Source organism: Paraburkholderia sp. BL18I3N2, assembly GCF_003001875.1.
In the GTDB taxonomy this organism is placed as follows: Bacteria; Pseudomonadota; Gammaproteobacteria; order Burkholderiales; family Burkholderiaceae; genus Paraburkholderia; species Paraburkholderia phytofirmans.
Map to the genome: position 1 here is coordinate 172068 of NZ_PVNC01000010.1, position 56877 is coordinate 228944.

Here is a 56877-nt window from a genome sequence, read left to right on the forward strand (position 1 = left end):
CGGCCGATGTAATGCGCGACTTCGCCGCCGCCCGTCGAATGGCCGACGAGCGTGGCGTCCTGCAGATCGAGGTGTTCGATCAGCGCCGCGAGGTCGTCGGCGTAGGTGTCCATGTCGTTGCCGTCCCACGTCTGCTCCGAGCGGCCATGTCCGCGCCGGTCATGCGCGATCACGCGAAACCCCTTGCTGCCGAGAAACAGCATCTGCGCGTCCCAGGCATCGGCGCTCAATGGCCAGCCGTGCGAAAAAACGACCGGGCGACCCTTGCCCCAGTCCTTGTAGAAAATGCTCGTACCGTCTTTCGTCTTGATCGTGCTCATCTGCTGACTCCTTGTAGTTGAAGTCTGCCGTTGCCGGCAGGTGGATGAAGCGTGGCTTCTCGAACCATTCGCGCGGCACGCGACATGAAGCTCATTCAGGCACCGCATGCGCTGCACCACACGTTAATGACGGATTCGCGACGCGCCGGGCCGTCCGGCCGTTACGTCGGCTATGACTATTCGAAGCGAATAACGGGAAAAAATGCTGGACTGGCCACGCGGCGTGCACGCGTAAGGAGCATGCTCTCTTTTGAAAAACGCTGCCGTCTGGCTGACTGCATGGTATGAGCAAACGGGCTTATTGGCTAGCCGCCGCGCGCATGGAAAGTCGGTTCGGACGGAGGGATTGTCGGTTGATGGCGAGCCAATCCAATTGCGAACATCGCCTTGCCGATCGAACCGCCATGTAAGCGCGGTGGCTGCCGCGGGAAAACCGCAAGCTCGGGTCAGACGCGTACTCGAACCCGTCCCCGCGACAATGCTGCAGCGCGGTCGATTGCCGCAGTTGCACAGTCAAAGCGCAGAGGCGCCCGCATCGTGCTCAGCAAGAGCGATCAGAAAAACTTGATATCCATCAACGGTTTGCCATCCCAAAAAAGAAAATCGCCACAAAACAAGGTGGTTCTTTGACGCACGTCGCGTCGCAGCAAAAAAATCGACCATCCCCTACGCTTGCGCCATCTGCCCAGCGCAGTGCGCACCGACAACGGTCGACGCGCGTAGTCCGCCCTCGCGGACCCCACGCACTTCAAGCACGTCACGCTCATGAACTCCGCTCTATCGGCATTCGATCTCGCCCGCATCCAGTTTGCGTTCACCGTCTCGTTCCACATCGTGTTTCCGGCGCTCAGCATCGGCCTCGCCAGCTTCATCGCGGTGCTCGAATGGCGCTGGCTGAAAACCCGCAAGCCGTACTACAAAGACCTTTGTCTGTTCTGGTCGAAGATCTTCGCCGTGGCCTTCGGCATGGGCGTGGTTTCCGGCGTGGTGATGAGCTATCAGTTCGGCACCAACTGGTCAGGCTTCTCCAGTTTCGCCGGCCCTGTCACCGGTCCGCTGTTGATGTACGAAGTGATGACCGCGTTCTTCCTCGAAGCGGGCTTCCTCGGCATCATGCTGTTCGGCTGGCAGCGCGTCAGTCCGCGCGCCCACTTCGGCGCCACGCTGATGGTGGCGATCGGCACGCTGATTTCGACCTTCTGGATTCTCGCTTCCAATAGCTGGATGCAAACGCCGCAAGGCTTCGAAGTCGTCAACGGCCGCGTCGTGCCGCTCGACTGGTTCAAGATCGTTTTCAACCCGTCGTTTCCGTACCGGCTCGCGCATATGGCGCTCGCGGCGTTCATCGTCGCGGCGCTGGTCGTGTCGGCGGTGGGCGCCTGGCATCTGCTGCGCGGAAGGCGCGATCCGGCCGTCAAGAAAATGTTCTCGATGGCGCTCTGGCTTCTGCTGATCCTCACGCCGATCCAGGCGTTCGTCGGCGATCAGCATGGTTTGAACACGCGCGAATATCAGCCCGCCAAGATCGCGGCGATCGAAGGTCTGTGGGACACCGAGAAAGGCGGCACCGCGCTGAACCTGTTCGGCATTCCCGACATGCAGGCGGAAACCACGCGCTACGCCGTGTCGATTCCGCATCTCGGCAGCCTGATCCTCACGCATAGCTGGGACGGCGAAATTCGCGGCCTTAAAGAATTCCCGCCGCAGGACCGGCCGAACTCGACGGTGGTGTTCTGGAGTTTCCGCATCATGGCCGGCCTCGGCGTGCTGATGATCCTGATGTCGGTGGCCGCGTGGGTGCTGCGCCGCCGTGGCCGCCTGTTCGAATCGAAGTGGTTCCAGCGCGTCGCCGTGGCAATGGGACCGACGGGTTTCATCACGCTGCTGGCCGGCTGGGTCACCACCGAAGCGGGCCGTCAACCGTGGGTCGTGTACGGCGTGATGCGCACCTCGCAAGCCGTGTCGCCGCTCACCACGCAGCAGGTCGGCATTTCGCTGATGACCTTCGTGGTGGTGTACTTCCTCGTGTTCGGCACCGGCGTCTACTACATGCTCAAGCTGATGCGCGCGGGTCCCGCGCTGCCCGGACACACGCCGCACGAAGCGCCGGCGCGCCTGCCGAACCAAACCGCGCGCCGCCCGCTTTCCGCCGCCGATCACATGATCGACGCCGCCTGAACCACCCTGCTTCATCAGCTACTTGCGATAGAGAAAGAACATGGACGTAACCGTAGTGTGGGCCGCGATCATCGCGCTGGGCCTTTTCATGTATGTGGTGCTGGACGGCTTCGATCTGGGCATCGGCATCGTTTTCCCGTTCTTCCCCGATGAGAAGGAACGCGACCTGATGATGAACACCGTCGCGCCGGTGTGGGACGGCAACGAGACCTGGCTGGTGCTCGGCGGCGCCGGTCTGTTCGCGGTGTTTCCCGCGGTCTACTCGACCGTGCTGTCCGCGCTGTATCTGCCGCTGATCTTCATGCTCGTCTGCCTGATCTTTCGCGGCGTGTCGTTCGAGATTCGCGCCAAGGCTAATCGTACGAAGCATCTGTGGGACCTCGCGTTCATCGGCGGCTCGGCGGGCGCGACCTTCTTTCAGGGCATTGCGCTGGGCGCGTTCCTGCAAGGCATTCCCGTAGTGGACGGCGCGTATGCCGGCGACGCCTTCGGCTGGCTCACGCCGTTCAGCCTGCTCACGGGCCTCGGACTCGTGGTCACGTATGCGCTGCTCGGCTGCTGCTGGCTGGTGGCGAAGACCGAAGGCGACCTGCAGCGCCGCCTGCATCGCGTGGTCTGGCCGCTGACGGTCGTGCTGCTCGGCTTCGTCGCGATGGTCAGCCTGTGGACGCCGCTGCAGGATCCCAACATCGCACAACGCTGGTTCCACGACGGCCTGTTCTATCGTTTGCTGCCGGTGCCGTTCCTCGTGGCGGTCGCGGCATTCCTCATGCATCGCGCGGTGCGTGAGCGGCATCACAACACGCCGTTCGCGCTCGCGCTGCTGCTGGTGCTGCTCGGCTACGCGGGGCTGCTGGTGAGCTTGTGGCCGTATGCGATTCCGTCGAGCATGACCCTGTGGGAAGCGGCCGCGCCACGTTCGAGCCAGATGTTCACGCTGGTTGGCGCAGCGGTGATTCTGCCCATCATCATCGCCTACACGACAATGGGCTATTGGGTATTTCGCGGCAAGGTGCGGCATGGCGACCAACATCACTATCACTAAGCAGACGAGCTCCGGCGCCACTCACGGCGCCACCCACGGCGCATCGCCGGCGACCGCGGCGCCGGCGCGCAAACTGCCGGGCTGGCTCTGGTTCATCGCGCTCTGGTGCTTCGGCGTGGGCTCGGCGATGTCACTCGGATTCGCATTCAAGATTCTGATGAATGCGACGTTATTTGCAGTCAAATAGACGCTGTTTCAGCGCGCTTCGATCCGGCGCGCATAACCTTCGGAATCCTGCATGGACGCCTTCAAAAAAGGGCGAATCGGCTCGTCTACCAAGCAAGCCGAAAACCTGTGTGCGAGAGACCTGCTTTGGACATCATGCGGTGCATCGGAACGGACGGCGATTTAACAAATAAACTGGCATTTGGCGGCGTCCCGGCGGAAGTCCTTTCGAGGAACTCGCCGGAAGATGCGCCGCGGCACCGATCAGGCATATGATCGCGGGGTGGGCGGCAATGATGCGATTCACGAGGCTAGAAGTAAAACGAGACCCTATAACGGCGGTAGCCCACATCGGGCAGGCCCGACTCGCGGAGACATCATGAAGTTTCTTGTAGCCGACGACCATGAACTGATCCGGCAAGGCGTCAAAGGCATGCTGCGCGGCCTCGATCCCGACGCCCAGTTCGACGAAGCCGACAACTGGGAGACGCTTGCCCTGCTCGCGCGTCCCGACGCCGATCACGATCTCGCCATTGTCGATCTGCATATGCCCGGCATGAGCGGCGCTTCATCGCTCGAAGTGCTGTTGAAGGCGAATCCCGCGCTGCCGCTCGTCGTTCTCTCCGCCGAAGAATCGCCCGACGAAATGCGCGCGGTGCTGGCCGCCGGTGCGCTCGGTTTCGTGCCGAAGCGCCAGCCCGCCAGCGTCATGCTCAAGGCTATCGAACTGGTGCTCTCAGGCGGCGCCTATGTGCCGATGGAAGCGCTCAGCCTGCTGGGCTCGCGCGACGCGCAAGCCGCGCCCGCGCGTGCCGAAGCGCTCGCCGAACCGGCGTCGCAGCATGCGTCTCCGGCCGGTGCGCACGCGCCCAGCCAGGGCGGCGGCGCCACGCTCACCGAACCCCTCACGCAGATCCAGGCACTTCAGCCGCACCAGCAGCATCTGCTGGAGAATTTGTCGCCGCGTCAGCAAGACATCATGCGGCTCGTGCATCGCGGCTGGACCAACAAGATGATCGCGCGCGATCTGGGCGTCGCGGAAGGTACGGTGAAGGTGCATTTGTCGGTGATCTTCCGGGCGCTCGGTGTGCATAACCGGTCGACTGCGATCGCCGTGATCAACGGCTGGCTGGAAGCCGGGAAAACCTTGTAGCGCAAGATCGGCGACGGCGGCGTCCGCGCCGCTATGTCGACCAGGCGCGCCATCACTTTGCGGTTCGCCTGTCGTTGTGCTGTGCGCCTGTCCTTCTGCTGTGCGCCTGTCCTTCTGCTATGCGCCTCTCCTTCTGCTGTGCGCCTGCTGCTGTGCGCCCCTCCTTCTCCCGTTCGCCTCTCCCTTCCCGAAGCGCCTCTACTTCTGCGCTTCGCTTTGCGACTGGGTGCTTTGGGTCAGCGTGCTTTGCGGCTCGCTCTTCGATCCCATTCTCGCGTCCCCTTGCGCCGCGCTCCCAGGAGCGGCCATCGCACCACTCACCACCCGGCCGCCCGCTTCATTTCCCACTACGTTTCCCGTTTGACCCACGCGTAATGCCAGCGCCGCGGCCGCCCGCCCTTTGTCCAGTTCGGCCTGCTGCCACAGCATCTCCAGCGTGCGCCGCAAGCGCGCCGGCGTGACCGGTTTGTGAAGCACTGGAATCCCCTGCAAGGCGAGCGCCGCCAGTTCGGCCGACGCCATGTCGCCCGTGATCAGCAGCGTCACCACGTTGTCGTGCCCCGCGCGCGCGAGCACGTTGCGCACGGCCGTAAGCGCCTGCGCGCCGGTTCGGTGATTCGCCAACTGGTAGTCGCACAGCACGGCATCCGGCACGAAGCCGCCTTCGAGCGCCGCCAGCGCATTGGCCTCGTCGCGCGCGCCGAGCACGCTGCAACCCCAACGGCCCAGCAGACTCACCAGGCCTTCGAGAATCGACGGATCGTCGTCGATACACAGCACGTGCCGCCCTTGCGCCGACGGACCGCCGGCCACCGCTTCGTTCAGGCTCGCCACGACGCCGCCGGGGTCGCCCGCCTGCACCGGAAAACGGAACACCGAACCGCGACCCGGCGCCGAACGCAGTTGCAACTCGCCGCCGAGCATCTCGACCAGCCGCTTGACCGTCGGCAAGCCGAGGCCGTGCCCCTGGCGCGCGTCGCGTTGCGGATTGGCGACCTGATAGAACTCCTCGAAGATGCGCGCGTGCTCCTCCGCGGGAATCCCGATGCCCGAGTCGCGCACTTCGATAAAGCCGCCCGTCTGCCGCCCGGCGCGGCGCAAGCCCAACCAGATCGCCCCGTCCTCGGTATAACGCACGGCGTTCGACAGCAGATTGCTCAGCACACGTTCGAGCAGCACAGGGTCGTCGTGCACCACCATCGCGGTCGGCGCGATGCGCAGCGCGAGCCCTTTGGCGGCCGCCTGCGGACGGTACTGGCTGCCGACCCGCTCGAACAGTTCGGACAACCGGAAATGCAGCCGGATCACCTGGGTCACGCCGCTTTCGAGTCTCGCCAGATCGAGCACCTGGTTGAACAACTGGTTCAGCGCCTCGACGTTGTAGACGATGTGCTCGGCGGTTTTCGCGTGCTGCACGGGTGTCGCCGCCGTGTCGTTCAGCGAGGCGGCGAGCAGGCCGATCGCATGCAGCGGTTGGCGCAAGTCGTGGCTGGCAGCCGCGAAAAAGCGCGTCTTGGCGAGACTCGCCTCTTCAGCCACCCGTTTTTGCGCGGCCAGCGACTCCGCCAGATATTGCTGATCGACGCGCGCCTGTACGACCTGCTGGAACAGCTTGCGGTAACTCAGCGCATAGACGTTGATCGCGCAAAAGAAAAACGCGAGGACGATGGCCAGCAGCGTGCGGTCGAACGTATGCGTGCCGAAATGCATGACGATCGAAGGAAACAGCAGAAACGGGATCGAGGTCGAGAAATTCAGCAGGTCGAAGCCATTCGACATGAACACACCGGCGGCCAGCGTGACGAGCATGACTGTGTGCAGCAGCGGCAGGTCCGACTGCGGGCTCTGGAACGCGAACCACACGGCGAAGCCCGGCCCGCTGTAGAGCAGCATGCCGCGCACCGCGTGAAGAATGATCCAGCCGCGCGGCGAGACGAGTTGCGGATAACGGCGGTTGACGAGCCACAGCGCGAGACTGGCGCAATTGGCCGCGGCATAGAAACCGAAGCACGCGATAAAGAGCGGCGGCGACGGTATGTTCGGCCAGTAAATCGACACCAGCACCGCGATCGAAAACCAGTGCGAAAAGAAAGCGATCGGATCTTGCGCGTACAGCACGCGCACCAGGTCTTCGTCGATGGCACGCTGGATCGGGTCGGCCCGCATCACGCGGTCTCCTCGGACTCGGCAAATTCGGTTATGTGGATCGGAAGCGCGGCGACGCAAGCGGCGCGAACCGCATCGGACACTTCGGATACGGCGCGGCTCTGCGTCTGCGATGCAACTGCGCAGGCGCAGTGCGATGCAATTTTTCCGGTGCCAGCCCGTCTTACTTCAGACGAATAAGATGCACTTTGCCGGATGGTTTACCCGGCAGTTTACCCATCAGCTACCACTTAATCCATATAGGCGAAGCCGCCGCTGGAAACCATACTGGCTTCACATTCCAGCGCGGCCTCAAAGCTTCAACATTCACACCCCGCCTGCAGTTCAGGCTCACCGCGCTCCTTGCCTTTCCCCTTATGGAGGTTTTCATGGGCGCAGTTCCGAGCCACGCATTCGTCCGTAATCTCGACGATGCAATCCTGCCGGATTTGTGGCGCCGGCGTACCCGGTTGTCCGGCGACGAAATGGTGTCGATGGTCGAACTGGTCAAGCGGGCTTTGCGGACCTATCACCCGCTCGAACTGCAGGCGCTCGGCGAGGATAAGGAAGAACTGGTCGCCCAGTTCATTTACGCCAAGGTGCTGCGTCTCGCGCCGGGCCACACCGAAACCCACGCCTGCGCCGACAGCGCGCCGTCCAATGGCTACGCATTGTGCGCGTATTTCCGCCGCTACCTGATCGACTGCCTGCGCAGCGCCGGCCATCAACGCAACGTATCGATGGAAAACGACGGCATGGCGCAGGAAATCGATCTGCACGCGCAGGCGCTGGAAGACCCGGTGGAAAGCGTGCTGCTGCAATACGGCCTCGACGAACAGCGGGTGCGGGTCTCGGCGCGCGCCTTTATCGAAAGTCTCGACGAACCGGAGCGGATCGTGCTGGCCGGCAGCCTCGGCTGGTGCTCGGAAGGCAAAGGCGGTTTGTCGGCGGTCGCAGCGCAGCATCGTGTGCCCTCGTATCACTATCGCGCCGTCAAGCTCGGCGTCACCATGAAGAAGACGGCTGGCGCCGAGGATTTTTCGAATACCAAGATTGGCCGCTGGCTCACGGACATACTCGGCATCGAGATCGAGGTCGACAATCGCCCGGCGATTCTGCTCGCGCTGAACCTGCTCGCCGCCGAATCGAGCGACAGCGAATTGAATGAAGCGGCCGCGTAATAGCACGCGGCCGTGCGCCCGCGGCGCCCCGGCACCCTCTCACGACGTCCCGTACGCGGCACAGCCGGCCCGCGCGCCACATACGATGCGCCTTTTTTTGTGAGCGCGCACCGCCTAGGATAAAAAAGCTGTCGCCGCACGCCGTCTTGCTTCCGAAGTCCTGGTTGTCTTTCCCCGCATTCCATTCCAGACGAGGTGGTCGTGATGAACCGCTTATCGAGCGTCGTGACTGCAATCCAAGCGCATTACGACGTGGTTGTGGTGGGTTCCGGTTATGGCGGCGGGATCGCCGCAAGCCGGATGGCGCGCGCCGGGCGCCGCGTGTGCGTGCTCGAACGCGGGCGCGAGTTCATGGCCGGTGAATTTCCCCGCGCGCCGTTTCAGGGCGCCGAAGAAGTGCAGTACAACACGGCGCTGGCGCATATCGGCTCACCGCTGGCGTTGCTCGAAGTGCATGTGAACGACGATGTGAACGCGGTAGTCGGCTGCGGTCTCGGCGGCACCTCGCTGATCAACGCGAACGTCGCGCTCGAAGCCGACCCGCGCCTATGGGACGACCCGCGCTGGCCGGCCGCCTTGCGCGCCGACAAGGCTGGACGCGACAAAGGGTACGCGTCCGCGCGAGCGATGCTGGAACCGTCGCGGGTGCCGCAGAGCTATCCGGCCTTGCCGAAATTGGAGGCACTTGAAAGGTCGGCGCAGGCGCTCGGCATGGAAGACCAGTTCTCGCGTCCGGAGATCACCGTCACCTTCGATGACCGCACGAATGCCGCGGGCGTCGAGCAGAAGGCTTGCGTCGGCTGCGGCGACTGCAATTCCGGCTGCAATTACGACGCCAAGAATTCGACGCACATGAACTATCTGCCCGACGCCGTCGCGCACGGCGCGCAAATTTTCACGGGGACCGCCGTCCATTCGGTGCTGCGCGACGCGGCCACCGGGAAATGGGTCGTGGGTTACCAGCTGGTGAGCCTCGGCCGCGAAAGCTTCGGCGCGCCGGATCTGTTCGTGAGCGCCGATATCGTTATCGTATCGGCCGGCACGATCGGCTCGACCGCGTTGCTGCTGCGCTCACGCAAGCAGGGCTTGAGCGTCTCCAACATGCTCGGCAAACACTTCACCGGCAATGGCGACGTGCTCGCCTTCGCCTACAACACCGAGCCGGTGATCAACGGCGTCGGCTGGGGCGCGCATGAAAAAGGCGAGATTCCGCCGGTCGGGCCGACTATCACCGGCCTCATCGATCATCGCAAGACTCCGAACGTCAGAGACGGCTACGTGATCGAAGAAGGCTCGCTCGCCGGTCCGGTGGGCGCGGCGCTGGTCGGCCTGCTCGGCGCCGCCGCGCCGCTCGTAGGGGTGGACGTCGCGCCGCGCTCCGTCGCGGAACAGCTCGCCTATGACGCCCGCGTGGCGACCAGCTTTCTACGCGGCCCTTATCACGGCGCGCTCCATCACACGCAAAGCTACCTCGTCATGGCGCATGACGACGAGAACGGCGAGATCGACGTGGACGACAAAGGCCAGCCGCGCATCGTGTGGGAGAACGCCGGCAAGCAGCCGATCTTCCAGGCGGTCGAAGAGGTGCTCAAGCGGGCGACCGTGCCGCTTGGCGGCAAATACATGCGCAATCCGATTTCCACCGATATTCTCGGCAACCGCACCGTCACCGTGCATCCGCTCGGCGGCTGCGGCATGGGCGAAGATGCGGAACACGGCGTGGTCGATCATATGGGCCGCGTGTTCAGCGGCGCCACGGGCAACGCGGTGCACGACGGCCTGTATGTGATGGACGGCGCGGTTATGCCGATGTCGCTCGGCGTCAATCCGCTGCTGACAATTTCCGCGCTGGCCGAACGCAATTGCGAGCTGCTGCTGGCCACCCATCCACTGAACGCCGCGCCGGCGGAAGGCGCGGCCGTTACGCCGACCTTGCCGCCTCCGCCGACGCCGCAGGCCGCGTCCTCGTCATTGACGCCCTCCTCGCCGCAGAAGATCGGCCTGCACTTCACCGAAACGATGGTCGGCACCTACACGCCAAACGTTGCAGGCGAAGCGGCCGCGAGCCCGATGGAGTTTACGCTGACCGTCGAATCGGAAGATCTCGCCGACATGCTCAGCAATCCGCAGCATCTGGCGCAAACGGCCGGCACGCTGACGTGCCCCGCGCTCTCCGCGCAGCCGATGACGATCTCCAACGGCACCTTTAATCTGTTCGTGGTCAACGAGTCGGACGTGGACGAGCGCAACATGAATTACCGCATGACGCTCAACGCCACCGAAGGCAAGACGTACTTTCTGAGCGGCAAGAAGATCATCACGCGCACTTCGCCGATCAATCTATGGGAGCAGACCAACACGCTCTATGCGGAGGTCCGCGAGTCGGCGCAAGCCGATGCGCCACTGCTCGGCAAGGCGACACTGATCATCACGCCGGAAAATTTCCTCAAGCAGCAGCGCACGCTCGAAGTCACCCACGCGCCCGATCTGAAGACGCGTCTCGAATGGACCCTGAAGTTCGGCAAGTTTTTCGCGGGCGTGCTGTTCACCGAATACGGCGGCGTGGCCGCACCCTTGCAGTATTTCGACCCGAAAGCGGAGCCGCGTCTGAAGCGCGCGTTGCGAGCCCCGGCACCGCAAATCGTCTTCTTCGATACGCCCGACGGCACCAAGCTCAGGCTCACGCGCTATCACGACCCCGCGCGCAAAGCGGCGCCTCCGGTGCTGCTGATTCACGGCTCCGGCGTATCGAGCCGCATCTACTCCACCGACCTGATCGCGACCAATATGGTCGAGTATCTGTTCGCCGCCGGCTACGACGTGTGGCTCGTGGATCTACGCGTCAGCATCGAAATGCCGAGCGTGTTCGTGCCGACCAATGTCGACAAGGTGGCGCGCGAGGACATTCCGTCGGCGGTCGCCAAGATCCGCGAATTGACCGGCGTGCCGGAAATTCAGGCGCTTGGGCACTGCATGGGCGGCGTGGCGCTGACCATGTCGCTGCTGTCCGGACTCGAGGGCGTGCGCTCGGTGCTCATTTCGCAAGTGTCGGCGCATCCGGTGCCGGGCACGCTGGAGAAGATCAAGGCCGGCCTGCATATTCCCGACTTCATGGAACATCTCGGCCTGCTCGACGTGACCGCCTATACGGAACACAAGTCGTGGCCGCAGAACCTGCTCGACGAAGCGCTCAAGTTCTACCCGCTCAATCACAAGGAAGGTTGCGGCAATCCGATCTGCCATCGCGCGACCTTCCTGTATGGCCTGCTCTACGAGCATGAGCAGTTGAACCAGACGCTCCACTCGAACCTGCAGGAAATTCTCGGTGTGCACGACGTCGGCGTATTCAAGCATCTGGCCGCGATGGTGAGAGCACACAAGGTGGTCGATGCCGAAGGCAAGGATGTCTATCTCACCGGCACCGACGGCATGAAAGGACTGGAGGGTATGCGCCGGCCGATCGGGTTCATCCACGGCGATAAAAACGAAACCTATCTGCCGATCAGCACGCAACTCACCTACGAAATGCTGGTCAAGCATTTCCCGGAGCAGCCCTACGAGCGGACCATCATTCCCGGCTATGGACACATCGACTGCATCTTCGGGAAGAACGCAGCGGTGGATGTCTATCCGGTGATCGTGAAGTATCTGGACGCGCATTGACGTAGCGCGTTGGGGGCGTAGCGCGCTCAGAACAGCTTGCCCGGATTCAGAATGCCGTGCGGGTCCAGCGCATGTTTGATCGCGGCCATCGCCGCCAACTCCGCCGGTGAGCGCGAGATAGGCAGGAACTCGCGCTTGAGCAAACCAATGCCGTGTTCCGCCGACACCGAACCGTGCAGCGGTCCGAGCATGTCATAGACGAACGCGTACACCGCGTGATGATCCACGCCGGGAATCGAATGGCCGTCCACGGTGACATGCAGGTTCGAATCGCCGATATGCCCGAAGAAATACGACGCGTTGCCCGGCCAGCGCTGATCGAGCGCTGCACGGCAATTGTCCACGAAGACGCCGATCTCGCCGATCGGCAGGCTCACGTCGAAGTTGATCGCGTCGAGCCGCACCGGAAACTCTGCGGTGCATTCGCGAATTGCCCATAGCGCGCGAACGTCGGCCACCGACTGCGCGATCACGGCGTCGCGGATCGCGCCCGCGTCGAGCGCTTCGGTCAGCGCGGCGGAGAAACGCTCGCCGTCGTCGGCTGCGTCGAAGCTGGCGTGTTCGATCAGCGCATAGAGCGGATGCGCGTCGGCGAACGGCGAACGCGTGCCGGTCAGCTTCACGCCGAAGTCGTAGAAGTCCGGCCACATGATTTCGAACGCACCGATATCGTTGCCGAAGCGCGTCGTCAAACGGCGCAGCAGGCTTACGGCGGCTTCGTAGCCTTCGAGCGCGACCAGCGCCGTATGGCGTGCGGCGCGCTGCGGATGCAGTCGCAGCACCGCGCGCGTGATCACGCCGAGCGTGCCCTCGGAGCCGATGAACCAGTGCTTCAGGTCATAGCCGGTATTGTTCTTGACCATCTTGCCGAGCGACGTCAACACATCGCCATTGGCGAGGACGGCTTCGAGACCGAGCACCTGATCGCGCGCGGTGCCCGACTGGATCACCCGGTTGCCGCCTGCATTGGTCGCGAGATTGCCGCCGATCTGGCAGGAACCGCGCGCGCCGAGATCGAGCGCGAGTTCAAAGCCGGCTTCAGCGGCGGCTTCCTGCGCGGCTTGCAACGTGGTGCCCGCCCGCACGGTCAGCGTGGCCGACGCACTATCGACTTCCTCGACACCGGCCAGCCGTTCGAGCGACAACGCAATATCCGTGGCGCGCGCAATTGCGCCGCCCGCGAGACCGGTCATGCCGCCTTGCGGCACCACGGGCTGATACGCCGCGTGGCAAATAGCGAGCGCGCGCGAGACTTCTTCCGTGGTGCGCGGTAGCAGCAAGGCGGCGGGTCGCGTCGGTTCGTGACGCGTCCAGTCGGTCATCGCACGTTCGCCGATCTGCTCGCCCACGCGTACGCTGTCTTCACCGAGCGCGGCGCGCAATGCGCCGAGTGTCGCCGAAAGCGGCGCGGCTTGATTCGCCGTGCTGTTGTCTGTCATGCAGTGGTTCCTTGCGCGCCTTCAGCGGCGCGTTTCTTCCGATAGCCCATCGAGTCGTTGATACGCCCGAGGATATAGTCGCCCGCAGCGACAGGCTGATACTTGAGATCGGCGTCACTCGTACCAAGATCGCGCGGATCGACCAAAGCGCCGTAAGTCGGATCATAAAACGTCGCGATCGAATAGCGCTCGCGACCCGACGCATTGATCACGCGATGCAAGGTGGAGCGGAAGCGGTCGTTGGTCCAGCGCGCGAGCAGATCGCCGACGTTGACCACGAAGCTGCCCTCGACCGGCGGCGCCTCCACCCACGTATCGTTGGCGATTTCGCGCACCTGCAGGCCGCCCACCTGATCCTGCCACAACAGCGTGATGCATCCGTAATCGGTATGCGGCGCGACGCCGAACTGATCGTCGTCCGATTGAGGCGGCTGCGGCGGATAGTAGACCATCTGCGTGCGCTGCATCCGCTTCGTGTAGCGCGGCGCAAAGAAGTGTTCGTCGACGCCGAGGCTCACCGCCACCGCGCGCAGCAGATCAGCGCCGCATTCAGCGACCGCCTCGTAGTAGCCGTACAGCGCGGGACGCAATTCCGGCATGAAGTCCGGCCAATTGTTCGGCCCGCGCAACGCCTGGCCGGCCAGCACGTCGGGGTCGTCCTCCGGCAATTCGAGGCCGATGCTGAAGAACTCCTTATAGTCGGGACGCTTGGCCTGATACATGGTCGCGTCGCCGAGCGCGTTGAAACCGCGATGCCGCTGATTGACCGCCGCGCGCCGCTTGGTCTCCACCGGAAACGCGAAGAAGCGTCGCGCGGCTTGCGCGGCGGCATCGATCGAAGCTTGCGGCACGCCGTGATTGACGATGTAGAAGAAGCCGATCGTCGTGCACGCTTCGCGGATTTTCTGCGCCACGCGCTGCAACGCCTGCGGGTCGCCCGCGCGAACGCCGGCGAGATCGATGATCGGAATGCGGGTCACGGGCATCGCGCTGCTCCTGAAGATGCGGCTTGATCGGCCGAATCGGCTGATGAAAGGGGCGGTTCAATCGTCGGCGGAAGATGCATTCCCGCCTCGTGCATTGCAGTTGTATATACCGCCAAAAGCACACTCGCAAGTTGCTTCGCAACGCTTCGCATAAGGGCTTTTCTCTACTCGCGTGTTTATTTATTTCGCGCGAAAACTGCGGTATATACTGCCTCGCATGACTCGCGCCGAGTTCGCACCGGACTCGTTTCATGCACCACTTTCGCGCGACACCGCTTTGCCAACCGGAGAATCTCATGAGCATCCTTGCAGGCTGGAAGTGTCGTTTGGTCATGCTGGCGTTGTGCGCTGCAAGCGTCGCCGCCCACGCGGAAGACCAGCTCGCCAAAGTGAAGAAAGCCGGCGAACTGGTGGTCGGCACCGAGATGCAGTTCGCGCCCTTCGACTTCCTCGAAAACGGTCAACAGGCCGGCTTCAACAAGGACCTGTTCGCCGAAGTCGGCAAGGAGATGGGCGTGAAGGTGCGCTTTATCGACTTGCCCTGGCCGAGCGTGCTGCCGGGTCTCGAAGCCGGCAAGTTCGACATGGTGGGCGGCCCGCTGACCGTCACCAAGGCGCGCATGGAGCGCTACACATACACGCTGCCCGTCGCGGACGCCACCGACGCGCTGCTCAAACGCGCGAACGATTCGTCCGTCAAGCAATCGTCGGATATCGCGGGCAAGACGGTCGGCGCGGGCAAGGGCTCGGCGCAACTCGACCAGTTGAAGGCCTATGTCGCCACACTGCCGAAGCCGCCTGAAATCCGCGAATACGTCGACAACAATCAGGCCTACGCCGACCTCGCTGCGGGCCGCATTGCGGCGGTCGCGAACTCCATGACCAACATCGCGTACGTGGCCAAGCAGCGCCCGGAAACCTTTGCCGTGGTGCAGCCGCCGTTCGGCGCGAAAGTGTACTTCGCCTACTGCCTGCGTAAAGACGCGGACAGCAAACCGCTCGCCGATGCCTTCAACGCCGCGCTCGTGAAAATGCATAACGACGGACGTCTCGCGACCTTGCAGAAGAAATGGTTCGGCGTCGCGATGGATGCGCCGACCACCATGCCCACGCCGAACTATTGACCGGCTGATGTTGCACATGTCCTGATGCACGCGATGCGGCCTTTGCAAGAACCGCATCGCCCTACCCGTTCCAGCGAGTGCGACGCTTATGTTCAGCACGACCGTCTTCCTCCAGGGCTTGCCGCTGCTGCTGCACGCGGCGCTCGCCACCATCGGCATTTCGCTGGCGGGTCTCCTGATCGGCTTCTTCGTCGCGATCGGCGTGTGTGCCGCGCGGCTCTCGCCGAACCGCGCCGCGCGCATGTTCGGCGGCGCCTATGTGTTCTTCTTTCGCGGCGTGCCGATGCTGGTGCAGTTGCTGCTCGTGTACTACCTCTTGCCGTTCGCGGGCATTAACGTGTCGCCGATCGTGGCGGCGCTCAGCGCCGTGTCGCTGTGTTCAGCCTCGTATATAGCCGAAATACTGCGCGGCGGTTTTCTCAGCGTTCCGCCAGGCCATCTCGAAGCCGCGCGCATGCTCGGGCTCTCGCCGTTCGACATGCTGCGCCGTATTCTCGTGCCGCAAGCGTTCCGTTTGACGCTGCCCTCGCTCGTCAATGAAATGGTGCTGCTCATCAAGGCTTCGTCGCTGATCTCGGTGGTGGGCGTGGCCGAGTTGACGCGCACCGCGCAGAACATCGCGGCCAGCACCTATCGGCCGCTCGAAGCGTACGTTGCGGCCGGGCTGATCTACTTCGTGATCTGCGGCGCGCTCGCGCTCGTCGCGCACGCCGCCGAATACCGCTTGCAGCACGCCTGAGTTCGACATCGACACCACGCCATGCAACAGCTCGATCCCGCCGTCATCACCCACAACCTGCAGCCGATCGCCGCGGGGCTCGCCACGACGCTCGGCACGTGGGCCGCGGGCGTGGCGATCGGCATCCTGATCGGCTTTCTGATTGCGGTGCTGCAACTCTTTTGCGGACGCTGGGTGCGCGGCGTGTTGCGCCTCTATATCGAACTGTTTCGCGGCACGCCGTTTCTCGTGCAACTCTTTTTGCTGTACTACGGCGGCCCGTCTTTCGGCCTCACGCTCGAACCGATGACCGCCGGCGTGCTCGGCCTGGGCCTTTATGGCAGCGCATATTTCGCCGAAGCCTTCCGCTCCGGCTTTCAATCCGTGCCGCCGGGTCATCTCGAAGCGGCGTCGTGTCTCGGCCTCACGCGCTGGCAGGCGGTGTTGCGCATTCAGGTGCCGCAAATGCTCGTCCTGATCGTGCCCGCGCTGACCAATCTGATCATCGTGTTGAGCAAGGAAACAGCCGTGTTGTCCATTGTCACCGTGCCCGAACTCACGTTCGTGCTGACCGGCATCGGCTCGGCTACTTTTGCTTTCGTCGAAACGCTGCTGGTGCTGTGCGTGTGCTATCTCGCGCTGGTCGAACTGACTTCACGCGCGGGCGTGTGGGCCGAAACCCGCATCGCGCGCTTCATGGCATGAACGGAACGAGGACTCTCTTATGAACGCTATCGCCGACATGCCCTCCTCCGCGTCCTCCGCTACGCTCGGATCATCGTCCGGCGCGCCGCTGATCGAAGTGCGCGATCTGCGCAAACGCTTCGGCGAAGTCGAGGTGCTGCGCGGTGTCGATCTGGAGATCGCACGCTCGGAAGTGGTGTGCATCATCGGGCCGTCGGGCTCGGGCAAGAGCACGCTGCTGCGCTGCCTCGCCGCGCTCGAAACCTACGATCAGGGCGACGTGCGAATCGAAGGCGAACTGCTCGGCTACAGCGAGCGCAACGGCAAACGCGTGCGCGCGTCGCAAAGCGAAATCAACCGCGTGCGGCGCAACGTCGGCATGGTGTTTCAACAGTTCAATCTATGGCCGCATATGACGGCGCTCGGCAACGTGATGGAATCGCTGCTGCGCGTGCGGCATCTGTCACGCGACGAAGCGCGCCGCCGCGCCAACGCGATGCTCGAAACGGTCGGCCTCGCGCACAAGGGCGACGCGTATCCGGCCAAGCTCTCGGGCGGCCAGCAGCAGCGCGTGGCGATTGCGCGAGCGCTCGCCATGGAACCGCACATCATGCTGTTCGACGAGCCGACCTCGGCGCTCGATCCGGAACTGGTCGGCGAAGTGCTGCAAGTGATGAAGCAGCTCGCGCGCGACGGCATGACGATGGCGGTCGTCACACACGAAATGGGCTTCGCCGCGCAGGTCGCGGACAAAGTCATGTTCATCGATCAAGGCCGGATCGCCGTGCAAGGCAAACCGCGCGATGTCTTTCACGATGCAGGACAACCGCGCTTGCGGCAGTTCCTGCAAAACTACTTCGATCGCAACGCGTTCTGGACACGCGGTCCCGACGACGCACAGCCGCTATGAGCACGCGCCGCCGGCTTCTTCCTGCCTCACGCGAACACTGACGCACGGGCCGCCGATGTCCTCCACCGTTCGCAGCCGCGCTCACGACAAGCCGCTTTCCGCATCGGCGCTGAAAGCCGCGCGCGCCGCGGCCGACGCGCCGGCCGCGCGCTACGAACAGGTCAAGAGCCATATCCGGCAAATCATCGAGTCGGGCGAACGCCGCGCGGGCGACCGTCTGCCGTCGGAACTCGATCTGGTCGCGACACTGGGCGTATCGCGCATGACGGTCAATCGCGCGCTGCGTGAACTGGCCGAAGAAGGACTCGTGACGCGCGTCTCCGGCGTCGGCACTTTCGTCGCGCAAAGCAAGCCGCAATCCACGCTGCTGATGATCGCCCATATCGGCGACGAGATCCGCTCGCGGGGCCATGAATACCGCTGCGATACGGTCCTGTCGCAACGCGAAACGGCGTCCGTGATGGTGTCGAACGCGTTAGGGCTCGCGCCGGGCGCTTCGGTATTTCATGTGATTTGCGTGCATCGCGAGAACGGCTTGCCGGTGCAGCTCGAGGATCGCTATGTGAATCCGGCCATCGCGCCGGATTTTCTGCTGCAGGATTTTTCGGCGATGCGGCCGTCGGAATATCTGTTCGAGATCGTACCGGCACACGACGTCGAGCACGTGGTCGACGCCGGTCTGCCTACGCGCACCGAAGCGGAACTGCTTGAAATTCGCGCGGAGGAACCGTGCCTCACGCTGATGCGCCGCACGTGGACCAGCGGCGTCGCAGTCACGTTCGCGCGTTTCGTGCACCCTGGGTCGCGTTATCGGCTCGGCTGCCGCTTCTCGCCGGAGTTGTCGCAACGCCAGGGGTAAAACGCTTTGCGTGTTGACCTGCGTTAGACGTTCCCTGCCAAATGAAAACGCGAGGCCGGATGCCACAACTGCACCGACGTCGCCACGTCGTCGCCCACCCACGTGCGGCGCCAGAGTTGCAGACACGGCTCGCCGATATCCATCAGCAGATGCCGGCGCACATAGGCGTCGGGCTTCTGCGCATAGATGCGAAACTCGGCGCGCTGGATCGGCGCGAGCCGCACCATGTAGTGATTCGGCGTTTCGATCGTGAAATCCTGGTTCAGATAATCAGGGAACACCTTCGGGTTGACGTAGCGGTCCTCGTACTGGATCGGCTCGCCCTCCTCGCTGTGCACGATGCACGAATGAAAGGCCGGCCCACTGGCGAGACCGAGCGCTTCTAGCGCCTGCGGGTCGTCGCTCGGTTCGAGCGTCAGCACGCGTGCCGAATGGCGATGGCCGCGCGCGGCGATTTCGTCGGCGATGTTGCGGATTTCCAGCACCGTCGATTCATAACGCTGCGGCGCGACGAAGGTGCCGGAACCTTGCACGCGCGTGAGCACGCGCTCGGTGGTCAATTCGCGCAACGCGCGCGACACGGTCATGCGCGCGACGCCGAACTCCTTGACCAGTTCCGTTTCGGACGGGATCAGCCCGCCGGGCTTCCAGTCGCCTTCGCTGATGCGCCTGATCACGTAGCGTTTGATCTGCTCATAGGCAGGCATGGCTTTCGCCGGTGTCTCATGGCTGCGATCAGGGCGGTCCTGCGTCTCCGCGGTGCGCGTGCTTGTAGTTGTGTTCACTCCGACCTCGTGGGTGATACGCCGGTTATACCTGGTTGGTACACCTTGACCGGCTTGCCGGCGGATAGCCCGCTCACCGGCGGCGTCTGCGTCATGCCATGTGCGCGGCAGCCTGCCCGTCGTTGACAGCGATGCTTGCGGCTGCGCGCACGTGGCCCGTGGCCGCCAGACTCGCGAGCGTGGCAGGTGCCACCGGGGCCGCGGCGTCGGCGGACGTGAGCGGCCGAGGGCCAATCTTACCAGGGTTCGGCAACGGCGGCGGCGCCTCGTCGGCGATCATGCGAAAGGCGGCGCTCATGTCGTCCGCAAGCGGACGGTCGTCGCGGTAGGTCGGCACGACGCGCCGCACACGCTGCCAGAGCGCTCCGGTGTGCGGTGCGCGTGGCGCGTCGATACTTTGCAGGTCGTAGGCTTGCGCCGCCGCCAGCAATTCGATGGCGACGATGCGTCCGGCGTTGTCGATGATTTCCAGCGCCTTCAGCGCGGCGGGCGTGGCGTGGCACAGGTGATCTTCCTGCAAGGCCGAGGTGATGCCGCCATCGAGACTCGCGGGCAGCGCGAGCCGCCGGTTCTGCGCGACCAGCGAGGCCGCCGTGTACTGCGCGATCATGAAGCCGGAACAGGTGCCGCCAGGCTCGGCGAGAAACGCCGGCAGGCCGCTCACCAGCGGATTGACGAGACGGTCGAGGCGCCGCTCGGCCATTGCGGCGACTTGTGCGATCGCGGTAGCGAGGCTGTCCATTGCCAGCGCGATCGAGGCGCCCACCGCGTGCGCCTGCGAATACACGCGCGGCTCTTGCGGCGTGCCGGCGACGATCGGGTTGTCGGTAATCGACGCGAGTTCGCGATTGACCACGTCGGCGGTCGCGGTGAGCACGTCGCGCGCGGCGCCGTGCACGTGCGGAATGGTCCGCATGCTCAGCGGGTCTTGCGTGCGTTGACCGACCACCGCCGCGAGAATGCCGCTGTCGGCCAGCGCAGCGCGCATGCGCCCGCCGACCAGGTTCAGGCCCGGCGAAATACGCAAGGCCAGCGATTCTTCGTCGAAAGCCGCAAGCTGGCCGCGCAGATTCTCGAAGCTCATCGAGGCGACCATGTCGGTCCAGTCGAGCAGGCGTTCGGCACGCGCGAGAGCCAACGCAGCGAGGCCGGTGACGCACGGCGTGCCGTTGACGAGACTCAGCCCTTCCTTGGCTTCGAGCACGAGCGGTTCGAGCCCGAGGCGTTGCAGCGCGTCGCGCCCTGTGATCCGCTCGCCGCGCAAGCGCGCGTAACCTTCACCGATGCAGACGAGCGCGATATGCGCCATATGGCTCAGATAACCGACCGAGCCGAACGCCGGCACTTCCGGCAGGCAATCCGCGTTGAGCAGCGCCACCAGTTGATCCGCGACTTCGAGGCGAATCCCCGAATGTCCGTGCGCGAAGTTGTTGACGGCCGCGGCCATGACCGCGCGCGTTTCGGCGGCGCCGAGCGGCGCGCCGACGCCGACCGCGTGGCTCATCAGAATGTTGCGCGACAACGTGCGCTGCTCGCCCGGCGAAACGACGACGTCGCACAACGCGCCGACGCCGGTATTCACGCCATACGCGCGAATCCCGCGCTCGACGATCTGTTCGACCAGCACGCGCGCCGCGGCGATGCGCGCACGGGCGTCGGCGGAAAGCTCGAGCGGCTCACCGGCGGCAACCGCTGCCACCTGAGCCCAGTCGAGAGGACGATTGGAACGGATCACGGCCATATGAACGCTCTGCCTGGTGGATTACCTGGTGATGCTGATTAGTTGGTGGTGCGGTCCTGATGGCTCGAAACGAATTGCCGGAAACGGTCCGACTTGCATTCGACGAACACTTCGTCGGGCGTGCCGTCGGCTTCCACTTGGCCCTGATGCAGGAACATCACGCGATTCGATACATGGCGCGCGAAACCCATTTCGTGTGTGACGACCAGCATGGTGCGGCCCTCTTCGGCCAGCGAGCGCATCACGCGCAGCACTTCGCCCACCAGTTCGGGGTCGAGCGCCGAGGTCGGCTCGTCGAACAGCATGACTTTGGGATGCATCGCCAATGCGCGCGCAATCGCCACGCGTTGCTGCTGACCGCCTGAAAGATGCGCCGGATAATGGCCGCGCTTTTCCGCCAGACCGACTTTCGCCAGCAGCGCTTCCGCCTCTTCCACCGATTCGGCACGGCTGCGCTTTTGCACGCGTATCGGCCCTTCGATCAGATTTTCCAGCACGGTCATGTGCGACCAGAGGTTGAAGTTCTGGAACACCATGCCGAGTTGCGAGCGCACCCGGTCCACCTGGCGGCGGTCGCTCGGTTGCAGTTTGCCGTCGCCGCGGCGCTTCATTTTCAACTCTTCGCCGGCGAGCGAGACCGAGCCGTCGTCGGGCGTTTCGAGCAGATTCAGGCAGCGCAGGAACGTGCTCTTGCCCGAACCGCTCGCGCCGAGAATCGAGATCACGTCGCCTTGATGGGCGTCGAGCGAAATGCCTTTGAGCACGTGGTGATCGCCGAACGATTTGTGAATGTTCTTGACCGACAGTGCAACGGGTGCCGTAGCGTTCATGGGATTCTCCAGATTCATCCAGGATGGGCGGCCGTTCAAGGCGCGGCGCGGCGTGCTTCGGTGGTGGCGGAAACCGGGCGGCTCACCGCGGCCGGGCGCGCCGCGCGCAGATGGCGCGACAGACGCGTTTCGAGCATGCCGAGCAAGCGCACGATGACGAAATTCAGGAACAGATAGATCAGCGCGGCGCAGATGAAGACTTCCGTCGTGCGATAGGTTTGCTGAATGATCTGCTGCGCGACGCCGGTGAGTTCCCACACGGTGACGAGGCTCGCGAGCGCCGTCGATTTGACGAGCAGCACCGCTTCAGTCGAATACGCCGGCAAACACTGACGCAAGGCGATCGGGCCGATCACGCGGCGCAGCAGCGCGAAACCCGACAGGCCGATCGAATAACCGGCCTCGATCTGACCGACCGGCACGGCCATCAAACCGCCGCGAATGATCTCGGCGGTATAGCCGGCCGTGCAGAGCGCGAGCGACAACACCGCGCACATGTAGGGCTCGCGCAGTACCGGCCACAGGAAGCTCTCGCGGATCACGCCGAACTGGCCCATGCCGTAGTACACGAGGAACATCTGGATCAGCAGCGGCGAGCCGCGGAACACGAGGATATAAGCGCGCGCGAAGCGATTCGGCAGCCAGTGCGGCGACACGCGCATCGTGACGATCACGAGCGAAAGCAGGCCGCCGAGAATCAGCGAGCAGAAGAACAGACCGAGCGTGGTCGGCACGGCCGCGAGCAGTTGCTTGATCGTGTCGAACAGAAAGTCGAAGTCGAAATGCATGATGGCCGCCCTCGTCAGTTACGCGCGAAGTTGCGCTTGAAGGACCGGCCCACGTGCGCTTCGGCACGGTTGAAGACGCGGTTCGAGATGCTGGTCATAAGCAGATAGAGCGCGCCGCCCACGACGAAAAACGTGAAGTATTGATGCGTGGAACCTGCCGCCACCTGGCTCGTGCGCAGCAATTCGGCGAGCCCCGTCACGGAGATCAGCGCCGAGTCCTTCAGGCTCAATTGCCAGACGTTGCCGATGCCGGGCAACGCGAAACGCAGCACTTGGGGAATCAGGATGCGGCGCGCCATGGTCAACGTCGGCATGCCGATCGAGCGCGCGGCTTCGAGTTCGCCGCGCGACACCGCCAGCACCGCCGAGCGGTACACCTCGGCCTGGTAGGCACCTGAAATCATGCCCACGGCCAGCGCGCCGACCACGAACGGCGGCACGCCGACGAAGCCTTCCGCGCCAAACAACTGGCCGACGGTCGTAACGAGCGTCGAGCCGCCGAAATAGAACAGATAGATGACGAGCAGTTCAGGCACGCCGCGAAACACGGTGGTGTAGATATCGCCGATCACGCGCAGCGTACGAAAACGCGACAGCTTGGCGGCCGCCACCAGCGCGCCGAACACGGCGCCGACCGCGAGCGCCGCGAGCGTGAGCGCCACCGTCATCAACGCCGCGAGCAGCAATACGCCGCCCCAGCCTTCCGGCCCGAAGCCGAGCATCTGTATCAGAGCCATTCCCTACCTCTCATCTTCATCCATTGCGGCGGATCGAACCAGCCGGCACGCGCGGTTGTTTCGCCACGCGCGCCTGCCGTTGCCTCTCGACGTCCTGGCGAATCAAGGCGTGACGTCGGTCTTGAACCACTTGTCGGAGAGCTTCTTGACGGTGCCGTCGGCGAGCGCGGCGCTGATCGCGGTGTCGAACTTCGCTTTCAGGTCGGCGTCCTGCTTGCGGAACGCGAGGCCCTCGCCCGGACCCCAGATCGGGCCGCCGATCTTCGGACCGGCCATCACGATCGACGCGGTTTCTTTCTTGTCGATGTTGGCGGCGTAGTACGTCACGTCGTCGAACGAAGCGTCGATGCGGCCGTTGGCCAGATCGAGATCGCGCTCGGGCGAGGTCTTGTAGACGCGGATCGTGGCAATGTCCTTGAAGCCGTCGTTGATGAACTTGGTGTAGACCGTGCCCGACTGGATGCCGATGGTCTTGCCCTTCAGTTGCTTGCGCAACGCGTCGACGGTCGGCTGGTCGGCCTTCGGATCGCCGGACAGCTTGACGACACCGGCGCCCGGCGCGGCCTTGGGCAGCACTTTGGCGTCGGTCACGGCGAACGTGGCGGGTGTGGCGGCGTACGGCTTCGAGAAGGCGATGATCTTTTCACGCTCCGGCGTGATCGAGATCGCGTCCATCAGGACGTCGAACTTGCCCGCTTGCAAACCGGGGATCATGCCGTCCCAGTCTTGCGCCACGAGATTGCATTGCAGCTTGATGCGCTCGCACAGGTTGGCGACCAGTTCGGGTTCGAAGCCGCCCAGCTTGCCGCCCGGCAAGGTCAGATTCCACGGCGCGTAGCCGCCTTCGAGCGCGATCGTCACCGTCTTCCAGTCTTTGGCCTGCACCGGTGCCGCGAAAATCGCCGCAGCGCCGAGAACGGCGCCGATCAATGTTTTTGCTGCCGTCGTGCGCTTCACTTTCACGTCGAAACTCCTTTGATTGAGGACACCATCGAACCGAATGTTTAATCGCTGCTTAATTTGTATAGACAAGTCTGCATGAGTCAAAAAGCCGTCGCAAGAGAATTTGTGAGAAATTGGCGGGATCATCGGGTAAGCCCCTACGCGATTCAGCGCAGCGGGGCTTTGCGGGGAGTTCTTAATGTGTGAAAGATGCATGGAGCGCCTCGCAGCTCGGGCGAGCACAATCTGTTTTGTCTAGACAGGTTGATGCAAGCTGAGCAAACAGACGCCGGGGCGCGACGCCTACCAGATGAACGGCACGAAGCGATACCGTACGCGCGCCATGTAGTCCGCGTAGCCGTCGAGTTGCGCGGCCAATACACGTTCTTCGCGCACCGCGCGCCAACCGATACCGATCACCATGACCGGCACGAACGCGAGCCCCCACCACGAACCGAGCAGCAAGGGCGTGCCGACCAACAGCAGCAGCGCCGCGCAATACATGGGATGACGGACATGCGTGTAAAGGCCGGTATCGATCACCTTATGCCCGCGGCTAGCCTGGATCTTCACGACTGGGGCGGCATAGCTATTGGCCTGGAACACGAAGCGGCACATGAAGAGGCAGAGGAACACGCAGAGCGAGCCGAGGCTGACCAGTGCAACCGGCAATGGCGCGCTCCAGTGAAAGCGCATCGCGTCGAACGCCATCAGGACCAGCCAGCCGCACCACGCGACTGACACGCTCACCATGAAAATGCGGTCCCAGCGGTTTTGCTGCGCCTGCAACAACGGCGACAGCCGCTCGGCGAGCAGGCCGGGATCGTGACGCGCCAGCCACAGACCGATCCACAGGCTCAGCACGCCCAGCTCGATCAAATACCACCACGCGGCCGGCCATGCGAAGGTGCCCGCCGCGCCGAACAGCAGCGCGCCCATCCCCGCCAGCCAGACCACCGTTTGGAAGATGAGGCGCGCGACCATGGCCGTTGCTTGCTACGCGGTTTGAGCCGGCGTGCGCACGCGGTCGAATATCCCGGCGATGTCGAGGTCGCCGGTGTCGATGCCGAACTGATCGCGCAGACACGCTGCGAGTTCGCCGGCGCTTTTGAGTTGCCGCTCGCTGATGAGCCCGCCGTCGGCCGCGCGCTCGCTCAGTCGATCGTTGAACAGCGCCAGCCGCGCCTCGGGCAGCACGCGGCACACGATCAGCGTGCTCGCAAAAATCGCTTCCGGCGAGGTCGACGTGTACCAGTTCGAGGTTTCGTAATCGATCCACTCGACCGGCTGCAGATCGAAGCGATAGACTCGCGCCCAGCTTTCGTCGCGAGCCTGCACTTCCAGATTGAACGCCTCGCGCGATGCGTCGGCGAGACGGAACGTGCCGAGTTCCGTGGGTTGCGCGAGGCCCGCGGTCAGGCGCAGCGGCGCGGTCAGCGTCACGCTGCCGAAACCGACGTCCGCGATCCAGGCTTCGTTGTCGATGTCGAGGCGCAACACCATGTGCGTGCGCGGCGGCGGTGGCGCGTCCGATTCCCGGCCCCACAGCACGCGCCCGAGCAACGGCGTGACCGTGAAGCCCAACTGCATCAGCACGTCGGCGAACAGCGCGTTCTGTTCGAAACAGTAGCCGCCGCGGTGTTCGGTGACGAGTTTGCGTTCGACCGATTCGAGGTCCAGCTTCACCGGACGCCGCGTAAGCGGGTTCAGGTTCTCGAACGGAATCGCGCGCGGGTGCAACCGATGAAGCGCCTGAAGCACTTCCAGCGTCGCCACGCGCGGCCCTTGGTAGCCAATGCGGGCGAAGTAGTTATCCAGATTCACTGTGTGAGACATCGGCAGGTTCCATCCAGTATGGGTTTGGGCGCTTGTCGCGGGCCGGATGCGTGCGACCGTGCGGTTTTCGAAATCGATCATAGCCGCTTTTGCGGTCAACTCACGGCGGCGGCCTTGGCCGGAGTCCGTAGTGCGTCGATATGACCACCAGCATTCATTTTCATTACATTTACATTCGCTGCAAATTACGCACAAATGCAGTTCAGTAGCAGTCCGTGAAGCGCAAAGTTATACGCCAGTAATATTGATGCGAATCGTTCTCATTTGTGTTGACTCACCAAATTCGCATGCGTACGATCTCGCCATCTGCCGTGTCGGCGTCGCGAACCGGTATGGCAAATCGCGGGCAGGCGGCGACGCGCCGCGATGGTTTCAATCAGTCGATACAACACCAATAAGGATTTCGATGAAGTTCGCCCATTTCAACGGACCTGGCGCACAAGCGCGTCCGTTTCGCGATGCCGCGCCGCGCGCCGCTCTCACGCCCCGTTCGTGTTTGCCCTCGGTACGGCGTGCCGCGCTCTGCACGGCGTTCGCCTGGGCGTCGCTGACAGCCGGCGTCGCCATGGCCGAAGCCAATCCCGACGCGGCGCCGGAAGCGCCCGAGGCCGACCTGAAGATTCAGGCCACCCAGACGAACCAGTGGACCGGTTTCTGGAATCGCCAGCAGATGCTGGGCGACATCGGCGGCCTGCGCCCCTGGCTGGGCAAATACGGCGTGACCTTCACGCTCACCGAGACCAGCGAAGTGCTTGCCAACCTGCGCGGCGGTCTCGCGAAAGGCGCCGACTACGACGGCCTGACGACCGCCACCGTGCAATTGGATACGCAAAAAGCGTTTGGCCTGCCGGGCGGCCTGTTCAACGTCAGCGCGTTGCAGATCCATGGCGCGAATCTCAGCGCCAACAAGCTCGGCACGCTGAATACGGCGAGCGGCATCGAAGCGGACGACACGACTCGTCTGTGGGAATTGTGGTACCAGCAGTCGTTCCTGAACAAACGCATCGACGTGAAGATCGGTCAGCAAAGTATCGACCAGGAATTCATCACGAGCCAATACTCGGCGCTGTTCGTCAACACGATGTTCGGCTGGCCCGCGCTGCCCTCGTACGACATGCCGTCAGGCGGTCCGGCGTATCCGCTGTCCGACCTCGGCGTGCGCGTGCGCGGCCAGATCACGCCTTCGTTGACGGCTCTCGCCGGCGTGTACGACGGCGACCCGCTCGGCAACAACCCGAACAACAAGAGCGGCACCAACTTCAATCTGCACAACGGCACGCTGTTCATCGGCGAGTTGCAGTACGCGATCAACCAGCCGGCCGACGGCGAGATGGTCGGCGCGGGCGGCGGCGGTTTGCCCGGCACCTACAAGCTCGGCGTCTGGTACAACAACGGCAGCTTCGCGGATCAGCGCTACGACAACACCGGCTTGTCGCTCGCGAACCCGGCCACGAGCGGCGTCGCCCAGAATCATCGCGGCGACTACAGCATTTACGCGGTGGCCGACCAGATGATCTGGCGTCCCGATCCTGACGAGCCGCGCAGCATCGGCGTGTTCGCGCGCGTGATGGGCGCGCCGGGCGACCGCAACCTGGTAAGCCTCGCGGCGAACGTCGGCGTCGTGATGAAAGCGCCGTTCCAAGGCCGCGACAACGACAGCGTGGGCCTTGCGCTTACCTACATCAAGGTCGGCAATCATGTGAACGGACTCGATGCGGATACCCGCGCATTCACCAACGGCCCGTACGGCGTGCGTACCAGCGAAACCGCGCTCGAAGCGACCTACCAGTACCAGGTCAATCCGTGGTGGCAAGTGCAAGCCGACGCGCAATACACGTTCAACGCCGGCGCCGGCCAGAATCCGAACGATCCGACGCAGCCGCTGCGCAACACGTTCGTCATCGGCGTGCGGACCAACATCAACTTCTGATGCCGTTCGCGCCCAATTCACACGCTACCGACCAAATCGAATCCCATGCTTTCGATCATGACCGCAATCACCGCTTTGTGCGCAGGCACGGAGGCCCAATCGTGAACAATCCCTCGCGCAAGTTTTCGCCGCGCGCCGCGCGGGCCCTCGCATGGCCTCTGTTTGCCGCCGCTCTCGGCGCGGCCGCATTGGTGAGCGCCGGCAGCGCGCACGCCGAGCCGCAAGGTTTCCTCGAAACCGTCAAGCACCACACCACGCTGATCAACACCGTGCCGGGCAACGGCGACCAGAATCCGTACGCGGTGGTGGTCGCGCCGGTCACGGCGGGCATCGTCAAGCAAGGCGACGTGCTGGTCGGCAACTTCAATAACTCGACCAATCTGCAGGGCACCGGCAGCACGATCATCAACTATCACCCGGACACCAAAGAGATGACGCTGTTCGCGACGGTGCCGCGCGATCTGAAGGAATGCCCGGGCGGCATCGGCCTGTCGACCGCGATGACCATGCTCAAGTCCGGCTACGTGATTGTCGGCAGCACGCCGAGCAACGACGGCACCACCGGCACCAAGGGCGCCGGCTGCCTGATCGTGATCGATCCGCAAGGTAAGGTTGCCTCGACCATCAGCAGCCCGAACATCAACGATCCGTGGGGCAACATGGCGGTCGTCGACAACGGCAGCAGCGCGACGCTGTTCGTCAGCATGGCCGGCTTCGGCGTGGGCGGCGCGGACGGCACTCCGCCGGTGTTCAAGCAGGCCACCGTGCTGCGTCTGGACCTCGACGTGCCGGCCGGCAAGCCGCCGGTCGTGAAGAAGGAAACGGTGGTGGGCAGCGGCTTCGGCGCACAGGCCGACAAGGGCGTGTTCCTCGTCGGCCCGACCGGCCTCGCGCTCTCGGCCGATCAGAAACTGCTGTACGTGTCCGACGCGATCGGCAACCGCATCACAGAAATCGACGAACCGATGACGCGCGACACGAGCGCGGGCGTCGGCCGTCAACTGACCGCCGACGGCCTGCTGCACCGGCCGCTCGCGATGGTGACCGCGCCCAACGGCCACCTGCTCGTCACCAACGCGCTGAACGGCCAGATCGTCGAAATCGATCCGGCCAGCGGCAAGCAGATTTACGCGCGCTGGATCGACACCGACAAGGCGCAATCGCCGCCGGGCAACGGCGATCTGTTCGGCCTCGCGATGACACCTGAAGGCGACGGTTTCTACTACGTGCAGGACGACGTGAACACGCTGGTGCTCGCGAAATAAATTGAATGTTTCCAAGCCGAATGAAGGTGAAGTAACCATGGCAAACGATCACCCCCCGCGGCCTTCACGGCGCGGGTTTCTCAAGGCGGGCGGCGCCGCGGTCGCCGCCGGCGCGAGCCTCGGCGCGGGTCTGGCGACGCCGCAGAACGCGCTCGGCAAGACGCAGCCGCACGCCGCCGCCGATCCGCAACTGGCCGTCGAGCCGTTCTACGGCGTGCATCAAAGCGGCATCGTCACGCCGCAGCAAAGTCACACCTACGTCGCCGCGCTCGATCTCACCACCGAGAAGCGCGAGGACGTGATCGCCCTGCTGCGCGCCTGGACCGACGCGGCCGCGCGACTCACGCAAGGCGGCACGGCGGCGCCGCTGCCCACCGGCGACGCGGACCAGAATAAAGCCGCACCCGATTCCGGCGACGTCCTCGGTCTCGGCCCCAACGGACTGACGATCACGTTCGGCTTCGGCCCCGGTCTCTTCACGCATGAAGGCAAGGATCGCTACGGACTCGCCGCGCGCCGCCCCGCCGCGCTCGTCGATCTGCCGCGCTTTAACGGCGACCAGTTGATCAAGGAAAAGACCGGCGGCGACCTGTACATCCAGGCCTGCGCGAACGACGCGCAAGTGGCGTTTCACGCCGTGCGCCAATTGTCGCGCATGGCGTACGGGACGGCGGCGATGCGCTGGGGCCAGGCCGGTTTCCTGTCGGGTCCGCGCGGTCAGACGCCGCGCAATCTGATGGGCTTCAAGGACGGCACCAACAATCCGTCCACTGCGAGGCCGCCGTTGATGAACCAGTTCGTGTGGGCCGGCGCCAGCGCCGACGCGCCGTGGATGGAAGGCGGCACCTACACCGTCGTGCGGCGCATCCGCATCACGCTGGAGCACTGGGACAACACCGAACTGGACTTCCAGGAACAGGTGTTCGGACGCCACAAATACAGCGGCGCGCCGATCGGCAAGAAGAACGAGTTCGACGCCGTCGACCTGAAGGAAGAGGACAAGGACGGCAATCCGGTGATTCCGGAGAACTCGCACGTGCGTCTGTCGAATCAGGCGAGCAATAACGGCGCGCAGATTTTGCGGCGTTCGTACTCGTACAACGACGGCACGAACTTCTACATCGAGCGCTGGCCGCCATGGCGCCAGGAAACGGAGTACGACGCGGGCCTCATCTTCATCGCGCATCAGAGCGATCCGCGTACCGGCTTCATTCCGATCAACGACAGGCTCGCGAAGTTCGACATGATGAACCAGTTCACGACGCACGTCGGCAGCGCGATTTTCGCCGTGCCGCCGGGCGCGAAGCCGGGTTCGTATATCGGCGCGGGATTGTTCGAGACGTAACGCAGACGCAGTCAACAACACAGATCAACTACAACATCACAACGGACTTCTGGATCATGGCTTACAACTCGTTTGGCACGCGCCTGCGTGCCGTGGCCACTACGCTTGGCAGCGCGGTCGCGCTCACGCTGGCCGCTTTCGCGACGGTGCCGTCGGCGGCCGAGGCCGCGTCGATCACGCTGTATAACGCGCAGCACGAGCAGGTCGTCAATGTGCTCGCCAAGGACTTCGAAAAGCAATCGGGCATCTCGGTGAAGATCCGCAACGGCGAAGGCCCGGCGATGGCCGCGCAGATCGTTGCCGAAGGCGCCGCCACGCCCGCCGACGTGTACTTCACTGAAAACTCGCCGGAGCTGATGCTGCTCGAAGAGAAAGGCTTGCTCAACAAGGTGGACGCCTCGACGCTCGCCACCGTGCCGGCGCGCTTCAACTCGCCGACCGGCGCATGGGTCGCGGTGACCGCGCGTGAAAACGTGCTCGCCTACAACACCGGCAAGGTCCAGGCATCGCAACTGCCGCAATCGCTGTTCGATCTCGCCAAGCCGGAATGGAAAGGCAAGATCGGCATCGCCCCGAGCGACAGCGATTTCCTGCCGCTCGTGAGCGCGGTGCTCGCGCTGAAGGGCGAAGCGCAAACGGTGCAATGGCTCAAAGGCCTGAAAGCCAACGCGCAGATTTTCGACGACGACGAAGGCGTGGTCGCCGCCGTGAACCGCGGCGGTGTCGCGACCGGCCTGGTCAACAACTACTACTGGGCGCGTCTGCATGCCGAACTCGGCGACGGCAAAACCCGCAGCGCGATCTATCACTTCGGCAACGGCGACGCCGGCGCGGCCGTGAACGTGTCGGGCGCCGCGGTGCTGAAGTCCGCGCACAACACGGACGGTGCGCAGAAGTTTCTCGCGTACCTGGTCAGCGACCGCGCGCAGGAATTGATGGCCAAGAGCCACGTGATGTTCGAGTATCCGCTGCACGCCGGCGTCGCACCGGACCCGATCCTCAAGCCGTTCGCCGAACTGAGCCCGCCTTCGCTGACGATCCAGCAACTCGGCGACGATAGCCAGGCCGGCAAGCTGCTGCGCCAGGCAGGCCTGCTGTAATGAGCGAAGCATTGTCAGCCGGGCCACCGGCTGTCTCCACTGTCCCGGCGCGCGCCCGTTCGCGCGCGCCTCGCGGGCTGTTCGCGGCAGCGGCACTCAGCGCTTTGCTGGTGTTGCTGCCGATTGCGTTTACGTTCTGGCGCGCCGCAAGCTTCGGCGTCGGCGAAGCGGTCGACCTGATCTTCCGGCCGCTGGTCGGCGAACTGCTGATCAACACGTTGATGATTACCGTCTCGACCACGCTGGTGTCGGCCGTGATCGGCACGGCGGCTGCGTGGTTCGTCGAACGCACGCATTTGCCGGGGCGCCGCGCGTGGGCCGTGTTGAGCGCCGCGCCGCTCGCCATGCCCGCGTTCATTTCGAGCTATGCGTGGGTGTCGTTGAGTCAGGATCTGCAGGACTTCACGGGCGCGTTGCTGGTGCTGACCTGCGCGTATTTTCCGCTCGTCTATCTGCCGGTCGCCGCCGCGTTGCGCGGCATGGATCCGGCACTCGAAGAAAGCGCACGCGCACTGGGTTGCAACCGTTGGACCACGTTCATTCGCGTGGTGCTGCCGCAACTGCGCCCCGCGTTGCTTGGCGGCATGCTGCTGGTCGCGCTCGGTGTGCTGTCCGAGTTCGGCGCATTTACGCTGCTGCGTTTTCGTACGTTCACCACGCAGATCTACGCGGAATTCCGCACCAGTTTCGATGGCGGCGGCGCTTCGCTGCTCGCTTGCCTGCTGATCGTGATCTGCCTGATCGTGCTGGCATTCGAGTTTCGCGTGCGCGGCGCGGCGCGTTATGAACGCGTCGATCGCGGCACACGTCGCGCGGTCTTGCGTTACGAGCTCGGCGTATGGCGCTGGATCGTCGTCGCCGGCTTTGTATTGTTGTCGATCACCACGCTCGGCGTGCCGCTCGGCATGATCGGCTACTGGCTCACGCAACCGGGCGCGGCAGCGGTCACACCGGCTGATGTGTCGCCCGAACTGCTGTTCAATGCGACGATTTCGTCGCTTGGTTTCGGGCTTGCCGCGGCGTTGCTGACCACCTTGCTCGTGGTGCCGCTCGCGTTCCTGCTAGTGCGCTATCCGACCCGTTTCGCGACCTTGTTCGAACGCACGGTGTTTCTCGCGCAAGGCGTGCCGGGTCTCGTGATCGCGCTGGCGATCGTGTCGCTCGCGGTCCATGCGCTGCAACCGCTCTATCAGAGTGCGACGCTGCTGGTGATCGCCTACTCCATGCTGTTCATGCCGCTTGCGCTCGTCAGTGTGCGCGCCGCCTTCATGCAGGCGCAGCCGCGCCTCGAAGAGACCGCGCGCGCACTCGGCCTGAACTGGTCGCAGACGCTGTTGCGCGTGGTGTTGCCGCTCGCCGGACCGGGACTCGGCGCCGCCGCGGCGATGGTGTTCATCTCGGTCGTCACCGAACTGAACGCGACGCTGCTGCTCTCCCCGCTCGACACGCAAACGCTCGCCACCCAGGTCTGGGCCGACACCTCGACGATGGCGTTCGCCGCAGCGGCGCCCTACGCGGCGTTGCTCACCGGCATCTCGCTGTTCGCCTCCGGCCTCCTGTTCGCATTGCTCGGCAAATCGGCGCTACTCGGCGAACGCAGCTGACGCGCCGCGCTTTTATCATCGGATTTTCATGAGCGAACTTCGTATCCGCGGGCTGCAAAAATCATTCGACGGCACGCCTGTGCTGCACGGCATCGATCTGTCCGTCGAGCGCGGCACGCTGCTGGCGCTGCTCGGTCCGTCAGGCAGCGGCAAGACCACCTTGCTGCGCTTGCTGTGCGGTTTCGAACGCGCCGACGGCGGCAGTGTGGAAATCGACGGCCGCCGCGTGGCCGGCGACGGCCTGCATGTGCCCTCCGAACAGCGCCGCATCGGCTATGTGCCGCAGGAAGGCGCGCTCTTTCCGCATCTGTCGGTGGCGGACAACATCGTGTTCGGCTTGCCGCGCGCGCAGCGACGTGCGCGGCATCGCGTGGCGGAGTTGCTGGAGCTGGTCGGCTTGCCGGCCAACTTCGGCGAACGCGCGCCGCAGCAGTTGTCAGGCGGTCAGCAGCAGCGCGTCGCGCTGGCGCGCGCGCTCGCGCCGTCGCCGACGCTGGTGATGCTCGACGAACCCTTCTCGTCGCTCGACGCCGCCTTGCGGCTCGAAACCCGGCAAGCCGTGGCCAGCGCGTTGGCCGCGGCCGGCGCGACCGCCCTACTGGTCACGCACGATCAATCCGAGGCGTTGTCGCTCGGACATGAAGTGGCGGTGTTGTGGAACGGCCAGCTGATCCAGACGGCGACGCCGGAGACGCTCTATCGCCGGCCCGTGACGCGCGAGCTGGCATCGTTCGTCGGCGAGGCGGTGTTGTTGCCGGGCATGGCCACGCGGGATCGCGTGAGCTGCGAACTCGGCGAGTTGTCGTTGTCCGGGCCGATCGGCCAAGGCGCTGTGGACGTGATGGTGCGGCCCGAGCAGATCCGTCTGTTGCGTGCAGAAGAAACGATGCCTAACGGCGCGGCAGCGTATGACGCTGTCGTCACGGAAGTGATCTTTCAAGGGCAGGACGCGGGCGTTGCGCTGCAATTGCGTTCCGACACGCGGACGATGGTGCGTGCGCGGGTGCCGGGCTATCTTTGCCCGCGGCCGGGCGAGCACGTGCGGCTCGCGGTGGATGGCGAAGTGATGGCTTATGCGCGTGCTTGAACGCAGCGTTTGAACATTAAAGGTGCGAAGACGAACTCAAACGCCGCCTTCGGCAACTCGACCCGCACAATCGCTTCTTCCCATCGCTAAGCCGGCGCCCCACGCGCCTGAGGCCGCTGCGACAGATCCTGCATCATCTGCGCGGCCAGATAATCGCAGGTCGGACGGTCCGATTTGGCGCTGCGCGCCACCACGATTTCCAGCGGCGCGATCTTCGGCAAACCCTGTGCTTCACCGAGAATCGCAAGCCGCGGCGGCACGCTGCAACGCGTGAGCGCAATCACCGACAACCCGGCATCCACGGTCGCCACCAGTCCCATCAGGCTCGCGCTGCTGAACGCGGCGCGATAGCGAATCCGCGCGCCATCGAGCGCGGCCAGCGTATGCTGGCGCGCCACGCAGCCCGGCTCATAGAGGCCCACCGGTAGCGGCGACGCCGCCAGCACCGGCGTATCCACCGACGCCCCCACCCACACCATCGGCTCGCTGCGCACGAATTCGCCGCGCAGCTTGCGGTCGCGCGTGACGAAGGCGAGATCGATCTTGTTGTCGGCGAGCATTGGCGCGAGCGACGTGCTCTGCGCGCAGACGATTTCGATTTCCACGTGCGGATACAGATTCGAAAAGCGCCGCAACACGGGCGACAGCAGCGACGACACATAGTCGTCCGGCGCGCCGAGCACCACTCTACCTGTCACCTCTGGCCGAACGATCGCCGACCACGCCTCCTCATGCAAGGCCAGCACACGCCGCGCGTATTCGAGCAGCGTATTGCCCGGCCGCGTGAGCGACAGATTGCGTGTGTTGCGGGCGAACAGCGTGGTGCCGAGCATGGTTTCGAGCCGCTTGATCTGCATGCTGACCGCCGCCTGCGAACGATGCACGGTCGTGGCCGCCTTCGTGAAGCTGCCCGTTTCCACCACCGCGACGAAAGTGCGCAGCAGATCGACGTCGAATTCGGGGTGCATGATTTATCAATCCCGCTAATGGAATTGCTCAATTTAATTCGTTTGTCGGTGCCGTGCAAGCCGCGCAATACTGTGAACATCACCTCATCACATCAATTCGCGGAGCCGTTGCGCATGTCCCTCACCCAACGTCAACAAGGCGCCATCACGCTGGCCAGCGGCGGGCTTCTGATGGGCACGCTAGGCATCTTCGTCGAGGAAGCGCGGCTCGGCGCGCTGACGCTCGTATTCTTTCGCTGCCTGTTCGGCTTTCTCTCGCTCGCCGCGTATTGCGCGTGGCAAGGCTTCTTCACGCGCGCGCATTTCACGCGGCGCACCGTTACGCTGGCGCTGATCACGGGCGTGCTGATGGTCACGCAGTGGGTCGGTTTCTTCGATGCGATTCATCGCACCAGCATCGCGGTTGCAACCGTGGTGTTCCACGTGCAGCCGTTCTGGGTCGTACTGATCGGCGCGGCGTTGTTCAACGAGCGGCTCGGCGTGGACCGGCTCGGCTGGATTGCGACTGCTTTTGTGGGACTCGTGCTCGCGTCGGGCGTCGCGGCCACGGAGAATCTACAGGGTCATACGAGCTATCTGATCGGCGTCGGCGAAGCGCTGGTGGGGTCGGTGCTGTACGCGAGCGTCACGCTGATCGCCAAAGGGCTCGGCAACTTGCGGCCGCATCTGCTGACGCTCGCGCAGTGCGCGGTCGGTGTGGTGTGCCTGCCGTTTATCGCGCCGCTCACTGCCGTGCATATCGGACCGATGCAGTGGTTCTGGCTGGTCGGCATGGGCGTACTGCATACGGGGCTTTCGTACGTGCTGATTTACGGCGCGTTGCCCAAGCTGAGCACGCCGATCATCGCCGTGCTGCTGTTCGTTTATCCGCTGACGGCCATCGTGGTCGATGCGCTCGTGTATGGTCGGACATTGTCGATGTTGCAACTGGCCGGCATGGTGCTGATCGTGGTGGCGAGTCTGGGGGTGAATCTCGGGTGGCCGTTGCTTTCGGTGCTGCGGCCAGGCGGACGAGTGCGGCGGCAGGTGGATTGAAGCGAGGCGCGCCGCACGCCCAAGTTGCTGCCGGCGCGACCCTCTTCGCTCAAGCTGCCAACCTCACTGCGGCAACACCTCGCCCCTCGTCTCCGGCGCAAACGGAATCACGAACAGCCCGACGATAAACGCGATCGCCGTCAACGCCACCGGCACCCCGAGCGTATGCATATGCAGCACCGCCGCGCCGAGTAGAAAGTTGACGCCCGCGCCGACGAACCGCCCGAACGACGTGCAGAACGCGAAGGCCGTCGCCCGCACGCGGGTTTCGAACTGCTCCGGCAGCCACAAGCTGAACAGCGCGAAATTGCCGCCGAAGAAGCCCAGCACGAAGAGCCACGCGATGAACGGCGCGAGTCCATTCGGCAAATAAAACGCCCAGCCGAAACTGCCGACGATCGCCACCGCCATGCCGAGGAAGTAAATCGCCAGCGTCTTCTTGCGGCCGATGCGCTCAGCGAGCGGCGGCAGCGCGAGACAACCGAGGATCGTCGCGACCGACAACAACCCCGTAGCCAGCGAAGCGGTTTTGATCGCGTCGTTCTTCGCCATGCCGGCCTTGGTCGCCAGCTGAATCACGGCGGACGGCTCGTACACCGCGCCCGCCCACAACCCGATGATGGCGATTGTCAGCAGAATGCACGCGACCCACGTGCGGCGCCGATAAGCCGGCCCCATGATCTCGCGCAACGGTTTGGTGCGCACGGTGCTCGCCTCGGCCTTCTCCCACTTCTCCGACTCCTTCACGCGCAAGAGAATCAGAATCGCGACCACCACCGGCACCGCGCCGGTCAGGAACATGGCGCGCCAGCCGTAATGCACGCCGACCGTGTAGTTCAACGCCGCGGCGAGGAAGAACCCGGCGTAGTAGCCCGTTTGCAGATAACCGGCGCCCATCTTGCGGCGATCCTCCGGCCACGCTTCGGCCACATAAGTCCCGGCCAGCGCCCACTCGCCGCCGATGCCGACGCCCGCAATGAAGCGATAGATACCGAGTTCCCACACGTTGTGCGAGGTCGCCGCCAGTCCCGTGAAAATGGCGAACGTGAAGATCGTGCCGGCCAATACCTTGGTGCGGCCGTAGCGATCGGCGAGCGGCCCCCAGATGAACGACAGCCCCCACCCGACCAGGAACAGCGCGAACAGGATCGAGCCGGCCAGGCCGACGTTCGCCGGCGTCGCCGCATAACCCGAGCGCGGCAGCAGTTCGGTCAGGGCGGGCGTCAGCACGAGCGCGTAGATGAACGAGTCCATCCCGTCGAGCGTCCAGCCTGCCCACGCTCCCCAAAAACCTACGATCTGCGAACGATTGAGCGGCGTGCGGCGCCGCGTGACCGACGTGCGGTCGGTGAGTGAATTCATCATGCTCCTCCGGTCCAACAGTTGGCATACGTGACACGAACGACTAGATAGCGCGTTTGCGATGAACAGCAGTGTCCTTGTACGACCGCTCAGCGGCTTCCGCGCACAGAACGGTGAAGATCTTTCCGGGTTTGCCCGCGTTTAATTGCGGAATTTTTATATATAATATTTGATATCATGAGCGACGCAATAGATGGTTTTCCCCTGGACGCCCCGGCGCGCACCCCGCTTTTACCCGCGGCGGCGCCGCGTGAGAGCACGTCCCGCGTGATCGCGGAGGCGCTGCGTGCGGCGATTGTCGACGGCACGCTGGCACCCGGCGCGCCGCTGCGGCAGGACGCGATCGCGCGGCATTTTTCAGTCAGCGCAATTCCCGTGCGCGAAGCGCTGCGTCAGTTGGAGAGCGAAGGCTGGGCCAAAGCCGCAGTGCATAAGGGCGCAACCGTCGCGCCTTTGTCGGCGGAAGAAGCGCGCGAAATTTACGAGATCCGTTCCGCGCTGGAGAGTCTCGCCATCGGGCTCGCGATTCCCAAGCACACGGCCGCCACGTTGCGCGAATCCGCCAGCCTGTGCCGCGCCGCCGAACTCGAGGCGAACGCATCGCTTTACGTCGCGCGCAATGTGGCGTTTCACATGAGCCTGTACGCGCCCGCTGCCCGTCCGCAGCTCGAGGAGATGATCGGCACGCTGCATCGGCGGGGTGAACGGTATCTGCGTCTGAAGTTCGGCTTGCCGTCGTACAAGGGCGCCTCCGACAATGAACACGCCGCGCTGCTCGACGCCGTGGAACGCCGCGACATTCCCTCCGCACAGAAACTGGTCGTCGCGCATCTGCTGGGCACGGGCGACCTGCTTTATCGTTTCCTCACCGAACGCGCGCAGGCCGAAACCGCGCTTGCGAATCAACCCAAGCCGCGCGGCAGACGCCCGCGCGCCACCACCGGGAGCTGACTAAGCCGATGAACCGACCCGCCGAAGCCGCTGCGTCCGCAGTATCGACACCCACCGCCGCCCGTTCGTGGACCACCCGCCGCGACGAAAAGAACCGCCGCCTCGCCGCCATTGCCCCTTGGCTCAAAGACGGCGTGCTGCCGCCGGAGCGCATCGTCGACGCGCTCGAAACGCTGATTCAGCCGGGCGATCGCGTCGCTCTCGAAGGCGACAACCAGAAGCAGGCCGATTTCCTCTCCCGCTCGTTCGCCAAGGTCGATCCGCAGAAGATTCACGACGTGCATCTGCTGATTTCGAGCATCGGCCGCCCCGAGCATCTGACGCTGTTCGAGCGCGGCATCGCGCATAAGGTCGACTTCTCGTTTGCCGGCCCGCAAAGCCTGCGGGTCGCGCAACTGCTCGAAGACGGCCAGCTGGAAATCGGCGCGATCTATACGTACGTCGAGTTGTACGCACGCATGTTCGTGGATCTGACGCCGCACGTCGCGCTGCTGTGCGCCGAAAAGGCCGACCGTCACGGCAATCTGTACACCGGCGCGAATACCGAAGACACGCCCACCATCGCCGAGGCCGCGGCCTTCCGGCATGGCATCGTGATCGTGCAGGTCAACGAGATCGTCGACGAACTGCCGCGCGTCGACATTCCGGGTTCATGGGTCGACGTGGTCGTGCAGGCGGACCGGCCGTTCGCCGTCGAGCCGCTGTTCACGCGCGATCCGCGCCATATCGGCGACCTGCAGGTGCTGACCGCGATGATGGTGATTCGCGGGATCTACGAGCCCTACGGCGTGAGCTCGCTGAATCACGGCATTGGCTTCGATACGGCCGCGATCGAATTGCTGTTGCCCACGTACGGCGAATCGCTCGGCCTGAAGGGCAAGATCTGCCGCAACTGGACACTCAATCCGCATCCCACGATGATTCCCGCGATCGAATCGGGCTGGGTCGACAGCATCCATTGTTTCGGCAGCGAAGTCGGCATGGAGGCGTATATCGAGGCGCGTCCGGACGTGTTCTTCACCGGCAACGACGGCAGCCTGCGCTCGAACCGCGTGCTGTGCCAGCTGGCCGGGCAATACGGCGTCGATCTGTTCATCGGCTCGACCTTGCAGATCGATGCCGACGCGAATTCATCGACGGTCACGCGCGGGCGTCTCGCCGGGTTCGGCGGTGCGCCGAACATGGGCCACGATCCGCGCGGCCGGCGCCATTCGAGCGAAGCGTGGCTGAAGCTGCTGCGCGATGAGGGTCCTGTATCGCGTGGCCACAAGCTGGTCGTGCAGATGGCCGAGACCTACAAGAAAGGCGGCGAGCCGACCTTCGTCGATAAGCTCGACGCCGTCGCGGTCGGCGCGAAAAGCGGCATGCCGATTGCACCCGTGATGATCTACGGCGACGACGTCAGCCATGTGGTCACCGAAGAAGGCATCGCGCATCTGCACAAGGCCGAAGGCATCGACGAACGGCGCGCGGCGATTGCCGCGGTGGCGGGCGTGACCCCGATCGGGCTACGCGCGAAGCCGGAGAAGACGGCGGAGTTGCGCCGGCGCGGCATCGTCGCGTATCCCGAGGATCTCGGCATCCGGCGTGGCGAGGCCAAGCGCTCGCTGCTGGCGGCACGCAGCATCGACGATCTGGTGACGTGGTCGGGCGGCCTGTACGAACCGCCGGCGCGCTTCAGGAGCTGGTGAGCATGGCGCCCCCTGCTTTGCTCGCGCGAGAAGAAGCGCAGGCGCGCTGCGCTGACGCTGTGCGGCCGCCGCTCGTTGATCCGCGCTTCGAGGTTGTCGGAGGCGGTGGACTTGGCGGCGTCGCTGAGATTGGCGGACTTGTCGAGGCTGGTGAAGCCGCCGGCATGACGAGATGCGTCAATGTCGCTGGCGTCGCCAATGTCGCTGGTGTCGCTGGCGTCGCCAACATTTCCCACGCCACCGCCCGCGCCGCGCAAGCCGCGCCTCCGCTTTCCGACGCGCAACTCGCCCGCTACGCCATCACCGCGCTGATCGACGAAGCCCAGCTCACGCCGAAGCCCGCGCTGGTGGATCGGCGCGGCAGCGGCGCGCATCGCGACCTCGATCTCGACACCATGCTGCGCTCGGCGCACGCGCTCGAGCCGACCTTCGCTGCGCTCGCCCGCGCGGCGCGCCGCCGCGGCGAACCGTCCGCTTTGCTGCGTACCGAACTCGCGCAGATCGGCCGCGCCGGTGAACTCGACATGCTAAACGCCACGAGCGGCAGCAACGCGCATCGCGGCGCGATCTGGATCGTCGGCCTGCTGGTCGCGGGGGCTGCGCTGCCCGCAGGCGCCGTGCGTCCGAACGCAGCGCGGATCAGCACGCGCGCCGCGCAGATCGCCTGCTTCCCGGATCGCTTCGCCGCGCCTTCCGACAGTCACGGCGAACGCGCGCGTCAGCGCTACCAGGTCGGTGGCGCGCGCCGCGAAGCGCAAGACGGCTTTCCGCATGTGATCGACGTAGGCCTGCCCGCGTTGCTCGCGGCGCGTCGGCGAGGCATCGACGAAAACGCTGCGCGCGTCGACGCCCTGCTCTCGATCATGGCCACGCTCGACGACACCTGCCTGCTGCATCGCGCGGGCTTGCCCGGTTTGCATGCCGGACAACACGGCGCGCAACGCGTGCTGGACGCGGGCGGCAGTTCGACGCCCGCGGGCCGCGCCGCGCTCGCCGCGCTCGAACACGACTTGCTGACGCTCAACGCATCGCCCGGCGGCGCAGCCGATCTGCTCGCCGCCACCCTCTTTCTCGACATGCTGGCGCATCACGACGCCGACAGGAGCCTCGACTCATGGAACATCTGACTTTCGACTATCCGGCGAAACGCGCCGTCAAGACCCGCGCGCATGTCGGCGTGGTGGGCTCGGGCGATCTGGAAGTGCTGCTCTCGCCCGCCGATCCGGCTAGCGCGCTGATGGCGCACGTGGTCGTGCGCACCAGCGTCGACGGCTACAGCCACATCTGGAAGAGCGTGTTCGACCGCTTTTTCACGCGCTACGACGGCGCCGCGCAAATCGAAATCAACGACTTCGGCGCGACGCCCGGCGTGGTGGCGTTGCGCCTCGCCGAAGCCGTCGAAGCCGCCGAACAGGGAGACGACGCATGAATACGGTTGCGACCGCTCAACCCGCGCCGATGTTGCGCGAGAGTTTCATCGAAATGCCGGCGCGCGAGCGCGCTCGCTCGCTGCTGGATGCGGGCACTTTCCGCGAACTGCTCGGCCCGTTCGACAAGATCGAATCGCCGTGGCTGCCGTTGCAAGGCGTCGTCTGCCAGGCGGACGACGGCTGCGTGATCGCGCGCGGCACCATAGACAGCGAGCCCGCCGTGGTCGCCGCGATCGAATCCGCGTTCCAGGGCGGCAGCATCGGCGAAGTGTCGGGCAGCAAGATCGCCGCGGCGCTCGAACTGGCCCTGCGCGACTGCGAACGCGGCAAGATCGTGCGACCGGTCGTGCTGTTCGAAACCGGCGGCGTGCGGCTTCAGGAAGCCAATCTCGGCCTCGCGGTGATCGCGGAGATTCAGGCGGCGATTGTCGCGTTGCGGCGGCATGTGCCGGTGGTCGGTGTGATCGCGGGCATGGTCGGCTGTTTTGGCGGCATGTCGCTGGCGGCCGCGTTGTGTTCGTACCTGGTCGTCACGAAGCAAGGTCGGCTCGGCATGAATGGGCCCGAAGTGATCGAACAGGAAGCCGGCATCGACGAACTCGACGCCAGCGACCGCCGCCGCGTGTGGCAGCTGATCGGCGGCGAACAGCGCACGGCGACGGCCCTCGCCGATACATTGGTCGACGACGATGCGGACGCTGTGCGCGCCGCCGTGCGTTCCGCGTTCGAGCAAGGCGTGCCCGCCGCGCATCGCACCGAACAGGTCGACGTGTTCCTCGACCGGCTCGCGCGGATCGATCCCGCCAGCGTTACGCCCGAAAACATGCGTGACGTGTTCAACCATCGAACGCAAAACGAATCGAGCAAGGAGCAAGCATGAGCGACGCACAACTTAGCCGCGGCGCGCGCTGGTTCCAGGCGCTAGCCGGTGAATCAAACACTCGGGCGCCTGTGTTGAGCGGCGACGCGCCGCTCGGCGGCGAGACCGCGCACTTCTTCTCGGTCGTGCCCGATCCCGCCAACCGCTTTCCACGCGCGACCGACAACGTGGTCGGCCTCGAACAGGGCTGGCGGCTCGCGCGCGCCGTGCGCGACGCCATTGCGCGCGACGAAGCGAGCGGCGCGCGCCGCCCGATCGTCGCGATCGTGGACGTGAAAAGCCAGGCGTACGGCCATCGTGAGGAAATGCTCGGCATTCACCTCGCCTGCGCCGCGGCCGTCGATGCCTACGCCGCCGCACGCGACGCGGGCCATCCGGTGATCGCGCTGATCGTCGGACCGGCCATGTCGGGCGCGTTCCTCGCGCACGGCTACCAGGGTAATCGCATCGTCGCGCTCGACGCGCCCGGCACGATGGTTCATGCGATGGGCAAAGAAGCCGCCGCACGCGTCACGCGCCGCACGGTTGAAGCGCTCGATGCGCTCGGCGAAACCATCGTGCCGATGTCGTATTCGATGGCGTCGTTCGCCAAACTCGGCCTGCTCGATCAGTTGATCGAAGGCGTCGATGCCGATGCGCCAGACGCCGCGCAGATCGAGCGCGTGCGCCAGGTGTTGAGCGAGCAGATTCGCAGCGTGCGCGACGATGGCCGCCGCAATCTCGCGCATCGGCTGGAATCCGCGGCGGCGCAGAAGAATCGCGCGGCGTCGATCGAAGTGCGCCGGCGTCTCGCCGAACAATGGGACGCCGTGTGATGCAAGTGTGTGCCGCGCCGCCGTTTGCAATCGACCACGCGTCGTCGTGCGATGCGCGATGGCGGCCGCACGACTTGCTGCGTCTGCAACGCTTGCAAGCGTTCGACAGTGAACCGTCGTGGGTGCGCGAGGCTTTCGGGCGCGCACCGTATGCAGTCGTCCGGCGCGCGCTGGCGGCGGATGGGTTTGTCGCGATCGGCATGCGCGGCGTCGGGCGGTCGGAGCGTTACGGCACGTGGGCATCGTCGGCGGATGTAGTGAGCGCCGTGTCGCCGGAAGCTCTTTTACGCACACCGTTCGCCGGCCGCGATGCATTGCCCGCTTTCACCGCGCTCGCCGCATTGCAAAACGATGCGACCGGCCCGTTGAATGCATTCGTCTGGGGACCGACCGGCAGCGCTGGTTTCGAACTGGCGACTCATGTGCCGACGGTGACAGCATCGAGCGATCTCGATCTGCTTATCCGAACGCAGGAACCCCCCCTCACGCGAAACCTCGCGATTGAATTGCTCGACTATCTGCAAGCGCTCGCGCAACGCGTCGGCGTCCGCGTGGACGCGCAACTCGATACGCCCGCCGGCGGCGTGGCGCTGGCCGAATGGGCAGCGGGCAAACCGCGTGTGCTGGCCCGCCATGCGTGCGGCCCGCAACTGATCGCGGATCCGTGGGGCGCCGCGTCTCACGGCGACGACGCCTGATGCTCGCGCTGCTTTTCCCAGGTCAGGGCGCGCAGACCGATGGGTTCCTGCATCGTCTGCCGGAGCATGATGCGGTGCGCGACACGCTCGATGAAGCGTCGCAGGTGCTCGGCGTCGATGTGCTTACACTGGACACGCCGGACGCCTTGCGCTCGACCGTCGCCGTGCAAATCGGCCTGACGGTTGCAGGCGTGGCGCTTACGCGCGCGCTGGCCGCTGAACGGTTCATGCCGGAGATCAGCGCGGGTCTATCGGTCGGCGCATACTCCGCGGCCGTCAGTTGCGGTGCGATTCATTTTGCAGACGCATTGAAAATGGTACGTCGCCGCGCCGAATTGATGGAAACCGCGTACCCGACCGGCTACGGTCTCGCAGCGATATCGGGCTTGACCGAGTATCAAGTGGAAACACTCGCCGCACGACATGCGGATGAAACACAGCAGCATGTCTATATCGGCAACGTGAACGCGCCGCGCCAGATTGTCATAGCGGGCGCGAATGACGCACTGGACGCCTTCATCGAACGCGCGCTCGCCGCGGGCGCACGCAAGGCCACTCGCCTCGCGGTGAGCGTGCCGTCGCATTGCGAATTGCTCGCGCAAGCCTCGGACGAACTGGTCGCCTACGCGAAGGACGTGCCCTTTCATACGCCGCAAAGCATTTATGTCGGCAATCGCGGCGGCCGTCCGTTGTATACGGCGGACGCGATCCGCAATGACCTTGCCACCAATATCCGCTACACGGTACGCTGGTTCGACGCACTCACGGTGATGCATGAAATGGGCGCGCACGTGCTGATCGAAGCGCCGCCGGGCCAGGTCTTGACCGACATTGCGCGCGAATACTTGCCGGAGACCGCCGCGCTCGCCGCCAGCACTTTCCCGTTCGATCGACTCGTGGCCACCGCGCGGCGGCGTCTCGACGCGCATTGAATGATGTGCGGCATGTTCGTCATGCATGCCTCAGCGTTTCTCGATCAACTGCCGCCCCATCGCCTTCGCATACTGATCGCACGCGTTACGCGCGACACGCGATGCCGCGAGCACGCCGACGTCGGCATCGTCGCGGTAGTACATCGCGACGTCGATCGGCGGCGGAAGCGGGCGCACCTGCAATTGTCCCAGTTCCCCATTGCTCAGATAAGGCTCGACGAATAGCGCGGGCACCGCCGCGATTCCAAAACCGTCGCGCAGCAGTTTCACGATCACCGCGACCGACGGCATGCAGGTCACCTGAGTCTGCGCGAGCGGCACACCGGCGCGCTTGGCGAGCGCCTGCACGATCGATTCGACGGCGACTTGCGGCGCGGTGCCACGGCCAAATGTCAGCACGGGTTTGCTCAACACCGTCTGCACATGTTTCGCGCGGCTGGCCGGAATCAGATCGCTGCGCGCGATCCAGCGCACGGGATAGCTCGCCAACAAGGTCGACACGATCGACGCCTCCTGCTCCGCCGTTTCTTCCACCTGAATCACCAGGTCCAGTTCGCCCGCGCGCAAACGCGGGCCGAGTATCGCGCTCGAATCGACCGTGAGGTCCACGACGATGCGGTTGTACTCCAGGTTCAGCATCCGGATGTAATCCGGCAGCCAGCTATGCACCACCGTCTCGATCACGCCGAGGCGCAAACGCGTCGCCACTTGCGTCTCGTCCTGCGCGGCAAGTTGCAGCGAGCGCGTGGCCTGCACCACCGAGCGCGCATGCGCGAGCAGCCGCTCGCCATTCGCGGTGAGCTGAAAGTCCGCGGCATCGCGCTCGATCAACTCGACGCCCAACTCCGCTTCGAGCGTCTTGATACGCAGTGAAATCGCCGCGGGCGTCGCGTGCATGGCGGCGGCGGTCGCGCGAAAACTGCCCAGGCGGGCGAGCGTCAGAAACGTTTCGACAAAGCGGGTATTCATGGCGGAGCTCTCCCAAATGCGGCGGGTGCACGCGATCATCGCCGTAAACGGGCCACGGCGGGGCCACGACGCTGTTAAGTTTAATTTAACGAAACGCAATAAGAACTCGCTGGATGGATATTTTTGACGTTACTAATCTGGTTTGCATCGCTGAAGCGTTTCAGTCACGCGATCTACCTGGAGCCGAGCAGTCCATGTCCTACACGCCATCCGAGTTTCGTCAGCAGATACGCAGCCGGCGTCTGTCCGGTCCCACTGCGGGCTATTGCGGCGACTATGCGCAAGCCAATCTCGCCATCCTGCCCAAACAGCACGCCGACGATTTCCTGCGCTTCTGCACGCTGAATCCGAAAGCGTGTCCGCTGCTGGGCATCGGTGAACCGGGCGACTGGCGCGTGCCCGCGCTCGGCGCCGATCTCGACATCCGCAACGACGTGCCTGCGTTTTACGTGTACCGGCATGGCGAGCGCGCCGAGGAAGTGCGCAGTCTCGACGAATTGTGGCGCGACGACCTGGTGGTGTTTGCGATCGGCTGCTCGTTTTCTTTCGAAGAAATGTTGCGGCGTGAAGGCATCGCGCTGCGCCATATCGAACAGCAGGTCAACGTGCCGATGTATCGCACCCGCGAGCGCAACGTGGCGGCCGGCGTGTTCGGCGGCAATCGGGTCGTGTCGATGCGGCCGATGAAAGCCGCCGACGCCATCCGCGCGATCCAGATCACCAGCCGCTTTCCCGCCGTGCACGGCGCGCCGGTTCATATCGGCGATCCGTCGCTGATCGGCATTCGCGATCTGGCGCGTCCCGATTTCGGCGACGCCGTCGAAGTGCGCAGCGACGAGCTGCCCGTCTTCTGGGCTTGCGGCGTGACACCGCAAGCCGCCATCGAAAGCGCGCGTCTGCCGTTCGCGATCGCGCACAAGCCGGGGCACATGCTCGTCACCGATATTCCGAACACCACGCTGGCGGTGCTGTAGCCGCCGCGTTGGTACCTCACCCGCCGTGCGACGAGACGCGGCCAACCACGACCGGAGTGCAAGCATGGAAACCGAAGCGCAATTGACCGCCGACGCCGAGCATTATGCCGAGTCCGGTGCAGGACAAGGCCCGTTCGCGTGGTATCGGCAGATCTCCGCCAGCGAGAAGCGCGCCTTCTGGAGTTGCAAGATCGGCTACGTGCTCGACGCCATGGACACGCAGTTCCTGAGCTTCGTGATTCCGACGCTGATCGCGACGTGGGGCATCACGCGCGGCGACGCCGGTCTGATCGGCACCGTCACGCTGCTGAGTTCAGCGCTTGGCGGCTGGGCTGCCGGCGTGCTGTCGGATCGTATCGGCCGGGTGAAGACTTTGCAGATCACGATTCTCTGGTTCGCGGTCTTCACGCTGGCTTGCGCGCTGGCGCAGAATTTCTCGCAGTTGCTGTGGGCGCGCGGGCTGATGGGTCTCGGCTTTGGCGGCGAGTGGACGGCGGGCGCGGTATTGATCGGCGAAGTGATCCGCGCGCGCGATCGCGGCAAGGCGGTGGGGCTCGTGCAGGCGGGTTGGGCGATCGGCTGGGGCATCTCGACGCTGCTCTTCATGGCCGTGTTCTCGCTGGTCCCGGCCGATTACGCCTGGCGCGTGCTGTTCGCCATCGGCATTGCGCCGGCGCCGTTCGTGATCTGGATCCGCCGCTTCGTCGACGAGCCCGAAGTGCATCGGCAGCAGAAAGCGGCGCAGGCCGCCACGCAAACGCGCGCTTCGCTGTTCGATATTTTCCGCGGCGAGATTGTCTGGACGACACTGCGCGCGTCCGTGCTGGCTACCGGCGTGCAAGGCGGCTACTACGCGGTGACTACCTGGCTGCCGACGTATCTGAAAACCGAACGGCATCTGAGCGTGATCGGCACCGGCAGCTATCTCGGCGTGGTGATCGTCGGCTCGTATTGCGGCTATCTGACGGGCGCTTATGTCAGCGACAGAATCGGCCGCAAGCGCGCTTTCATCGCGTTCGCCTTGGCGTCGTGCGCGATTGCACTGATCTACACGCAACTGCCGCTCGACAATCTCTCGATGCTCGTGCTCGGTTTCCCGCTCGGCTTCTGCGCGTCCGGCATTTTCTCGGGCATGGGCGCGTTCCTTACCGAGCTGTTCCCCACGCGGATTCGCGGCTCCGGCCAAGGCTTCTGCTACAACTTCGGGCGAGCGGTCGGCGCGACGTTTCCTTTCCTGATCGGCTACGTGTCGCAAACGATGACGCTCGGCCACGCGATCGGCGTATTCGCTGCGGCGGCGTACGGCATCGTGATCCTCGCCGCGTTGACGCTGCCTGAAACCAGAGGGCGGCAACTCAGCGCGTGAGCCGCCGCAACGCGCGCGTGTGTTCAAGCCTGTTCAGGCGCGCGTCCGATTACATGCGAATCCGGCGCCGCCGATCCGTCCGCGTGGCCACGTTCGCGTCCTGCGGTCACGACCGCGCCGGTGCCGCCAGGACGGCCCACCGATTTGGCATGACGCTCGATCAGCCGTTGCAACAGACAGAACGCGCACAGCAAGGCGCCGATCACGATGCGGGTCCACCACGAACTGAGCGTGCCGTCGAACGTGATCAGCGCCTGGATCGTGCCGAGAATGCCGACGCCGAACAGCGAGCCGATCACATAGCCGACGCCACCCGTCAGCAGTGTGCCGCCGATCACGGTCGCGGCGATCGCATCGAGCTCCATGCCCTGCCCTTGCAAGCCGTAACCCGACAGCACATAGAACGTGAAGACCGCGCCGCCGAGCGCCGAACAGAAGCCGCTCAGCGCATACACGCCAATGCGCGTGTGCGCCACCGGCAAGCCCATCAGCAAAGCCGAGCGCGCGTTGCCGCCGATCGCATAGACGTTGCGGCCGAAGCGCGTTAAATGCGCCACGTAAATCGCCGCCAGCAGCGTGACGAACGCGATCAGCACGTTCGCCGTCACCGAGCCAACGCCGATGTCGAGACGGAACGCCGAAATTTTCTGGAAGGTCGGATCGGTGATGGTGATCGACTGCGTCGTGATCAGAAAGCACAAGCCGCGCGCGAAGAACATGCCGGCCAGCGTGACGATAAAGGCCTGCAAGCGGAAGAAGTGGATCAACGCACCCTGCACCGCGCCGAACACGGTGCCCATCAGCAGCACGGCCGGCAGGATCACCCACACCGGCCAATGCAGATGTTCGGACAGCACCGCCTCGACGATAGTGGTCAGCGCGACGACCGATCCCACCGACAGGTCGATGCCGCCGGACACGATCACGAACGTCATGCCGATCGCCACGATCAGCAGGAACGCGTTGTCGACCAGCAGATCGAGCAGCACTTGCCACGAGAAGAAACCGGTGTACATTACCGAGCCGAATCCGAACAGCGCGCAGAACAGCAGGATCGTGACGGCGATCGGCAGGGTGCGCGGATCGATGATATGAGCCCAGGCTTCGAGGATGCGTCTCATCGCGCCACCCTCCGTTGCGTGACAAGCGACATACCGAGCGAGCGCGCCGACGGCGACTGGATCACGCTCACCGCGAGCACGACGGCCGCCTTGACGACGAGCGTGGCTTCCGGCGGTACGCCGATCGAATAGGTGGTGTACGTGAGCGTCTGAATGATGAACGCGCCCAGCACCGTGCCCGCGAGGCTGAAGCGGCCGCCGAGCAGCGACGTGCCGCCGAGCGTCACCGCGAGGATCGCATCGAGTTCGAGCAGGAGGCCGGCATTGTTGCCGTCCGCGCTGCGTACGTTCGAGCTGATGAGAATGCCCGCCATCGCCGCGGTCAGTCCCGAGAAGCCGTACACCGCGAAAACGAGCGCCTTGGAGCGCAAGCCGACCAGACGCGTGGCGACCGGATTGACGCCGATCGCGCGAATGAACAGCCCGAGCGCGGTGCCTTCGACGAGCGCGGCGGTCGCCAGCACCGCCACCGCAGCGATCCACACCGAACACGGCACGCCGAGCAAGTAGCCGCCGCCCACGAACAGATAGCCAGGCGCGCCGATCGGAATGATCTGCCCCGCCGTCAGCAATTGTGCGATGCCGCGCCCGGCGACCATCAGGATCAAGGTGGCGATGATCGGCTGCATGCCGACGAAGGACACCAGCAAACCATTCCACATGCCGCTCAGCAAGCCGACGATCAACGCCGCGATCAGCGCCTGCGCAATCAGTGCGCTTGATGGTTCCGGTTGAGTCGCCAGGATCGTCGCCGCCGCGGCGCCCGCGATCGCCACCACCGCGCCGACCGAAATGTCGATGCCGCGTGTCGCGATCACCAGCGTCATGCCGGTGGCGACGAGCACGAGCGGCGCGGCGCGATTCAGCACATCGATCGGCGCGCCGAACAAGTGGCCGTCGAGCATGCGCAGCGAAAGGAAATGCGGATTGACCCACAGGTTCAGCCCGCACAACAACACCAACGTGATGCACGGCCAGATCAACGGACGCTCGGCGCCGTCGCGCACGAACCAGTTCGATAGCTTCATTCGCCGCTCCCCGCGATGAGTCGATAGATGTTGTCTTCGTTCGACGCCTTGCCGGCCACTTCGGCAATCTTGCGACGGTCGCGCAACACCGCCACGCGATGACTGACGCGCAACACCTCGCTAATCTCCGACGAAATGAACAGGATGCTCAACCCGCTCGCGCATAACGCCAGCAGCCGATCCATGATGTCGAACTTGGCCGCGACGTCGATGCCGCGCGTCGGTTCGTCGAGGATCAGCAGTTTGGGATCGGTGGCGAGCCAGCGCGCCAGCAGCGCTTTCTGCTGATTGCCGCCGGACAGCAGGCCGATCGGCTGTTCCGCATCCGCGGCCTTGATGCCGAGCCGCTCGATCCACAGATCGGCCAGCTCGCGCGCCCGTTGCCGGCTGATCTTGCGCCACCATCCGCGCCGCGCCTGCAAAGCCAGCAGGATGTTGTCGCGGATCGACAGTTCGGCGACGATGCCCTCTTTCTTGCGATCTTCAGCGCAATAGCCGATGCCGTGGCGCACCGCGTCGCGCGGCGAACGCAGCCGCACCGGGCGCCCTTCCACCAGAATCGTGCCGCTGTCGGCACGGTCCGCCCCGAACAACAGCCGCGCGGTTTCCGTGCGGCCCGAACCGAGCAAACCGGCCAGGCCGAGAATCTGGCCTGGCTGCACATCGAGGTCGATCGGCTGCATCGTGCCGCGCCGTCCGACGCCACGCAACTCGACGAACGGCTGGACGGCCTGCGCGGCTTGCGGCCCTTCGTGGGTTTCGTGCCCTTCGTGCCCTTCATGCGCGGCTTCGCGCAAACGCGCGCTCATGCGCTCGTGGCCGACCATCTTCGACACGAGCTGATCGGCCGGGAGATCGCGCGCGAGATATTCGCCTTCGCGCTCGCCATTGCGCATTACCGTAATACGATCCGAGATGGCGTACGTCTGCTCGATGAAGTGCGTGACGAAAAGAATTGCAATGCCTGATTGCTTAAGATGCCGAAGTATTTTGAAAAGCTGGCTCACTTCGCCGTCGTCGAGACTCGAGGTCGGTTCGTCGAGGATCAGGACGCGTGCGTCCACCGAGAGCGCCCGCGCGATGGCCACCATCTGCTGCACGGCGATCGGATAGGCGTCGAGCGAACGGGTGACGTCGAGTGTCACGTCGAGGCGCGCCAGCGCGGCTTGGGCGCGGCGCTTGATGTCGGGCCAGTCGATCGCGCCGAAGCGCCTCGGCTGCCGGCCCGCGAAGATGTTCTCTGCCACGGAGAGGTTCGGGCACAGGTTCACTTCCTGGTACAGCGTGCGCACACCGGCCGCTTCGGCTTCCTGCGGCGAGGCGAACGCCACCAGCTCGCCACCGAGGCGGATCGTGCCTTCGTCCGGTGCTAGCACACCGGTAAGCACATTGATTAAAGTGGATTTGCCCGCGCCGTTCTGCCCCATCAGCGTGTGAATCTCGCCGGGGAACAGGCGGAAATCGACGCGCTGCAGCGCCTTCACGCCGGGGAATGTCTTGCTGACGCCGGCGGTCGCGAGAATGGGTTCGAGTGCGTTCGTGGCACCGGCTTGGGTTGCAGCGATGCCGGTAATGCCGGTGGTGGTTTGGACGTTGCCGGTGCCGCCAACTGGCGAATTCGGTTCGGAAGCGGGATGCGTCATAGGCCTCGCTCGATCGGCGTTGCGTGGTTCGGCGGCCTCCAGCGGCCTCAAGCGTCCTCAAGCCGGCAGTGCGCGGAAAAGAGGCCGCCCGCTGCCCAAGCAGTCGGACGGCCAGGCACCACTGGAGAAACCTTTGCGATCTGTCAGTACTGCGCTTCCCGGTTGCGCTTTCGTCCGCGCGTTTATGTTCGCGTGTTCATCCCAGCGCACGAAAGTCAGGAAGCCTCATCAATTGGCATCAGTACTTGCGCGTCGGCAGTGTCTGCGCGGCGACGCTCATCGGGAAGACCGTCTCTTCCGTCAGAATGCGCTTGGGCAGCGACTTGCCGGCCACCACATCTTTCACCGCCGACATCAATTGCGGTCCCAGCAGCGGACTGCACTCCACATCGACGTTCATCTTGCCCGCAGCCATGGCCTGGAAGCCGCCCTTGGTCGCATCGAACGAAACGACGGTGATGTCTTTGCCCGGATGCATGCCGGCCTCTTCCATCGCCTGGATGGCGCCGAGCGCCATATCGTCGTTATGCGCATAAACTACATTTATTTTATTTCCATATGTCTTTATAAACGCTTCCATGACCTGCTTGCCGCCGGCGAGCGTGAAGTCGCCGCTTTGCGAAGCAATGATCTTGAACTTGGGATCGCTCTTGATCACTTCGATGAGACCCGAGTGCCGGTCGTTGGCAGGCGCCGATCCGACCGTTCCCTGAAGCTCGGCGATGTTGACCGGGCCTTGATCGTTTTTGAAGTGATCCGCGAGCCAATGACCACCACGCCGGCCTTCTTCCATGAAGTCCGAGCCGATCATCGTCACGTACAGTGAGGTGTCTTTCGTATCGATGTTGCGGTCGGTGAGAATCACCGGAATCTTCGCGGCTTTAGCCTCGCGCAGCACCGGTTCCCAGCCCGACTCGACGACCGGCGAAAACGCGATTACGTCGACTTTCTGCGCGATGTATGAGCGGATCGCCTTGATCTGGTTTTCCTGCTTCTGCTGGGCGTCGGAGAACTTGAGCTTGATCTTCGCGTCGGCCGCCGCGGACTTGATCGACTCGGTGTTGGCGGTTCGCCATGCGCTTTCCGCACCGACTTGCGCAAAACCCAGCGTAATCTGTTTGTCCTGCGCGTAAGCGCCCGGCGTCGCCAGCGTCAGCGCACCGAAGCCCGCGCAGAGTGCGAGCGCGCCCAACGCACGACATGCGGCGCGTCGTGTATTCGCCATGACTGTCTCCTGATCGTTGTTGTGTAGGCGACCCATCGAATCCGCCCCAGCCGTTACGGCCCTCACGGTGCGTGGATCGTGATGTAGCGTAGTGTGTAGGGCGTTAACCGTCCAATCATATGATTCGCGTCGGCGATATCAAATTTGGTATAGGGGCGGCGGCGGTTGTTGGCTGGAACGTGGCGGGGTTTTGGTGTGGCTGGGGTGCGTTGCCTGGCGCGATGATGTGGTTTGCGCTTTTTTTATGCGCTTACGTGTTCGTTGGCTTGGCTGGCTTGGTTGGCTCCGCGGCGCTGCCGCCCACCGACGCGCGCCGCATCAGCCAACACGCGCGCGTGGGGTCACCCATCGAAACGTCAGATTGATGCGCTCACCCGCCACGCGCGGCTCCTTCGGCACGCGATGCCGCCAATCCGCCTGCGTATTGCCCTTCATCACCAGCAAGCTGCCGCCCTTCAGCGAAAAAGACTGCACGACGCCGGTCTTGTTGTGCCGCAGATCAAACGTGCGCGCAACGCCCAGGCTCACCGAGGCGATCACCGGTTGCGTGCCGAGTTCGGGCTCGCGGTCCGCATGCCAGCCCATGCTGTCCGTGCCGCTGCGGTAGCGGTTGATCAGCACGCTATTGAAATGCGCGTTGCAAGTCGACTCCACGGCAGACTTCAGTTCGGCGACGGTCGGCGTCCACGCTTGTGGAACGTTGCGAATACCCGAGTAGACATAAACGGCGTCAGGCTCGCCTTGCCAGGCGGTCAGGCGCGGCAGCGGCACACGTCCGGCAGGCGTGCCCATCATGTCCTGACGCCATTCGACTTCGTCGATGAGTTGCGTCAACGCCCGTGCCGCCCTTTCAGGCGACAGCCAATCGGGATACCAGTCGACATCCGGCGCCGGCAGAGCATCGGCAAAATCCGCAAAAAGATCCGTCATGAGAATGCCTGAGTACAATCGCGCGCACGACGCGCGACCGGATTAGAACCTTGGCTATTATGGCGGCAACGACGACGAAGCTTCTGCGCGTGGCTTGCGGTTTGATCCGGCGCCGTCCTCTTCATTTCACACACGTCACCTTCAAGGAACAATCAAATGATTCTTTCCGACCAGGCGCTAGATCAGCTTTTTCGCGAAGCGCGCACGCACAACGGATGGCAGCAAAAACCGGTCGACAACGACGTGCTCAAGCAACTCATCGAGCTCGTACTGCTCGGCCCGACTTCGGCCAATTCGAGTCCGGGCCGCTTCGTCTTCGTCAGGACGCCGGAGGGCAAGGAGAAGCTGCGCCCGGCCATGTCGCCAGGCAATCTCGAGAAGACGATGGCAGCGCCGGTCACGGCGATCGTCGGCATGGACATGGCGTTTTACGAGCACCTTCCGAAGCTGTTTCCGCATGCCGATGCGCGCAGCTGGTTTGCCGGCAACGACCAGGCGATCGCCGACACGGCATTTCGCAATTCGACGCTGCAAGGCGGCTATCTGATTCTCGCCGCCCGCGCGCTCGGCCTGGACACAGGTCCTATGTCGGGGTTCGACGCCGCGAAGGTCGACGAAGCATTCTTTGCCGGCACGACCGTTAAGTCGAACTTCCTGATCAATCTGGGCTACGGCGACCCGTCGAAACTGTTCCCGCGCAGCCCGCGCTTCGCTTTCGACGAGGCCGCGCGGATTGTCTGACGCACGGCGCCTGACACGCCGTTGCGTGCGGTCAACTCAAGATCGCCACGTAGAAGACCACGGCGCCGATCAACGCGCCGATGAAGCAGAAGCCCTCTTCGGCGTCGTCGCCGTTGGACCGCAACCACGCCCCAACGACGCCGAACAATCCCGCGATACCGAGAGCGACGCTAAGCATCACGACGTAGAACAGCGCGCTTTTGCCCAACTCAGAAAAATCGATGTTGCGCACGCCGACGTACAAGCCGATCGCCATCACGGAAATGACCACGAGCGGCAGCATGACATGGCTACCCTCGTACCCGACGTGGTGCGCATGGTGCGCGTGGCGGAACGGGTTGCCTGATCTGAGCAGCTTCATATGCGCCTCCTGCATCGCCTCCTGCCGGCGACAGAATGAACCGCTAGCGGACTGCGGGACCCTTGCTGTGTCCCTTGCCCTGACTGTGATACAAGCCGGTTCTATTTGAGAATAGTCCACCCTCGAACACAATTCAAAGCCCATTTAATTCGACCATATCGGTAACCTGGACGGCTTACCTGCAGCCACACGGGATGCTGCAATGCAATACCCTATGAGCGCCTTTTAGCTTCGGAAGGTTCGCTGTAGCGGCGTCAATTTGGCGCGGCCGGCAGGCAGTTGCACATCTCGGTAGAATGGATCGGCTCGTTCGCCGCGGCAATCCGCGGTGGGCGAGCCGCCGCCGCTCCTCCGTCTGTGCCGGCCCCTTCCCGCCCTGATCATCTCTATGCGCCGCTCATCGTTTCTTGTTCGCTTCATCCTGATTGGCATTCTCCTGCATATCTACGTGGGCTTGCGTCTGATTCCAGACATGCCGATCGATATGACTGGCCGCTGGCTGTGTGCGTTGTGGCTCGTGCTGTCGATCTTTCTGATTCCGCTCGGCATGCTGGCGCGCACGATCAAACAACAACCGCTCGGCGACCGGCTCGCATGGGTCGGCCTGCTGGCAATGGGCTTCTTCTCGTCGCTGCTGGTCCTGACTTTCGCGCGCGACCTCGTGCTCGCTTCGCTTCTCACCGTCGATGCAATCTGGCCGAACACCATTGCCATCCCGCACTGGCGAACCGGCTCCGCCGCGGCTGTGCCGCTGCTCGCGCTGCTCTCCACGCTTGTCGGCCTGTTCAACGCTCGCCGCCGCGCGAAGGTGGTGACGATCGAAGTGCCGATCGACGATTTGCCCGCCGCGCTCGACGGCTTCACGATCGTGCAGATCAGCGATATTCACGTCGGCCCGACGATCAAACGACGCTATGTCGATGCAATCGTCGACGCGGTGAATCGCCTCAAGCCGGATCTGATCGCTGTCACCGGCGATGTCGTGGACGGCAGCGTGCCGCAACTGACCAACCATACACAGCCGCTGTCACGGTTGAGCGCGCGCCATGGCGCTTTTCTCGTTACCGGCAATCACGAGTATTACGCCGGCGCCAACGCCTGGATCGACGAATTCCGGCGCCTGGGATTGAACGTCCTGCTGAACGAGCACGTGATCGTGGATCACGACGGCGCACGCGCTGTGATCGCCGGCGTGAC

51 protein-coding genes (2 of these 51 running past the window's edge) are annotated in these 56877 nt (G+C 64.3%); 30 read left to right on the plus strand and 21 right to left on the minus strand.

Annotation, left to right across the window (positions count from 1 at the left end):
• On the minus strand, positions 1–320 hold the beginning of the coding sequence (locus B0G75_RS24920; RefSeq protein ID WP_106311783.1) for an alpha/beta fold hydrolase. It extends 502 nt beyond the left edge of the window; 320 of the gene's 822 nt are visible here — the first part of the coding sequence; it begins with the start codon at positions 318–320; its stop codon lies beyond the left edge, outside the window.
• A 765-nt stretch (positions 321–1085) separates the two neighbouring features.
• Here B0G75_RS24920 and B0G75_RS24925 point away from each other — a divergent pair.
• From B0G75_RS24925 to B0G75_RS24940, 4 genes are all read left to right on the plus strand, one after another.
• Positions 1086–2498: a cytochrome ubiquinol oxidase subunit I gene (locus B0G75_RS24925; protein ID WP_106311786.1), complete on the plus strand. Its 1413-nt coding sequence runs from the start codon at positions 1086–1088 to the stop codon at positions 2496–2498.
• A 40-nt stretch (positions 2499–2538) separates the two neighbouring features.
• Complete coding sequence (cydB, locus tag B0G75_RS24930; protein WP_012426729.1) at positions 2539–3543, plus strand: cytochrome d ubiquinol oxidase subunit II; 1005 nt, start codon at positions 2539–2541, stop codon at positions 3541–3543.
• Positions 3518–3730 carry a hypothetical protein gene (locus B0G75_RS24935; protein ID WP_106311789.1) on the plus strand — a complete coding sequence of 71 codons (213 nt, stop codon included), beginning with the start codon at positions 3518–3520 and terminating at the stop codon, positions 3728–3730. The genes cydB and B0G75_RS24935 overlap by 26 nt, the downstream gene beginning before the upstream one ends.
• A 357-nt stretch (positions 3731–4087) precedes the next feature.
• The gene (locus B0G75_RS24940) at positions 4088–4861 is read left to right on the plus strand and encodes a response regulator transcription factor (RefSeq protein ID WP_106311792.1); all 774 of its coding nucleotides are present in this window, start codon (positions 4088–4090) and stop codon (positions 4859–4861) included.
• Positions 4862–5059: 198 nt separating this feature from the next.
• Here the strand turns inward: B0G75_RS24940 and B0G75_RS24945 are convergent, their stop codons facing one another.
• Positions 5060–7027, minus strand: coding sequence for a hybrid sensor histidine kinase/response regulator (locus B0G75_RS24945; RefSeq protein ID WP_106311795.1), 1968 nt, complete (start codon positions 7025–7027; stop codon positions 5060–5062).
• Positions 7028–7395: 368 nt separating this feature from the next.
• On the opposite strand from B0G75_RS24945, the gene B0G75_RS24950 reads away from it, so the two are divergent.
• Both B0G75_RS24950 and B0G75_RS24955 read left to right on the plus strand, forming a co-directional pair.
• Positions 7396–8187, plus strand: coding sequence for a hypothetical protein (locus tag B0G75_RS24950; RefSeq protein WP_106311798.1), 792 nt, complete (start codon positions 7396–7398; stop codon positions 8185–8187).
• Between the two features lie 204 nt (positions 8188–8391).
• Complete coding sequence (locus B0G75_RS24955; RefSeq protein ID WP_106311801.1) at positions 8392–11850, plus strand: alpha/beta fold hydrolase; 3459 nt, start codon at positions 8392–8394, stop codon at positions 11848–11850.
• Positions 11851–11876: 26 nt separating this feature from the next.
• Here B0G75_RS24955 and B0G75_RS24960 read toward each other — a convergent pair whose 3' ends face one another.
• Both B0G75_RS24960 and B0G75_RS24965 read right to left on the minus strand, forming a co-directional pair.
• Entirely contained in the window at positions 11877–13289 is a 1413-nt protein-coding gene (locus tag B0G75_RS24960) for an FAD-binding oxidoreductase (protein ID WP_106311804.1), read from the minus strand.
• Positions 13286–14275: an isopenicillin N synthase family oxygenase gene (locus B0G75_RS24965; protein WP_106311806.1), complete on the minus strand. Its 990-nt coding sequence runs from the start codon at positions 14273–14275 to the stop codon at positions 13286–13288. The genes B0G75_RS24960 and B0G75_RS24965 overlap by 4 nt, the downstream gene beginning before the upstream one ends.
• Positions 14276–14571: 296 nt before the next feature.
• Between B0G75_RS24965 and B0G75_RS24970 the strand changes: the two genes are divergently transcribed.
• From B0G75_RS24970 to hutC (B0G75_RS24990), 5 genes are all read left to right on the plus strand, one after another.
• Complete coding sequence (locus B0G75_RS24970; RefSeq protein WP_106311809.1) at positions 14572–15399, plus strand: transporter substrate-binding domain-containing protein; 828 nt, start codon at positions 14572–14574, stop codon at positions 15397–15399.
• 88 nt (positions 15400–15487) lie between these two features.
• A complete protein-coding gene (locus B0G75_RS24975) occupies positions 15488–16138 on the plus strand; it encodes an amino acid ABC transporter permease (protein WP_012426720.1) in 651 nt (216 codons plus the stop codon).
• A gap of 21 nt (positions 16139–16159) precedes the next feature.
• Positions 16160–16822: an amino acid ABC transporter permease gene (locus tag B0G75_RS24980; protein ID WP_106311812.1), complete on the plus strand. Its 663-nt coding sequence runs from the start codon at positions 16160–16162 to the stop codon at positions 16820–16822.
• 19 nt (positions 16823–16841) lie between these two features.
• Positions 16842–17711 carry an amino acid ABC transporter ATP-binding protein gene (locus B0G75_RS24985; RefSeq protein WP_106311815.1) on the plus strand — a complete coding sequence of 290 codons (870 nt, stop codon included), beginning with the start codon at positions 16842–16844 and terminating at the stop codon, positions 17709–17711.
• A gap of 55 nt (positions 17712–17766) precedes the next feature.
• Positions 17767–18570: a histidine utilization repressor gene (gene hutC, locus B0G75_RS24990; protein WP_106311818.1), complete on the plus strand. Its 804-nt coding sequence runs from the start codon at positions 17767–17769 to the stop codon at positions 18568–18570.
• 23 nt (positions 18571–18593) lie between these two features.
• On the opposite strand, the gene hutC (B0G75_RS24995) is transcribed toward hutC (B0G75_RS24990), so the two are convergent.
• From hutC (B0G75_RS24995) to B0G75_RS25030, 8 genes are all read right to left on the minus strand, one after another.
• Positions 18594–19355, minus strand: a complete 762-nt coding sequence (hutC, locus tag B0G75_RS24995; protein WP_374956915.1) for a histidine utilization repressor — start codon at positions 19353–19355, stop codon at positions 18594–18596.
• A 91-nt stretch (positions 19356–19446) separates the two neighbouring features.
• Positions 19447–21096, minus strand: a complete 1650-nt coding sequence (gene hutH / locus B0G75_RS25000) for a histidine ammonia-lyase (RefSeq protein WP_106311822.1) — start codon at positions 21094–21096, stop codon at positions 19447–19449.
• Positions 21097–21134: 38 nt separating this feature from the next.
• Positions 21135–21926: an ABC transporter ATP-binding protein gene (locus B0G75_RS25005; protein WP_106311825.1), complete on the minus strand. Its 792-nt coding sequence runs from the start codon at positions 21924–21926 to the stop codon at positions 21135–21137.
• A 35-nt stretch (positions 21927–21961) separates the two neighbouring features.
• A complete protein-coding gene (locus tag B0G75_RS25010; protein ID WP_106311828.1) occupies positions 21962–22714 on the minus strand; it encodes an ABC transporter permease in 753 nt (250 codons plus the stop codon).
• Between the two features lie 14 nt (positions 22715–22728).
• On the minus strand, positions 22729–23451 hold the full coding sequence (locus B0G75_RS25015) for an ABC transporter permease (RefSeq protein WP_106311831.1): 723 nt from the start codon (positions 23449–23451) through the stop codon (positions 22729–22731).
• A gap of 102 nt (positions 23452–23553) precedes the next feature.
• Entirely contained in the window at positions 23554–24414 is an 861-nt protein-coding gene (locus tag B0G75_RS25020) for a transporter substrate-binding domain-containing protein (RefSeq protein ID WP_106311835.1), read from the minus strand.
• 282 nt (positions 24415–24696) lie between these two features.
• Positions 24697–25377, minus strand: coding sequence for an isoprenylcysteine carboxylmethyltransferase family protein (locus tag B0G75_RS25025; protein ID WP_106311838.1), 681 nt, complete (start codon positions 25375–25377; stop codon positions 24697–24699).
• 12 nt (positions 25378–25389) lie between these two features.
• Positions 25390–26229, minus strand: a complete 840-nt coding sequence (locus B0G75_RS25030) for an arylamine N-acetyltransferase (protein WP_106311941.1) — start codon at positions 26227–26229, stop codon at positions 25390–25392.
• A 406-nt stretch (positions 26230–26635) separates the two neighbouring features.
• On the opposite strand from B0G75_RS25030, the gene B0G75_RS25035 reads away from it, so the two are divergent.
• The 6 genes from B0G75_RS25035 to B0G75_RS25060 all read left to right on the plus strand — a co-directional run bounded on the left by B0G75_RS25035 (position 26636) and on the right by B0G75_RS25060 (position 34560).
• Positions 26636–28159: a carbohydrate porin gene (locus B0G75_RS25035; protein ID WP_106311841.1), complete on the plus strand. Its 1524-nt coding sequence runs from the start codon at positions 26636–26638 to the stop codon at positions 28157–28159.
• A gap of 101 nt (positions 28160–28260) precedes the next feature.
• Positions 28261–29424, plus strand: coding sequence for a hypothetical protein (locus tag B0G75_RS25040; protein ID WP_106311944.1), 1164 nt, complete (start codon positions 28261–28263; stop codon positions 29422–29424).
• 37 nt (positions 29425–29461) lie between these two features.
• Entirely contained in the window at positions 29462–30769 is a 1308-nt protein-coding gene (gene efeB / locus B0G75_RS25045) for an iron uptake transporter deferrochelatase/peroxidase subunit (RefSeq protein ID WP_106311844.1), read from the plus strand.
• 56 nt (positions 30770–30825) lie between these two features.
• Entirely contained in the window at positions 30826–31869 is a 1044-nt protein-coding gene (locus tag B0G75_RS25050; RefSeq protein WP_106311847.1) for an iron ABC transporter substrate-binding protein, read from the plus strand.
• The gene (locus B0G75_RS25055) at positions 31869–33473 is read left to right on the plus strand and encodes an iron ABC transporter permease (protein ID WP_106311849.1); all 1605 of its coding nucleotides are present in this window, start codon (positions 31869–31871) and stop codon (positions 33471–33473) included. The genes B0G75_RS25050 and B0G75_RS25055 overlap by 1 nt, the downstream gene beginning before the upstream one ends.
• 28 nt (positions 33474–33501) lie before the next feature.
• Positions 33502–34560 (plus strand): ABC transporter ATP-binding protein, encoded by a 1059-nt coding sequence (locus B0G75_RS25060; protein WP_106311851.1) that lies wholly within the window; start codon positions 33502–33504, stop codon positions 34558–34560.
• Positions 34561–34646: 86 nt separating this feature from the next.
• Here B0G75_RS25060 and B0G75_RS25065 read toward each other — a convergent pair whose 3' ends face one another.
• Positions 34647–35528 (minus strand): LysR family transcriptional regulator, encoded by an 882-nt coding sequence (locus B0G75_RS25065; RefSeq protein WP_106311853.1) that lies wholly within the window; start codon positions 35526–35528, stop codon positions 34647–34649.
• Between the two features lie 114 nt (positions 35529–35642).
• Here B0G75_RS25065 and B0G75_RS25070 point away from each other — a divergent pair, with 114 nt between their 5' ends.
• Positions 35643–36563, plus strand: coding sequence for a DMT family transporter (locus B0G75_RS25070; protein WP_106311947.1), 921 nt, complete (start codon positions 35643–35645; stop codon positions 36561–36563).
• A 63-nt stretch (positions 36564–36626) separates the two neighbouring features.
• Here the strand turns inward: B0G75_RS25070 and B0G75_RS25075 are convergent, their stop codons facing one another.
• A complete protein-coding gene (locus B0G75_RS25075) occupies positions 36627–37925 on the minus strand; it encodes an MFS transporter (protein ID WP_181309338.1) in 1299 nt (432 codons plus the stop codon).
• A 177-nt stretch (positions 37926–38102) separates the two neighbouring features.
• On the opposite strand from B0G75_RS25075, the gene B0G75_RS25080 reads away from it, so the two are divergent.
• From B0G75_RS25080 to mdcH, 8 genes are read left to right on the plus strand one after another with little or no spacing between them, the layout of a single operon-like run.
• Positions 38103–38876, plus strand: a complete 774-nt coding sequence (locus B0G75_RS25080) for a GntR family transcriptional regulator (protein ID WP_106311858.1) — start codon at positions 38103–38105, stop codon at positions 38874–38876.
• A gap of 8 nt (positions 38877–38884) precedes the next feature.
• The gene (gene mdcA / locus B0G75_RS25085; RefSeq protein ID WP_106311860.1) at positions 38885–40567 is read left to right on the plus strand and encodes a malonate decarboxylase subunit alpha; all 1683 of its coding nucleotides are present in this window, start codon (positions 38885–38887) and stop codon (positions 40565–40567) included.
• Positions 40568–40569: 2 nt separating this feature from the next.
• Positions 40570–41694, plus strand: coding sequence for a triphosphoribosyl-dephospho-CoA synthase (locus B0G75_RS25090; protein WP_106311863.1), 1125 nt, complete (start codon positions 40570–40572; stop codon positions 41692–41694).
• Positions 41682–41996: a malonate decarboxylase subunit delta gene (locus tag B0G75_RS25095; protein WP_106311866.1), complete on the plus strand. Its 315-nt coding sequence runs from the start codon at positions 41682–41684 to the stop codon at positions 41994–41996. The genes B0G75_RS25090 and B0G75_RS25095 overlap by 13 nt, the downstream gene beginning before the upstream one ends.
• Positions 41993–42877: a biotin-independent malonate decarboxylase subunit beta gene (locus tag B0G75_RS25100; protein ID WP_106311869.1), complete on the plus strand. Its 885-nt coding sequence runs from the start codon at positions 41993–41995 to the stop codon at positions 42875–42877. Before B0G75_RS25095 ends, B0G75_RS25100 begins: the two co-directional genes overlap by 4 nt.
• Positions 42874–43692, plus strand: coding sequence for a biotin-independent malonate decarboxylase subunit gamma (mdcE, locus tag B0G75_RS25105; RefSeq protein ID WP_106311872.1), 819 nt, complete (start codon positions 42874–42876; stop codon positions 43690–43692). The genes B0G75_RS25100 and mdcE overlap by 4 nt, the downstream gene beginning before the upstream one ends.
• On the plus strand, positions 43692–44390 hold the full coding sequence (locus B0G75_RS25110) for a malonate decarboxylase holo-ACP synthase (protein WP_106311950.1): 699 nt from the start codon (positions 43692–43694) through the stop codon (positions 44388–44390). The genes mdcE and B0G75_RS25110 overlap by 1 nt, the downstream gene beginning before the upstream one ends.
• Positions 44390–45322: a malonate decarboxylase subunit epsilon gene (gene mdcH, locus B0G75_RS25115; RefSeq protein WP_106311875.1), complete on the plus strand. Its 933-nt coding sequence runs from the start codon at positions 44390–44392 to the stop codon at positions 45320–45322. Before B0G75_RS25110 ends, mdcH begins: the two co-directional genes overlap by 1 nt.
• 30 nt (positions 45323–45352) lie before the next feature.
• On the opposite strand, the gene B0G75_RS25120 is transcribed toward mdcH, so the two are convergent.
• Positions 45353–46291 carry a LysR family transcriptional regulator gene (locus B0G75_RS25120; RefSeq protein ID WP_106311953.1) on the minus strand — a complete coding sequence of 313 codons (939 nt, stop codon included), beginning with the start codon at positions 46289–46291 and terminating at the stop codon, positions 45353–45355.
• A 194-nt stretch (positions 46292–46485) separates the two neighbouring features.
• On the opposite strand from B0G75_RS25120, the gene B0G75_RS25125 reads away from it, so the two are divergent.
• Together B0G75_RS25125 and B0G75_RS25130 are read left to right on the plus strand one after the other, a co-directional pair.
• On the plus strand, positions 46486–47265 hold the full coding sequence (locus B0G75_RS25125; protein ID WP_106311878.1) for a putative hydro-lyase: 780 nt from the start codon (positions 46486–46488) through the stop codon (positions 47263–47265).
• Positions 47266–47329: 64 nt separating this feature from the next.
• Positions 47330–48631, plus strand: coding sequence for an MFS transporter (locus B0G75_RS25130; RefSeq protein WP_106311881.1), 1302 nt, complete (start codon positions 47330–47332; stop codon positions 48629–48631).
• Between the two features lie 23 nt (positions 48632–48654).
• Here B0G75_RS25130 and yjfF read toward each other — a convergent pair whose 3' ends face one another.
• From yjfF to B0G75_RS25155, 5 genes are all read right to left on the minus strand, one after another.
• A complete protein-coding gene (yjfF, locus tag B0G75_RS25135) occupies positions 48655–49752 on the minus strand; it encodes a galactofuranose ABC transporter, permease protein YjfF (protein WP_106311884.1) in 1098 nt (365 codons plus the stop codon).
• A complete protein-coding gene (locus B0G75_RS25140) occupies positions 49749–50780 on the minus strand; it encodes an ABC transporter permease (RefSeq protein WP_106311887.1) in 1032 nt (343 codons plus the stop codon). Before B0G75_RS25140 ends, yjfF begins: the two co-directional genes overlap by 4 nt.
• Positions 50777–52423 (minus strand): sugar ABC transporter ATP-binding protein, encoded by a 1647-nt coding sequence (locus B0G75_RS25145; RefSeq protein ID WP_106311890.1) that lies wholly within the window; start codon positions 52421–52423, stop codon positions 50777–50779. Before B0G75_RS25145 ends, B0G75_RS25140 begins: the two co-directional genes overlap by 4 nt.
• Positions 52424–52661: 238 nt before the next feature.
• Entirely contained in the window at positions 52662–53648 is a 987-nt protein-coding gene (locus B0G75_RS25150) for an ABC transporter substrate-binding protein (RefSeq protein WP_106311893.1), read from the minus strand.
• 318 nt (positions 53649–53966) lie between these two features.
• Complete coding sequence (locus B0G75_RS25155; RefSeq protein ID WP_106311896.1) at positions 53967–54578, minus strand: alpha-ketoglutarate-dependent dioxygenase AlkB; 612 nt, start codon at positions 54576–54578, stop codon at positions 53967–53969.
• A 156-nt stretch (positions 54579–54734) separates the two neighbouring features.
• Between B0G75_RS25155 and B0G75_RS25160 the strand changes: the two genes are divergently transcribed.
• A complete protein-coding gene (locus tag B0G75_RS25160) occupies positions 54735–55319 on the plus strand; it encodes a malonic semialdehyde reductase (RefSeq protein WP_106311899.1) in 585 nt (194 codons plus the stop codon).
• Positions 55320–55350: 31 nt separating this feature from the next.
• Here B0G75_RS25160 and B0G75_RS25165 read toward each other — a convergent pair whose 3' ends face one another.
• On the minus strand, positions 55351–55680 hold the full coding sequence (locus B0G75_RS25165; protein ID WP_106311956.1) for a hypothetical protein: 330 nt from the start codon (positions 55678–55680) through the stop codon (positions 55351–55353).
• A 388-nt stretch (positions 55681–56068) separates the two neighbouring features.
• Here B0G75_RS25165 and B0G75_RS25170 point away from each other — a divergent pair, with 388 nt between their 5' ends.
• On the plus strand, positions 56069–56877 hold the 5' portion of the coding sequence (locus tag B0G75_RS25170; RefSeq protein WP_106311902.1) for a metallophosphoesterase. The gene runs 355 nt beyond the window's last position; 809 of the gene's 1164 nt are visible here — the first part of the coding sequence; it begins with the start codon at positions 56069–56071; the stop codon falls past the right edge of the window.

Bases quoted from the DNA above. Each gene is read 5' to 3' on its own strand.
- B0G75_RS24950 (WP_106311798.1), top strand. From the start codon at position 7,396: ATGGGCGCAGTTCCGAGCCACGCATTCGTCCGTAATCTCGACGATGCA.
- efeB (WP_106311844.1), top strand. From the start codon at position 29,462: ATGGCAAACGATCACCCCCCGCGGCCTTCACGGCGCGGGTTTCTCAAG.
- B0G75_RS24955 (WP_106311801.1), top strand. From the start codon at position 8,392: ATGAACCGCTTATCGAGCGTCGTGACTGCAATCCAAGCGCATTACGAC.
- B0G75_RS25140 (WP_106311887.1), bottom strand. From the start codon at position 50,780: ATGAAGCTATCGAACTGGTTCGTGCGCGACGGCGCCGAGCGTCCGTTG.
- B0G75_RS24965 (WP_106311806.1), bottom strand. From the start codon at position 14,275: ATGCCCGTGACCCGCATTCCGATCATCGATCTCGCCGGCGTTCGCGCG.
- B0G75_RS25130 (WP_106311881.1), top strand. From the start codon at position 47,330: ATGGAAACCGAAGCGCAATTGACCGCCGACGCCGAGCATTATGCCGAG.
- B0G75_RS25025 (WP_106311838.1), bottom strand. From the start codon at position 25,377: ATGGTCGCGCGCCTCATCTTCCAAACGGTGGTCTGGCTGGCGGGGATG.
- B0G75_RS25120 (WP_106311953.1), bottom strand. From the start codon at position 46,291: ATGAATACCCGCTTTGTCGAAACGTTTCTGACGCTCGCCCGCCTGGGC.
- B0G75_RS25050 (WP_106311847.1), top strand. From the start codon at position 30,826: ATGGCTTACAACTCGTTTGGCACGCGCCTGCGTGCCGTGGCCACTACG.
- B0G75_RS24960 (WP_106311804.1), bottom strand. From the start codon at position 13,289: ATGACAGACAACAGCACGGCGAATCAAGCCGCGCCGCTTTCGGCGACA.
- hutC (WP_106311818.1), top strand. From the start codon at position 17,767: ATGTCCTCCACCGTTCGCAGCCGCGCTCACGACAAGCCGCTTTCCGCA.
- B0G75_RS25065 (WP_106311853.1), bottom strand. From the start codon at position 35,528: ATGCACCCCGAATTCGACGTCGATCTGCTGCGCACTTTCGTCGCGGTG.
- mdcH (WP_106311875.1), top strand. From the start codon at position 44,390: ATGCTCGCGCTGCTTTTCCCAGGTCAGGGCGCGCAGACCGATGGGTTC.
- B0G75_RS25080 (WP_106311858.1), top strand. From the start codon at position 38,103: ATGAGCGACGCAATAGATGGTTTTCCCCTGGACGCCCCGGCGCGCACC.
- B0G75_RS24970 (WP_106311809.1), top strand. From the start codon at position 14,572: ATGAGCATCCTTGCAGGCTGGAAGTGTCGTTTGGTCATGCTGGCGTTG.
- B0G75_RS25010 (WP_106311828.1), bottom strand. From the start codon at position 22,714: ATGCATTTCGACTTCGACTTTCTGTTCGACACGATCAAGCAACTGCTC.
- B0G75_RS25005 (WP_106311825.1), bottom strand. From the start codon at position 21,926: ATGAACGCTACGGCACCCGTTGCACTGTCGGTCAAGAACATTCACAAA.
- B0G75_RS24935 (WP_106311789.1), top strand. From the start codon at position 3,518: ATGGCGACCAACATCACTATCACTAAGCAGACGAGCTCCGGCGCCACT.
- B0G75_RS25125 (WP_106311878.1), top strand. From the start codon at position 46,486: ATGTCCTACACGCCATCCGAGTTTCGTCAGCAGATACGCAGCCGGCGT.
- B0G75_RS24975 (WP_012426720.1), top strand. From the start codon at position 15,488: ATGTTCAGCACGACCGTCTTCCTCCAGGGCTTGCCGCTGCTGCTGCAC.
- B0G75_RS25160 (WP_106311899.1), top strand. From the start codon at position 54,735: ATGATTCTTTCCGACCAGGCGCTAGATCAGCTTTTTCGCGAAGCGCGC.
- yjfF (WP_106311884.1), bottom strand. From the start codon at position 49,752: ATGAGACGCATCCTCGAAGCCTGGGCTCATATCATCGATCCGCGCACC.
- B0G75_RS24945 (WP_106311795.1), bottom strand. From the start codon at position 7,027: ATGCGGGCCGACCCGATCCAGCGTGCCATCGACGAAGACCTGGTGCGC.
- B0G75_RS25165 (WP_106311956.1), bottom strand. From the start codon at position 55,680: ATGAAGCTGCTCAGATCAGGCAACCCGTTCCGCCACGCGCACCATGCG.
- B0G75_RS25015 (WP_106311831.1), bottom strand. From the start codon at position 23,451: ATGGCTCTGATACAGATGCTCGGCTTCGGGCCGGAAGGCTGGGGCGGC.
- mdcA (WP_106311860.1), top strand. From the start codon at position 38,885: ATGAACCGACCCGCCGAAGCCGCTGCGTCCGCAGTATCGACACCCACC.
- B0G75_RS25095 (WP_106311866.1), top strand. From the start codon at position 41,682: ATGGAACATCTGACTTTCGACTATCCGGCGAAACGCGCCGTCAAGACC.
- B0G75_RS24940 (WP_106311792.1), top strand. From the start codon at position 4,088: ATGAAGTTTCTTGTAGCCGACGACCATGAACTGATCCGGCAAGGCGTC.
- B0G75_RS24980 (WP_106311812.1), top strand. From the start codon at position 16,160: ATGCAACAGCTCGATCCCGCCGTCATCACCCACAACCTGCAGCCGATC.
- B0G75_RS24925 (WP_106311786.1), top strand. From the start codon at position 1,086: ATGAACTCCGCTCTATCGGCATTCGATCTCGCCCGCATCCAGTTTGCG.
- B0G75_RS25075 (WP_181309338.1), bottom strand. From the start codon at position 37,925: ATGAATTCACTCACCGACCGCACGTCGGTCACGCGGCGCCGCACGCCG.
- B0G75_RS25060 (WP_106311851.1), top strand. From the start codon at position 33,502: ATGAGCGAACTTCGTATCCGCGGGCTGCAAAAATCATTCGACGGCACG.
- B0G75_RS25035 (WP_106311841.1), top strand. From the start codon at position 26,636: ATGAAGTTCGCCCATTTCAACGGACCTGGCGCACAAGCGCGTCCGTTT.
- B0G75_RS25150 (WP_106311893.1), bottom strand. From the start codon at position 53,648: ATGGCGAATACACGACGCGCCGCATGTCGTGCGTTGGGCGCGCTCGCA.
- B0G75_RS25055 (WP_106311849.1), top strand. From the start codon at position 31,869: ATGAGCGAAGCATTGTCAGCCGGGCCACCGGCTGTCTCCACTGTCCCG.
- B0G75_RS25030 (WP_106311941.1), bottom strand. From the start codon at position 26,229: ATGTCTCACACAGTGAATCTGGATAACTACTTCGCCCGCATTGGCTAC.
- cydB (WP_012426729.1), top strand. From the start codon at position 2,539: ATGGACGTAACCGTAGTGTGGGCCGCGATCATCGCGCTGGGCCTTTTC.
- B0G75_RS25070 (WP_106311947.1), top strand. From the start codon at position 35,643: ATGTCCCTCACCCAACGTCAACAAGGCGCCATCACGCTGGCCAGCGGC.
- B0G75_RS25155 (WP_106311896.1), bottom strand. From the start codon at position 54,578: ATGACGGATCTTTTTGCGGATTTTGCCGATGCTCTGCCGGCGCCGGAT.
- B0G75_RS25145 (WP_106311890.1), bottom strand. From the start codon at position 52,423: ATGACGCATCCCGCTTCCGAACCGAATTCGCCAGTTGGCGGCACCGGC.
- B0G75_RS25090 (WP_106311863.1), top strand. From the start codon at position 40,570: ATGGCGCCCCCTGCTTTGCTCGCGCGAGAAGAAGCGCAGGCGCGCTGC.
- hutH (WP_106311822.1), bottom strand. From the start codon at position 21,096: ATGGCCGTGATCCGTTCCAATCGTCCTCTCGACTGGGCTCAGGTGGCA.
- mdcE (WP_106311872.1), top strand. From the start codon at position 42,874: ATGAGCGACGCACAACTTAGCCGCGGCGCGCGCTGGTTCCAGGCGCTA.
- B0G75_RS25110 (WP_106311950.1), top strand. From the start codon at position 43,692: ATGCAAGTGTGTGCCGCGCCGCCGTTTGCAATCGACCACGCGTCGTCG.
- B0G75_RS24985 (WP_106311815.1), top strand. From the start codon at position 16,842: ATGAACGCTATCGCCGACATGCCCTCCTCCGCGTCCTCCGCTACGCTC.
- B0G75_RS25100 (WP_106311869.1), top strand. From the start codon at position 41,993: ATGAATACGGTTGCGACCGCTCAACCCGCGCCGATGTTGCGCGAGAGT.